Consider the following 57,671-nt stretch of genomic DNA (forward strand, 5'->3'; position numbering starts at 1 on the left):
AAAGCAGTACTTCAATGTGCGCGCCTGTATCTTCTTTCACACCATGCAAACGAGCAGGCATAACTTTCGTTTCATTTAAAACTAAGCAATCCCCCTCATGTAAGTAAGAAAGAATGTCTGAAAAATGTTTATGCTCAATATCGCCTGTTTCACGGTCTAACACCATTAATCTTGATGTTTCACGATCTTCTAACGGGACTTGTGCAATAAGTTCTTCTGGTAAATGAAAATCAAACAGATTTATATCCATAACTATATCCACCTATTTCTTATTTGAATCGATTTATTATATACATAATAAAAGATAATACAATACTTAACACAATACATGTAATGATAGGAAAATAAAAGGTAACGTTTCCTTTTTTCACAAAAATATCGCCTGGAAGTCTTCCAATGAACTTCCAAGCTAATCCGACAACAATGAGTAAGATACCTGCTGTAATAAGCAATTTTGGCATCTCCGTCATACTTTTGGCATCTCCATTCCGAAATGCTCATATGCAAGCGGCGTGACAATTCGGCCCCTTGGCGTTCGTTGTAAAAAGCCAATTTGTAATAAATACGGCTCATACACATCTTCAATCGTATGCGATTCTTCTCCGATCGTTGCCGAAACCGTTTCTAACCCGACTGGGCCACCACGGAATTTCTCAATAATACCAAGCAATAATTTATGATCGATATGATCTAGACCTAATTTATCTACTTGCAGTAGTTCTAACGCCATTTGTGTAATTTCCATTGTAACTGTTCCGTTACCACGAACTTGTGCGAAATCTCGCACACGTCTTAATAAACGATTCGCAATACGAGGTGTACCACGAGCACGTCTTGCAATTTCTAGTGCAGCTAACGAATCAATTTCAACTTCAAATACTTCTGCTGTACGTTCTACAATCTCAGACAACTGATCTACTGTATAGTACTCTAATCTTGAAAGTACACCGAAACGGTCACGAAGTGGTGCTGATAATGCCCCTGCACGTGTCGTTGCTCCAACTAATGTAAATGGAGGTAAATCTAAACGTACAGATCGTGCTGACGGTCCTTTCCCAATTACAATATCAAGGCAAAAATCTTCCATCGCAGGATATAGCACTTCTTCAATCGATCTATGCAAACGATGAATTTCATCAATAAATAATACATCCCCCGGCTGAAGCGCTGTTAATACAGCTGCTAAATCTCCTGGTCTTTCAATTGCTGGGCCTGAAGTTGTTCTAACATTAACGCCCATTTCATTTGCTATAATATTTGCAAGCGTCGTTTTACCAAGTCCTGGTGGTCCATATAGAAGCACATGATCTAACGTTTCTTCACGCATTTTCGCTGCTTCAATAAACACCTCTAAATTATGTTTCGCTTTATCTTGGCCAATATACTGACGGAGCGTCTGTGGCCGTAATGAATATTCTAAATCCGAATCTTCATATGCAGATTCCCCTGAAAGGAGACGTTCGTCCATTATACTCACCTCTTACCATTTAGTAAAAGACTAAGTGCCTTTTTAATATACTGATCCGTCGTTAATGATTCTTTTAATAACTCTGGTACAACGCGAGAAACTTCTCGTTCTGCGTATCCAAGTGCACGCAGAGCTTCCAGCGCCTCATCAAGCTCAGCTGATGAACCTTTCTTCTCATCAAAACGTTCTGTATCTGAGAATAAATCAACAAATGCATCTGGTACGACGTCAGCTAGTTTTCCTTTTAAGTCTAAAATCATTTGGCGTGCTGTTTTCTTTCCGACGCCCGGGAATTTCACTAAAAACTTCTCGTCTTCATGTTCAATCGCTTGAACGACCTGTCCTGTTTGACCAGAAGCTAAAATTGCAAGAGCGCCTTTTGGTCCAATGCCAGATACACCTAACAACTTTGTAAATAATAAACGCTCTTCACGTGTTTTAAACCCGTAAAGTGCCATAATATCTTCTCTCACATAATGATATGTAAAGACACGGATTTCTTGCTTACTTCTTTGAAATACATACGGATTTGGTGTGAAAATTTGATACCCAATTCCATTATGGTCAATTACGACATATTCCGGTCCTACATAGTCCACGTAACCTGTAACATATTCAAACAAAATACGATCTCTCCCTCTTAAATCATGTATTCCATTTTAACATATTTAATGATAGAAAAGCGAGACTACCCCAACAAATGTTCTCTATTAGAAACTTCTGTTATTTTCCATTGACAGAAAGTGCGAAGCACTTTAATATACAGAAGTCGATAATGATTATCAATATTAATTAAAGGGGTTACATCAGGATGAAACAGAAGTTATTTATTTTATTTACTATTATGCTAGTCGTTCTTTCTATCGTTGGCTGTTCTTCTCAAAAAGAAGAAGCAAAAGCGAAAGAACAACCGAAAACAAAAGTTGTAAAACACGCTAAAGGGGAATCTACAATTCCAGTAAATCCAAAGCGAATTGTTGACTTATCTGGATCAACAGAAGAATTATTACTTCTTGGACACAAACCTGTTGGTACAGCAAATACATATAAAGATAAAATCCAAAATCACTTAACAGAGAAATTAGATGGTGTAAAAGCAGTAGGTTGGTACTGGGCACCTAAAGTTGATTTAGAAGCTGTTACGGCTTTAAAACCAGACTTAATTATTTTAAATAATCGTCAATTGAAGATTTATGATCAATTAGAAAAAGTTGCACCAACAGTTGTTCTAGAAACAAACTTAGAAGACTGGCGTGGTAAGTTTAAAGAAGTAGGTAAACTGTTTGACGAAGAAAAGAAAGCAGACAAATGGATTGCAGACTACGATAAAAAAGCAGACTCTTTATCTAAAAAGATTAAAGAAAAAACAAAAGATGAGAACTTTATGTTCATCGCAGTTACGCCACAAAACTTCCGTGTATACGGTAGCTTCGGATACGGTGACATCATCTTTAACGACTTAAAACTTCCAGCAACAAAAGGTACAGATTTAAAACAAACGATGGCACAAGTATCACTAGAAGGTCTTGTTGCATTCCAACCTGATCAAATGTTTATTGTAAACTTTGGCGGTGAAGCTGATAAGGTTTACGAAGACTACAAAAACAGTGCCGTTTGGAAAGACAACAAAGCAGTTAAAAATAATCACGTATACGAAGTATCGAATGAAATCTTCAATACGAAAGCATTCAATCCAATCGGAAAAGACATGCTAATCGATGAAATCGCAAAACAAATTTTAGATAAAAATAAATAAGAAAAAAGCAGCTCACCATGAGCTGCTTTTTTTCTTATTTTGCACTGCGTATTGCTTCATTTTTTCAATCGTCTTCACAAAACCTTCTTTTGATTTAATACGAATACCACGCTTCAATTTCGCACGCTCATAACTCTCCAGCTTTTTCATATCAATTTGAAAGAAGGAATGAATCGCATTATCACTTTTCGGTACACCTTTGAAAATTTGTAATATCCCTTCCTCTGACACACCGAAATAACCGCTCGTCTTTAATAACGGAGAAATATCATCAATTTTCTTTTGTAATACGATTTGTACATCATCACGATCAACGAGCTGCCATTCCTTATATTGCTGTAAAAACTTTTCTAAGTCCGCTACTTTTTCTGTAAATATTTCCTCACTTACTTCTCCATCAACATACATTCGCTCTAATAAAATTGTAACTTCAGGCTCTTTTTCTGTTACTTCTGGTACTGGGCCTTCCGCCTTCACATTCGTTTCATAAGCGAAACAAAACATCATAACGAAAGCTTGCATCGCAATCAGTATCCATCTCATTTCCGTTCACCTCTTTTAGGAAAGATCAAACTTTCATTAGTAGTTTTTCCGGAAATGGGGGTTTTATCCATAATGACCATATTACATTTATATCAAAAATAAAAAAATGCAGATAAAGTTTTACCTTATCTGCACTAGCATTTGTTTTTATATAAAATGAAAGACGCCTGCAAAGCAGGCGTCTTGATGCGTTTACGGCGAGAGACCAGGCGACCACATTCGCGTGTTTAGCACTTAAGCATATCTCTCGTCTTACGTAAATTAGCTCATCGCTTTGCTAATATAACATTAATAAAGTATAAGTGCAACATGTTTATAAAAATATTTTATTTCCTTTTCCATCCAAAAAATATATGTAAATTATAAATTGATAAATGTAATATATATGTTACAATTAATATAACAGCGAAATCATAATAAACAGGAGATAGATATTATGAAAAAAATTAAGGATGAACGTCTCATTCTGCAAACGTTAAAAAACATTCGAATTGCTTTTCTTTTTCAATCACTTGGTATAATTGGCATTTTAGGCTATATCGGATTCACTGAAGGAATAGATCAAATTACGAAATCTCCATTGTGGCTATTATTTATGCTTACAAGTATTTTACTTGCTTATTTACAGTTAAGTGTTTCAATCGATGTAGAAGAAGGCGAAAAAGAAATAAAATTAACTCCTTATTCCAAACTTGTCTTACGCTCTTTTATCATAGGAACTATTGTAGCTATTATTTATATTATTTTCAGTCCGGGAAGACCTCTCTTTGAAGCTATTTTAACAGGCAGTATTTTCTTCCTATGCTTTTTAGTGTCTTACTCCGTTAGTTATTTTATTAAAAAGCGTCGTTTACACGATAACGATGAATAAAGAGGAAGGGCTCCCCCTTCCTCTTTCGTTTTGCTATCGCACAGTACCAGTTAAACCGTAACGAATATCTCGGAACATATTTGTTATGTCGCGATTAAAATCGTTTGTAACTGTACCATTACGTAGACGTGTACTCATTGCATCGACACGAGTAAACATGTCATTTCTTACAGAAACATATACGTTTCTATTTCCAACTTCATTTACAACCGCTTGACGAACTTCATTTGCAAGCGCTGTTTCATTCGATACTGGATTACGTGGTTTCACCGCAATCGCTACATCGTTTCCATATACAACTGTAGACACACGGTCTACGTTATTCATACGTTTCACACGATTTGTAATTCTTTCTGCTGTTTTACCATCATTGTTAATGTATGAATTGTTCATTGTAATATTACGTGTTGGATGTGGATTAGCAATTTGACCGTTGTAATTTACATCACGGTAATAATTGTTATATCCTGTATCGTTACGACCATTTCTATATGTTACATAATCTGTATAACGATCATTACGCGTTACATTATCACGATACTGATGTGTATCATTATAAGATGTACGCTCGTAATTGTAGTTACGTCCATCCATTGCATTGTTATCTTTTGGTGTACCACATGCAGCTAACGCACTGGTAACTAACAAAGAAGCAGCAATCACTTTTACTTTCGTATTCAATACAAAAACCCCCTCTGTTAGAATGAACTTCTCTTCTGAAAAGCTCCCTCTTATGATGAGTAACAGAGAAGGTTTTTACACTGTTAATATTTCACTGGGGATTTTCTAACATTTGATGTAAATCTTCCATTTTCAGAACGACTCTACATACAAAAAAAGGTGGGAATAATCCCACCTTTTTTAAACTTCTTCTTCATCCTCTTCTTCTGGAACCGGCTCCCCAAATACATTTGGTGGATCTGGTTGATAATACATCGTTCCTGGCTGCGGTGCATATGCCGATTGAGTTGGTTGATAATATAAAGGATTCGCATATTGCGGACCGCCTGGTTGCGGACTATATAACCTACTCTCTCCTCCGCATCCACAATCTTCCTCTCCTTGCACGAGCGGTGGCATATTATTATCCATTGGCATCATATTTGGATTTGGCATAGACGTATATTGCGGTCCAAACGGTGCTCCTTGTTGATACGGCATTTGATATGGATTTGGTGGCATCATAGGCTGTTGGTATGGCATTTGATATGGCATCATATTCGGTGGTTGATTGTTATCCATGATTGGCATCATGTTCGGCATTTGATTATTATCCATGATTGGCATCATGTTCGGCATTTGATTGTTATCCATTATCGGCATCATATTTGGCATTTGATTGTTATCCATGATTGGCATCATATTCGGCATTTGATTGTTATCCATTATCGGCATCATATTTGGCATTTGGTTGTTATCCATTATCGGCATCATATTTGGCATTTGGTTGTTATCCATTATCGGCATAATGTTTGGTATTGGGTTATTATCCATAATTGGCATGATGTTTGGTGGTTGATTGTTATCCATGATTGGCATGATATTTGGTGGTTGATTGTTATCCATGATTGGCATGATATTTGGTGGTTGGATATTGTCCATGATCGGCATGATGTTTGGTATTTGAATATTTGGCGGTATGACTTGTGGAATCACTACATTTTCTTTCGATACATTTGGTGATACTATATTTCCTACATTTTCTTTCTTTACTTGCGGTGACACGATATTCCCTATATTTTCTTTCTTTACTTGCGGTGACACGATATTCCCTATATTTTCTTTCTTTACTTGTGGTGACACTATGTTTCCTACATTTTCTTTCTTCACTTGCGGTGACACGATATTCCCTACATTTTCTTTCTTTACTTGCGGTGATACTATATTCCCTACATTTTCTTTCTTTACTTGCGGTGATACTATATTCCCTACATTTTCTTTCTTTACTTGCGGTGACACGATATTTCCTACGTTTTCTTTCTTCACTTGTGGCGACACGATATTATCTTTTTTTGTTTTCGGAGAAATGATGTTATTAGGTTTCATTTTAGTAATTTGAGGAGCAATTAACTCGCTTCCTTTTTTAATTACATCTGAAATCTTATATTCTTTTTTCGCTTTGATTGGTGGTTGCGGTGGCTGTGGTAATACATTTACCGAAAACTTCGTGTTTTCTTTTTCTGCTGGTTTTTGTTTTTCTATAACAGGTGGTTTTTGAATAACAGACGGTTTTTCAACTGGTTTTTCTATTTGAATTGGCTTTTCTTTTTGCACTTCTTTTTGCACTTCTTTTTGCGGTTTTACCTGTACCTCTTTTTGCGGTTTCACTTGCATTTCCTTCTGTGGTTTTACCTGTACTTCTTTTTGTGGTTTTACTTGCACTTCCTTCTGTGGTTTTACTTGAACTTCTTTTTGTGTTTGTTGCATAGCAGGTTGCTGTGTAATTGGCGCTGATTGATACGTAACTTCTTCCTCATCTTCTATTCCAAGCGGAGTTGGCGTTGATGCAAACTCTTTTTGTTGCACTTCTTTTACGTATTGCTTCGGAGGCGCTGAACCTGCCCCAGCATGTTGTTTTACGTGAACGCTGTTTGATGGTACTTTAATTTTCATACCTGGCATGATTAAATCTGGATTACTAAGTTGTGTATTTGTATTTTTCAACGTATCAAAATCCACTCCGTACTTTTTCGCAATTTTCCAAAGGGTATCCCCTTTTTGCACGATATGAATTTTCAAATTTTCCCCCTCCTGTATAACTTATCTATAAGTAACAAATCTCATGAAGTAACCCTTTCTAAATAACGTTAACTTCTTTTCACTTGTATCACTTCTTCGATTTTCAATATCATTAGAAGTGGAATAAGCATAAGAAAATCGCAATGATTTCTTCACAACAATGTATGCCCATTTCATTCTCGTTATGATTATATGTACGAAAAAAAGCAACGGAAACCCCGCTGCTTTATACACGCTCTAACATACGATTTAATGCAAGAACCGCTTCTTCGGTCACTTGTTTATCTACGCTAATAACGTTAATTTCTTCTCCTTTTTCTACCGTTTCAAGCACCCATAATAAGTGCGGCAGATCAATTCGGTTCATCGTTAAACACGGACACATAAATGGATTAAGTGAAACAATTTCTTTATCTGGATGCTGCTGAATAATTCGGTTCACTAAATTCATTTCTGTACCAATTGCCCATTTACTTCCAGGTGGCGCTACTTCAATCATATCAATAATATATTTCGTTGATCCTGCGTAATCCGAAGCATCAACAACCTCATAACAACATTCTGGATGTACAATAATATTCATATCCGGATGATTTTTCCGTACATTCTCAATGTTTTTCACTGTAAAGTTTTGATGAACCGAACAATGCCCTTTCCATAAAATCACTTGAATTTCTTCCATATCTCCATCGTACTCTAATGAATCTGTATGCGGGTCCCATACTGCCATTTTATCTAATGGGATACCTAAATCGTATGCTGTATTTCTTCCTAGATGTTGATCCGGTAAAAAGACAAGACGCTCTTTTTGTGTAAACGCCCAAGATACCATTTGTTTTGCATTAGAAGAAGTTACTGTCGCTCCGCCATTACGACCGCAAAATGCTTTAATTGCAGCTGTAGAGTTAACATACGTTAACGGAATCATCGTATCTCCAAATAATTTTGTGAGCTCTTTCCATGCCCTTTCTGTTTGTTCAATATCTGCCATATCTGCCATCGAACAGCCTGCACGCATATCTGGCAAAATAACGATTTGATCGTCTGTCGTTAACATATCTGCTGTTTCTGCCATAAAGTGTACGCCGCAAAATACAATATATTTTGCTTCTTTATTGCTCGCTGCAACTTGCGCAAGCTGAAGTGAATCTCCTGCTGCATCAGAAAATTGTACCACTTCATCTTTTTGGTAATGATGTCCTGGAATAAATAGTGTTTCCCCCATTTTTTCTTTAATTGCACGAACACGCTTTTCCATATCTTCTGTTGACATCGTGTAATAACGCTCTGGTAACATCGTTTCAATCGGTTGCACTTTTTCTAAAATACTCATATTTCTTTCTCCCCCTCTAAGCCACTTTCCTTACGCCTCAATATTGAAACTAATATCAAGTGCTTTCACTGAATGTGTTAACGCTCCAAGTGAAATATAATCTACCCCTGTTTTTCCGTATTTCGATAAATCTTCAATTATAATGCCTCCTGATGCTTCCGTAACGATGGCACTTGGTACAATCTTTGAAAACTCCCGAATCTCATCTGGCGTACGATTATCAAACATAATGATATCCGCACCAGCAGCTACAGCTTCTCTCACTTGTTCCTCTGTCTCTGTTTCCACTTCTACTTTCACCATATGTCCTAATTTTTCTTTCACCGATGTAACAGCTTTCGTAATAGAACCAGCAAAAGCAATATGATTGTCTTTAATCATGACACCGTCATATAAGCCGAAACGGTGATTAAATCCGCCTCCGCACACGACTGCATACTTATCAAACATACGTAGCCCTGGCATCGTTTTTCGCGTATCACAAATACGTGTATGACCACTATCTAAAGTAAGCACAGCTTTACGTGTCATCGTAGCTATCCCACTCATACGCTGGATAACGTTTAATATAACGCGCTCTGCCGTTAATAACGAAGCAATTGGCCCTTGCGCAGTTGCTATTATTTCGCCCTTTTCTACAAGATCTCCATCTTTTTTATGAAGCTCCACTTCAATTCTTTCATCAATTAATTTAAATCCTTCTTCAATTACTACACGCCCCGCAAAGACACCCATATCCTTCGCAAGAAACGTTCCTTTTGAAAGTAAATTGTCTGGAAAAATAAGCTGAGACGTTACATCTCGTTCTCCTATATCTTCTAGAAAAAATCGATTTAATGCTTCTTTCACTTTTATCGTGTTCATAAAGCCCCTCTTCCCTTCATCACACAAGTTGTAATTTTCTTTTCACTCGAACAATCTCTTTTTTTTCGCTATTTCTATCTGGATAATCACTTCGATAATGACCACCAATGCTTTCTTCTCTTTGCAAAGCTGATACGACTATAAGCTCACAAACTGTTAACATATTAATGAGCGTTATCTCTTCATTTGTAAGGGCATCATGTTGTAAGATCATATTTCGAACACCGTACTTACTAAGCCATCTCTTTGCAGAAGATAAACTTTGCTCTGTTCTCACAATCCCAACATATTTCATCATGCATTCTTTTATTTCTTCCTTCGCCGGCAAATGATTCAAAACGATAAATTTCTTTTCCTTCTCAGCTAGGGTGTTCAATCTTTCTTTTGCCGCTTTCGTTAAAATATGTTGTCCTATTCTTTTTCCAAACACAAGACCTTCTAATAACGAATTACTTGCTAACCTATTTGCACCGTGAACACCATTACAAGCTACTTCACCGACCGCATATAAATTTGGAATGGACGTCTCTCCATCACAGTTCGTTTTCACGCCACCCATATGAAAATGAGCACCGGGTACAATCGGAATGCGTTTTTCATTTATATCGACACCATTCTTTTTACACAATGATGATACAGTCGGAAAACGTTCTTCGAAATTTTGGATAGACTCGGTATTTACATACACTTTTTCACCCGCCAAAAGCTGCTCATGAATCGCTCTTGCTACTACATCGCGCGGAGCGAGATCGTGATCTGGGTGTATATCCATCATAAAACGCTGCCCTTTTCCATTTATAAGGACAGCTCCTTCACCACGGACAGCTTCAGAGACGAGGCCGCAGCATCGACCGTTCGCGTATAACATTGTTGGATGAAATTGTACAAACTCTAAATCTACGAGCTCCCCTCCTGCGCGGTACACCATCGCAAGTCCATCACCCGTAATTGTCTTATCATTAGAAGTAAAGGCGTATAAACCGCCAATCCCACCTGTTGCTAACACCGTATAATTTGCAACGTAACGCTTCAACTTCCCTTCACTAGTTCTTGTTAAAACTCCAACACATTTATCATTTTCTATAATAAAATCGAGCACCATTTCCTGTTCCACTACCGTAACGTGCGGAGCTACTTCTTGAATGAAATGCTCTAATAAATTCTTTCCTGTTGCATCGCCACCTGCATGTAAAATACGACGCTTTCGATGTGCGCCTTCTTTTCCAAGATGAGGACCCGTTTCATCTCCATCAAATTTCATTCCATTTTCAATGAGATGATTCATTTCTTTCGGTCCTTCCTCGACTAAATAACGGACCACATCTTCATTGTTATAATGACATCCTGCTACTAACGTATCTTCAAAATGATCATTTGGATTGTCATATGTAGCAACCGCTGCTGCAATTCCACCTTGCGCTAAATATGTATTATTATTACGATTCGTTTCCTTTGTGATAATAATCACATTCTTTTCGTGACAAATCTCTTTCGCAACACGAAGTGCCGCAACGCCACTTCCAATAATTAAGACATCTGCACTTGGCATAATTGTTGCCTCCTACTTTACACTTTTCAACTGTCTTGACACCTATATTTACATAGTTTTAAAATAATGACAAGAGTTTTTTTATAATTCTTATTTTCACTACCATTTAAAAAATACAAGAAATGTAACTCTTACTAGGGAGAGGAACTTACATGATGATATATCTTGACTATGCAGCTACTACACCTATGAGTGAAGAGGCGTTACAAACATATATGAAAGCAGCATCGCAATACTTCGGAAATGAACAAAGTTTACATGATATTGGAGGAACAGCTTCTTCTTTACTACAAGTTTGCAGAAAAACATTTGCTGACATGATTGGCGGAAAGGAACAAGGGGTATTCTTCACGAGCGGTGGTTCGGAATCCAACTACCTTGCGATCCAATCCCTTTTAAAGGCTAGAAGCGAGAAACATATTATTACGACACCTATGGAACACGCATCCATTCGAAGTTATTTTCAATCCTTACAATCAGAAGGGTATACAATTACTGAAATTCCTGTTGATGAAGGCGGGCTCATTCATTTAGATGATTTAGAAACAGCTATTACAGAAAATACTGTTCTAGCAAGCATACAGCACGGAAATTCTGAAATTGGAACCGTTCAAAACATCGCAGAAATCGGAGCACTTTTAAAAAAATATAACGTTTTATTTCATTCAGATTGTGTGCAAACATTTGGTAAACTTCCTATCAATGTTTTTGAGATGGGAATTGATAGTCTTTCTGTTTCAGCACATAAAATATACGGACCAAAGGGTGTTGGTGCTTGCTATATAAATCCGCAAATTCGCTGGGCACAAATCTTTCCGGGAACTTCTCACGAAAAAGGGTTTCGCCCAGGTACAGTAAACGTTCCTGGCATCGCATCTTTTTTAACAGCTGCTGAGAATATATTAAAAAATCAACAGGAAGAAAGCTTACGTTTTAAAGAGTTACGATCCTACTTTTTAGAGCGATTACAAACACTTCCTCTAGAAATTCAAGTAGAAGGTCATTCTACTTCTTGTTTACCACATATTATTGGGGTTACAATAAAAGGAATAGAAGGTCAATATACAATGCTAGAATGTAATCGCCATGGTATTGCCATTTCAACCGGAAGTGCTTGCCAAGTCGGTAAACAAGAACCTTCGAAAACAATGCTTGCAATTGGAAAAACGTATGAAGAGGCGAAACAATATGTCCGCTTCTCTTTCGGGCAACAAACAACGAAAGATCAAATTGATACTACTATTCATGCACTACACACAATTGGAAATCAATTTTATAGAGGTGTTAAATCATAATGAAACAAAATGAACAAAAAAAGATTTTAGGCGAAGAAAGACGACAGCTTATCCTTCAGTGGCTTCTTGCTGCAAATGAACCGTTATCTGGGAATGAACTATCGAAAAAGACAAACGTAAGTCGACAAGTGATCGTGCAAGATATTTCCTTACTCAAAGCACGAAACGAACCGATTATTGCAACTGCTCAAGGATATTTATATTTAAAACCACAAGAGAAACAACAAGCTTTCGAACGCGTAATCGTATGCCAACATAAACCAGCGGAAGTACGTCAGGAACTTACAATGCTTGTTGACCACGGCGTTACGATTAAAGATGTAAAAGTTGAGCATCCTGTATACGGTGACTTAACAGCATCCATCATGGTAAGTAATCGCTTTGATGTAGAGCAATATTTACAAAAAATCGAAAACACAAATGCTTCCTATCTTTCGCAACTAACAGATGGTATTCACTTACATACAATTGAGGCAGATTCTAAGGAAAAGTTAGACGCTGCTTGTGAGGCGCTAGATAAAGCAGGATTTCTCGTTTATTAATTCATGCAAAGCACAGAGTTTTTATCATTCTCTGTGCTTTTTTAGTGCTATAATATTGTAATCAATCGTAAAGGAGATCACATATGGGAATTGAACTCGTTCACTTTAGCATTGGCAAACCGAAACAAATGAAATATGGCGAAGATAAAGAAATGATAACAGGTATATGTAAAAATTCTACAGAAGAAGCTTTTCTCTCAAAAGATGGCTTCCTTGGTGATGACGTAGCAGATTTAAAACATCACGGGGGACCTGATCGCGCTGTTTGTGTATACCCACATGAGCATTACGCACTATGGGAAGAGGAATTTCAAACAACGCTTCAAGCTTCCACATTTGGTGAAAACATTACCGTAACAAATATGTTAGAGCGTGATGTTTGCATCGGAGATACATATCAACTAGGTGAAGCAATCATTCAAGTGACGCAAGCCCGCGTACCTTGTAGCACAATTTCAAAACGTCTTGGCATCCCTGGCATTTTGCCGCGCATTGTAGCAACTGGATTTACTGGCTACTTATGCCGTGTTCTTCAAGAAGGTACTGTACGTAAAGACTCAAAAATTACATTACTAGAACGTCAACCGAGCAATGTATCTGTTTTATTCTCTAACGAAATTTATTTTCATAATAGAAAAGATAAAGATGGCATTGAAAAGATTCTTGCTGTTCCAGAACTAGCTGATATTTGGCGTGGTCAGTTAGAAGATCGTCTTGCGAAGTTAAAATAAAGAATCCCACCATTTATAGGTGGGATTTTATTTATCTATCAGACGGTATAACCTAACTCCCCCTTACAACCAATAAGAAGAATAACTCCCCAGCACAGTAACAGAAAAGCCGAGTGCTTCAAGTTCCATCGTTACGCCTGGCAATAATACATCATCGTATGCTTTATCGACATCGATTAAGAAAAAATAATTACCAAGACCTGTTTTCATCGGGCGAGATTCGATTTTTGATAGATTTAATTTTCTCCATGCGAAAGCTGATAACACTTGGTATAGTGCCCCTGCATAATCAGCAGGTAACGTTATCATAAGCGTCGTTTTCTCTCCGCGATTTTCTCCGTTATTTGAGAGTATTGCTTTCTTTTTCTTATGGAGCACGAGGAAGCGCGTATGATTATTTTTATGCGTATGAATACTACGTCTTACGATCGTTAATCCGTATTTTTCTGCAGCTGCTTCATTTGCAATAGCAGCGATTTTTTCTTCAGGATGTTCTTTCACATATTGTGCAGCAGCACTTGTTGATGTCATATCTCGGACAGTGACCCCTTTTAATTCTTCATTTAAAAACTTATGACATTGCGCAATAGCGTGCGGATGAGAATGCACTGCATATACTTCTTCCCACACTTTTGCATACTGCGGATGTACAAGTAAATGTTGCTGAATGGGTACTGTAATTTCTCCTACAATAGAAAGTGGTTGTTCATGTACAAGGTAATCAACTGTTATATTCACTGAACCTTCAATGGCGTTTTCTAGTGGTACCACTGCATAATCTACATTTTCATTTGCAGCTGCATCCATACAATCTGGAATCGTTCGATACGGTACATGCTCTGCTTCTGGAAAAAAACGACTCACCGCCATATTTGTAAATGTTGCTTCTGGTCCTAAATATCCTACTCGAATCATCGTCTTTTCCCCTCTTTTTCGTTTTCTTACTGTTATACCATACTTTTTTATATTCTTCTATGTAAATTTCGAATATTAAAAAAAGACTAGCATTCGCTAGTCTAAATGTTTCCTGTATTCTCTTTGAGCGAAAAAGAAATAAATGATGCATGCAGCGATGTAAAACAGAATAAACAAGCCTACTTTTCTTAATGAACCATCCATAAAGATTGTATTATGAAACGTATACAACGCAACCGCACTATGCATACTCCCTACTATAATTGGCGCAAAAAATAGCATACATAATTGCCAACGGGAAACTTTCCACACTTCTTCTTTCGTCATTCCAAGCTTAGAAAGCGCACCGTACTCTTTACGATCCGATGCAATATTATGAAACCATTTAAAATATACGATGCTACATGATGTAAGGAAAAATAATATACTAATGAATGAGCCTATAAATAGAGTAATATTGCCGAACTCTTTCATATTCACATATAACTCCATATTACTTCGAAATGCGTTATTATCATCTTGTTTCATATGTTTCCGTAAATCTTCATTTAATTTTTTCGTATTTTCGATATTTGATAATGTGTATCCTCGATATATTATTTTTTCAGAATCAGGAATCTTATTTGCTATACTGTCAAAATCTTCATCATTCATGACGAAGAACAGACCATTAATGTGCGAAGGATGATGGTTAAATTGTACCCCTTCCTTCTGACCATTAAATACGAATGCATATGTTTGATTCATTACTTGTAATTGAATTTCTTTTTGATCATATATATACGGATGATTGTATTTACTATAATAAACGAGTGTAACTGTTCCTTTTTTAGGATGATACGTTTTCTGTTTTTGTTTTCTTGCCTCCTGATTGTATTCACTTTCTTTAATGAGTGGCGCTACTTCTTTTTCTCCTTTATTGGACTGAAAAGATGCATACACTCCAACAAAACTCATAGTTTGAAAATCATCATACCCATATTGGTGCAATAATTGTTCAACCGTACCTTCCTCAAAGACTTCATGGGTAGAAATACCTTTTTCTATGTATGAAAATGAGTGTGCGCCCCCATCCCGCCACATATCTTGCATGCTAGAAAAATATAAGAACACCGTACCTGTTGCCGTAACTACAAATGTCGTTGCCATAGAAAGCATAAAGAAAAAGCGACCATTTTCCTTCATTCGATGTGACAGTTGATTCACTATAAATAAATACGGATATGTATACATAATCTTTTTATTTCGTTTTATCATTTCTAATATTTGAGCAGTTCCGTGTGTAAAAGAAAAATACGTTCCGAAAAAGACAAGTATAGACACAGGGAAAAAATAGAATGCTATCGTTGGCATCGTCGCCTGTAACGCTAACGCATACCCTATCCCTAAACAAATAAAACCGAATATACAAAGCCACATTGATGGTTTCTTCTCTTTTTTATCAGTTCGAAATTCTTTCAATAACCGAATGATTTTTATATTCCATATACGTAAAGCACTTATAAAAGATAACAGAATAAAAACAACCATATATGTAATAAACGTTACCCCAATCGCTTTCACGTCAAATATGACAGGGAGTTCTTTTGGAAGACGCATTAGCATGCTAAACACCATAAAAAAGAGTTTCAAAAAGATCATGCCAATCCCTATACCGAAAATATTAGCAAATACCCCGATCAATATTTGCTCGGTCATAATCACTCCTATTACGTTAGATTTCGTTGCCCCCATTAACATATATAATCCTAACTCTTTCTTACGTGCCTCTATAAAAATAGAAGTAGAATACAAAATAAATATGACGAAAAAAGAAATGATTATAACATTACATATGATAAGCCCCCAACGTACGTTTTGATACCACATCGTCTCTTGCATATACGGATGCACAATGACAGACATGTATGCAAAAGACGAAAATATTGCAAAACAACTGCTTAAGAAAAACACTTTATAATTACGCCAATTTCCTTTTATATTTTGTAGCGCTAGTTGCCGAATGTTCATCTATTGTCCCCCTATAACTTACTACATAGGCAAAAAGCTAGAGGTTCCCCTAGCTTTGCACGTGTTTCAAATATCCCCTTTGCGCGATCATAAAGTAAATCGCAGAAGCTACAATGTATGCCCCAATTACAATCGCACCTGATTTCCATAAATCGATATAAAGCATTTTTCCTAACGTATGAAGAGCAAACCCACTATGAATTGCACCGATTACAATTGGTATAAAGAAGATAACACCCATTTGTCGAATTGCAATTTTCCGAATTTCTTTATCTGTCATACCGATTCTCTTTAACGATTTAAATTGAATACGATCTTGTTCTTTATCGTTAAACCATTTAAAGTATGTCATACTACAAGCGAAGAAGAAGAACAGTACAGCTACGAAGAAACCGATAAACATCGTAATTGCTCCTGATTCTCTTATATCTTTATAAGCAAGCACTGAGTTGTTTAGTTCCATTTGCTTATCTGGTGCAATTTCCTTTTTCAAATCTAACACAAGGTCTTCCGTACTTTTCCAGTCTTCTATATAATAACCGTAATATTTCGTCTTTTCTTCATCTGGTACGAGCTTTGCATATTTCTCAAAATCTTGATCATTCACAATGAGATATTCACTATCATTAAAAACAGAAAATGGAGTTGGCTCATTTAATTGAACAGACTGCGTTTGTCCGTTAATTTTAATTTCATACGGTTTCGAACGATCTATCTTCATCATATCGTTCGCCATATCCATTACGACCATCGTTGCACTACCTGGTGCATTATGAACTTCTCTAACTTGCTCTCTCTTTTGTTTACGTACTTCAGCGTTATATTCTTTTTCTGAAACAATCGCCATCGGCACTTCATGTTCACCGTTAAACATCGTGATTTTTTGACTTCCAGGAAGTTTTACGTACGTTACTTCTCGTGCATCTTCAAATCCGTGTTTTTTTATTAATTCTTTTGTTTTTCCTTCTTTTATGACATTATGCGTATTAATTCCCTTTTCCTCATACGAAATAGCATGCGGAGTACTAATTACTGCCTTATAACTCATATCCTCAAAAAATACGTACAGTGTACCAACTGCCGAAGATACAACGGCCGTAATGATAGAAATTACAAATAGAAAACGAGCATTATCTTTCATTTTATAAATCAGATTGCTAAGTACGAACATATTTGGATATGTATAAAAAGATTTTTTTCGTTTTTGTAACGCCTTTAATACGACTGTACTGCCTTGTGTAAACAGTAAATACGTTCCGCCTATCGTCAGCCCTACAATCGGTAAAAACAGCATGATAAAATTCATAAATGTCACTTGGAAGCTAAGTACATATGCAACAATAATACATCCTACCCCCGCTATACATAACCATGTAAATGCAAAAGGTTCTACTTTTTGTTTTCTTGCTTCTCTTAATAAATCAATAATTTGCAAGCGTCCTACTGTCCACACGCTAAACAATGATAGGATTAAAAATAGAATAAAGTATACACCCGCTGTAATCAAAACTGCTTTACTATTCCATACGAGTGGAAGTGTTTTATCTATTTTCAATATTACACTTAATGCTTGGAAAAATAATTTTGAACAAAGCATACCAAGCCCAATACCTACTACAATTGCAATACTACCTAACATAAGCTGTTCTAATATAATCATTCGGCCAAGTTGAGACTTCGTTCCGCCTATTAATGTTAATAGACCAAACTCTTTTTTCCTTGCACGTAAAAATGTTGAATTTGCATATAAAATAAAGAGTGCTGAGAAGATGACTACAATATAATTCATCGATTCTAATCCTTTTGAAATCATTTCCCTCATACTAATATTACCGCTTACGACATCTGGATGATAAATGAAGGAAGCATACATGAAAAATACGACTATCGATAAACAACTACTTATAAGAAACGCTTTATAATTACGCCAATTTCCTTTTACGTTATTAAGCGCGAGCTGGCGAAAGTTCATGATATTCTCCTCCTAGCATCGCAAGTACGTCCAGAATTTCTTGGAAAAAGGCTTGTTTCGTTCTTCCTTTATGTATTTCTGAGAAAATTTCTCCGTCGCGAATGAATAGAATACGTTCGCAATAACTCGCCGCTACCGGATCATGCGTTACCATTGCAATTGTTACTTTCTTTTGTTCATGTAAGTCTTGCAACGCGCTCATTAATGATTTTGCTGACTTCGAATCTAAGTTTCCAGTTGGTTCATCCGCTAAAATTAACGTAGGCTCATGAATAATTGCTCTCGCTGCTGCTGCACGTTGTTGTTGTCCGCCTGATACTTCATATACCTTTTTATTTAAAATTTCTTCGATATTTAAAAACTTTGCAATCTCAAGCACCTTTGCATCGATTTCATTTACAGATTTCTTCGCCATGACAAGTGGTAAAATGATATTTTCTTTAATCGATAACGTATCAAGTAAGTTAAAATCTTGGAAAATGAACCCTAAATGTGTACGGCGAAACTCCGCTAACTTTGCAGCACGCATTTGATTAATTTCTTCGCCATTTACAAGCACATGACCTGAAGTTTGCTTATCGATTGTTGCTAATAAATTTAAAAGCGTTGTTTTCCCGCTTCCTGAAGGACCCATAATCCCTACAAATTCGCCTTCTTCTATTTTAAAATTTATATTATTTAAAGCAGTCGTCGCTACTGAACCTTTTGATTGGTACACCTTCGTTAATCCTTTTACTTCAAGAACACTCATTTCTAATCCCCCTATGTGTTTTCTTCTTACATTTACTATAAGAAAAATAAGAAATAGAAACGAGTGATTTCCCTTACAAAACGTTTTGTTATCTTACAGTTTTGTCATTTTTCTCATTAATGTATGATATTCTTCATCTTTTGCAAATTGGAACGTGAATGTTGTCCCATCCCCTTCAATCGATTGTACATAAATACCGTGATGTAAATTATCACAAATTTCCTTTGTAATATGTAGACCCATCCCAGTCGCTTCTCTCGTTTTACGGCCATTTATTCCTGTAAAGAACGGATCAAATACTCGCTTTATATCTTGCTCTGGAATACCAATTCCATTGTCTTTAATATGTAGTAACACCTTTTGATCTTTCTCTTCAATTTGAAATTGAATTTCCTTTTTCTCTACTTCTGAAATTTTCGTATACTTAATTGCATTTACAACAATTTGCCCTATAGCAATACTGAGCCATTTTCTATCAGATGCAACCATACAAGTATCTTCATCAAACATTACTTTCGGAAATACAGACGATTGAATGAACGACTTTCTATTTTCATTAATAATACCTCGAATAATATCTACTACATTTACTACTTCTACTTTATAATCTTTCGCAAATTGCTCTAACCTTGCCATATGTAACGCTAAATCTAAACCATTTAGTATGCGGTTATTTTCTTCACGAATACTTTCAACTGTTGCCCTTGCTTCACGATGCTCTTTACCAAACTTCTGTAATAGTAATTCTATAACCGATACTGGTGTTTTCATTTGATGAATCCACTGGTTCATAAATATCATTTGCTGTTGTTCTTTCGCATGTTGTTTATGAATTTCATTCATGTATTGCTGTCTTAATAGCGTAAACGATTCAACGACCATCTCTTGCTCTGACGTATAAGAAGTATCAATAAGTAAAGAATCGTGTAATGTATTTCCGCCAGTAACATACTTTTCAATCCTATTTAAAAACACACTCCGTTTTCGATAATCGTAAATGAGGTATATTGTAAATACAACTGTCCCTAATAAAAGCCCATATAACCATGTACTCCAATCAATGGATCGTTTTTCTAAAAGACTTTGCAACTGCATTACAAGCCCAAATAAACAAAGGCTAACAATATAAGAAAGAAGTAAAGAAAAGCGGTCCATGAGGTAATTTTTAACCTCCATGCCCTTCGCCCCACTCTGTAAGAAGCGCATAACCATATCCACGTTTCGTTACAATTGCATTCTTAATGCCTAGCTCCTCTAGTTTCTTCCTTACGCGTTTTACATTAACGGTTAATGTATTATCATCAACAAAAGCTACCTCATCCCACAGGGCTTCTAACAGTTCTTCGCGCGTTACATATTGATTTGCTTGTTTCATTAAACACTCTAATAAGTAAAATTCATTTTTTGTCAGCTCCGTTTGTTGCCCCTGCCACTCAACAATGTGTTGTGACGGGAATAACAACAGTCCATTTACACCTAAACAATCACTCTCAGCAACAGAGGCATACTCACCATACCCACGGCGAAGTGCACTTTTCACCTTTGCCATTACGATATCTAAGTGGAATGGCTTCGTAATGTAATCATCACCGCCATTTTCAATTGCCATTACTTGATCCATTTCCCCTGTTCTTGCAGAAACAAAAATAATCGGCGCATTCGATACAGTACGAATTTGACGACACCAATAAAACCCATCAAAGTATGGTAAATTAATATCCAGTAATACGAGATGCGGATTTATTTTCACGAACTCATCTTTTATATGACGTAAATCACTTGCTCTAAATGATTGATACCCATACCTTTCTAAATGCTCCTCTAATATTCCCGCTATTTTTTCATCGTCTTCTACAATTAATATTTTATACATGTTCGTTTTCTCCCCATAAAAAAATTCTTCCAACACCACTCCTTGTTCTATTATAAATTGAAAATTTAATTAGTGGGTATTTTTTCCTATACGAATCAGACATTTACATAAAAAAAAGACTGCCATATTTCGGCAGTCTTAGTCGATAAATTCAAATTCATATTCAAGAATTTTTACAATATCTCCATCTTTTGCACCACGTGCACGAAGCGCTTCATCAATACCCATTCCACGCATTTGGCGAGCGAAACGACGTATAGATTCATCACGTGAGAAGTCTGTCATTTTGAATGTCTTCTCAATATCGTAACCAGAAATAACAAATGTGCCGTCACTTTCACGTGTAATTTCAAATTTAAGGCTTTCAGCATCAAATTTGTACATTACACTTGCTTCAGACTCTTCGACAACATCGTACATTGGGAATTCTGGTGTTGTTTCTAATAAGTTCGCTACTTCAAATAATAAGTCACGAACACCTTGTTTCGTTACAGCTGAGATTGGGAAGATTTTTACTTCGTCTCCCACTTTCTCTTTAAATGCTTGTAAGTTTTCTTCTGCATCTGGCATATCCATTTTGTTTGCAACAACAACTTGTGGACGCTCTGTTAAACGCATATTGTATTCTTTTAATTCATTATTGATTGTTACGTAATCTTCATATGGTTCACGGCCTTCTAAACCAGACATATCAATAACGTGTACGATTACACGTGTACGCTCAATATGACGTAAGAATTGGTGTCCAAGTCCGACGCCGGCATGTGCGCCTTCAATTAGTCCAGGAAGGTCAGCCATAACGAAGCTGCGGTTATCACCCGTTTCAACAACACCAAGATTTGGAACGATTGTTGTAAAGTGATACTCTGCAATTTTCGGACGCGCTGATGATACAACAGATAATAATGTAGATTTACCTACACTTGGGAATCCAACAAGTCCAACATCTGCTAGCACTTTAAGTTCTAGAATGACATCACGTTCTTGACCTGGTTCCCCGTTCTCAGCGATTTCAGGCGCTGGATTCGTTGCTGTTGCGAAACGTGAGTTACCACGGCCACCACGACCACCTCTTGCGATTACAGCTGTTTGCTCATGCGTTACTAAATCGGCAAGAATTTGTCCTGTTTTTTCATCTTTTACTATTGTTCCTGGTGGAACCTTTACGATTAAATCTTCAGATTTACGACCGTGCTGACCTTTACTCATTCCGTGCTGACCACGATCAGCTTTGAAATGACGTTGGTAGCGGAAGTCCATTAATGTACGTAAGCCTTCCTCAACAACGAAAACAACATCTGCACCTTTACCACCGTCGCCACCTGCTGGGCCACCTTTAGGTACATATTTCTCACGACGATACGCAACCATTCCGTTACCACCGTCGCCACCTTTTACATATATCTTGACCTGATCTACAAACATTATTTCACCACACTTTTTTCAATTGGTTGTAATATAACTGAGACTTCTTCGTCTCGTACTGTATAAGAAATGGAATACCATTTATTGTTTTGGGTCGCAAGCCAATTCTGTAGTTCTTCTACACTCGTTAGCTTACCACGAAAATCAAAAAAGAAACGAGCATTCTCCGCGTCACATTCAATTGTGATACAAACATAATTTTCAACATATACGTCTAAACTATGCTGAAGCATTGAGAAAAATTGATTCGTCCATGTACATACAGTCTCATCTAAGTGAGATAAGTTATGTAATTTCCCTAATACTTCGTACTCCAATAAGCACGGCTGCTGTTTCCAATTATATGTTAAAATCCACTCTGAAAATAAAGGCATTGATAGCCCTATCAGATTGGATTCTTGTCTCGCTTCTTGGACAAAACGATCGATGAGACTATGAATCTCTTCCACTTTTCCAAGGGAAAGGTTTCCTTTCACCATCTGCATACGATTGAGCCAATCATGTCTTGAATGACGCAATGCATCTATAATTGTCCATTTTTCATTCATTTAGATACCCCTTAATATAGAAAAACTCTAACCTGCACTCAGGTTAGAGTTTTCCGTGAGTTCTTATGCCTCTTGAGCAACAGGATATACGCTCACTTGTTTGCGGTCACGGCCAAGACGCTCAAAGCGTACTACGCCGTCAACTTTCGCGTATAAAGTGTCATCGCCACCACGACCAACGTTAACACCTGGATAAATTTTTGTACCGCGTTGACGGTAAAGAATTGAACCACCTGAAACCGTTTGACCATCTGCGCGTTTAGCACCAAGACGTTTTGACTGAGAGTCACGACCGTTCTTTGTACTACCTACACCTTTCTTAGATGCGAAAAACTGAAGATCTAATCTTAACATACGTTACACCTCCTGCACTTTTTCTATTAAACGGATATACTTTCCGTAATCAAGTTCGATCGTCTTAAGCGAAACAACCAATCCTTCTAAAAGCGTTTGTGCTTTTTCTGCTGCATGAACGTCTAAATCATTAGGCAATTCATACGTTAAGAATCCGCCATCACTTCCGAGTTCAATAGTTGCCTGCACATTACAAAGTTCTTCCACTGCATTTATAGAACCAAACACAACCGCTGTAGTTCCAGCACAGACAAGGTCTTGTCCATGTGGCGCATAATTGGCATGTCCAGTCATTTTAAATGATTGGATACTTCCTAATTTCGTGCGACTTATCGTAATTTTAATCATGTTAACCTGGATTAAGCGTTGATAGCTTCAACAACTAGCTTAGTGTAAGGTTGACGATGACCTTGTTTCTTACGATTGTTCTTTTTCGCTTTGTATTTGAAAACGATGATTTTCTTAGCGCGACCTTGTTTTTCTACTTTCGCAGTAACTGTTGCACCTTCTACAACTGGGCTACCAACTTTAACGTTTTCGCCACCAACGAAAAGAACTTTGTCAAAAGTAACAGTTTCACCAGCTTCAACATCTAATTTTTCAATGTAGATTGCTTGACCAGCTTCAACTTTAATTTGTTTTCCACCTGTTTCGATAATTGCGTACATACTTGCACCTCCTCTTAATTACTAAGACTCGCCAAAAACGAGGTAGACATAAATGTCTTTAGGGAACCTGTTTTGTGCGGTTGTAGCATATAGCCGTTTAGGTGCTATAAACTATAACATAAAGATGTTATCATGAATCATAGACGGTTGTCAATAAATGTTCTGCTAACTATTTTTTCCGTTCTACAATTTCTTTTTTGCTTCCAAAACGGATAATGGCGTACTTTTCGATCATATCATCTTTGAAATAAATTTCAAATGGAATATTTTTTTGTAATTCTTTTTGCATAAATTGTTTCTGTAATTCTTTAGGTGCAGCAATTAATACTGCCTCATCCTCTATATCGCCATATGTAATTAGCTCTCTCTCTAACTCATACGCAATTGTTTCATATGACATTACATACCCCGTCGCTTTACACGGTACACACTCTTCTAGTAATACGTCGCGTAAAGAATGTTTCTTACGTTTACGTGTCATCTCCAAAATCCCTAACTCTGTAAAACCGAGCACTCTTGTATATGTGCGATCATTTTGCATAGCAGCCATGAGACATTCTCTTACCTTTTCTTTATCTTCTCTTCTTTTCATATTAATAAAATCAATTAATATCATACCACCGATATCACGCAGTCTTAATTGACGTGCAATCTCTTCAGCTGCCGCCTCATTTGTACGAAGGACTGTATCTTGTAAATTTTGTTTTCCAGTAAACTTGCCCGTATTCACATCAATTACAGTCATCGTCTCCATTTGTTCCACAATTAAATAAGCACCATTCGGGAGCCACACAATTTTTTGAAGTGCTTTCTCAATCTCACGCTCTATTCCAAAATGGTTAAACATTGAAGATTTTTCATTATAAAAAGATACTTTTTCTTTCCCTACTTTTTCTTCTAATTCTTTCACTATACTTCTTGTATCTACAACTACTTTTTCAATCGTTTCAATTGGATTCTCTTGAAATACACGATCTAAAAAGGTGGCCGGGCGATGAAGTAGCAACGGTGCCTTTCCCTGGCCCTCTTTTCTTTTTAACTCTTCATATAACTGCTGTAACCTTTGCATTTCAGCTTGTATTTCTTCAATTTCTCCTTTTTCAGAAGCAGAGCGGAAAATGTACCCTCCTGTCCCTTCTACCTCAATTTGGAGTAGCTGTTGCCTTCTTTTATTATTTTTTATCTTTCGAGAAACTGCACGCATTTCATCATATGGCATATAAACGACATATTTCCCGGTAAATTCTATGTTTGCTGTCAATTTCGGCCCTTTCGTATCAATTGCTTCTTTCACAACTTGTACGAGTACTGCTTGCCCTTCATGTATACGATAGGAAGATGGTACATCATCATATGAAAGATACGCATGTTTTTCTAAACCGATGTTTACAAATGCTGCGTTCATTCCAGCTATTGTTCTTACGATACGTCCGGCATAAATATGCCCAACAATCTCTTGTTCTTCATTTCGTTTCCATAAAAACTCAACAATTTTTTTCTTCTCTTCAATTGCAACGCGTTTTTCCGATCCTGCGTAGTTCATATATAACGTTTTCAAAATTCTTTCCTCACTTTATAATCTTCTTTGCTTTTACAATAATAAAAGGTTAGTGCTATCGTCAACACTAACCGATTAATTCTTCAACCGATGAAGTTGTTCGTTTTTCAGTAAAATACGCATAGAGTAATTCATTTTCATCCAATGTGTAATGTTCTTTATATTTTCCATGGACGATAATAGAGTGCTTATACCCTCTACGAAATTTTGTAAAAATCGTATATAAACGATCTTCTGATTGCACTTCAATAGGTGCAATCTTTTCAATTCCTCTTTTGTTCCCATAATAACGTTCTAATAAAAAACGCATAAAGGCATACTGTTTTTGTTTCCACTCTTGATATAACGACACCGCTAAAAATATGAGTAGTACCCACATCATAATATTGTTACTGTTCCAGAGTAACTGCCATACTAGTATTACACTAAAAAAAACACATGATAATTTCATCATCTTTTCATGTGCTTGTAAATAAGGAAAACGATATGATAATACGTTAAACAATACTTTTCCGCCATCAAGCGGCCAAATAGGCAGTAAATTAAATGCTAAAATAATTATATTATTCCATATAAAGAAATAATATAAATCCGCACCAAGCCAACCCGCTTCAAACACTATATAACCTACCGCCATCATCCAAATATGTTGTATAGGTCCTGCAATTACGACAACAAGTTCCTCTTTCAATGACTTATTCCCATGTTCCTCAAGCTCAGCCACACCACCAAACGGTAAAAGTTGAATCTTTTTAATACGCCAATTGTAGTGTGCCGCCGCAAATGCATGCCCAAGTTCATGGATAAGAACGATACAAAATAACAGTAGTAACTCTTTAAAACGTGCCGTAAAAATACCAATGACAATAATAACCCAAAACAACGGATGCACTGAAATCTTCGTTAAAACTTCTCTATATTTAATCAAATGAAATCACCTGAATCGGGTCAATAAATTTTTCATTCTTTTTTATCGCGAAATAAAACTTACCATTTTTATTATCTGCATCATTATTCACCGTTCCAATTTTTTGTTTCTTTGAAACGTAATCATATAATTTCACTGACATGTCATTTAAATTCGCATACCACGATTCTGTTCCATCTGCATGTTGAATTTGAACTGTATTACCAAGTTCCTCTTTCTTTCCTGCAAAAACAACTAGCCCTTCATTCACTGACTCAACCGTTGCATTTGTAGCTGTTTGAACAAATACGCCTTGGCCATTTTTTTGAAACCCTTGCATTACCTTTCCGGAAGCAGGAATTGCATAATCTTTTTGCTGAATAGTTCCTTCTTTTTTCTCAGTAGGTGAATAAAATACGAGCGGTTTTCCAAACTGCTTTTCGTACCATTTCGCTACAGTAGCAAACTGAAATTCTTCTTTCATCACTTTCTCTGTAACAGCTTTAGCACTATCGAAAGAAGAGGGTGCATTTTTATATAAAATAGCGACAGAAAGAACTAATATTGCTGATAACAAAACTTTGAAGAAAAATACTTCTTTTCGAAATAAAGGATGAATTTCTTTTTCTCCATCTTCAATAAATACTGTTTCACTATCAAAATTCCCTCCAGCAAAATATTGCTCTTCCTCCATCCTTTCTTGCTCTGCCTTCCTTTTCGCAATCCGTTTTTTAATTTCTTCTACACGTTTATTCTTCATACTGTCTCCTTTCTTTCTTTAAGCTAATTAAAATAGAAACAGTTGTATACAGTTTGTACATATGTATGAGCTAAGAAAGAAAGATATTCGTGTGAAGAAAAAAGAAAGCACTTCGCATATGCGCGAAGTGCTTTTAACGGATTCCAAAGAAGTTTTTCATCTTTGTAAATACCGATACCTTTTCTTGTTCAAACGCTTGCAATGGTACATTCTCACCCAACAAGCGTCTTGCAATATTACGATAAGCTAACGCTGCTTTTCCGCTCGGTTGCAACGCTACAGGCTCACCTGTATTTGTAGCACGAATAACTTCATCATCATCCTCGACAACACCAAGAAGCTCGATTGACAATGTACGTACGATTTCATCAACATCTAACATATCCTGCTCATGAAGCATATGACTACGCACACGATTAATAACAAGTTTCGGTGGTTCAATATCCTCTTTTTCTAAAAGCCCGATAATACGATCTGCATCGCGCATTGAGGATACTTCTGGCGTCGTAACAACGATTGCTTTATCCGCACCAGCTACCGCGTTTTTAAATCCCTGCTCAATCCCCGCAGGACAATCAATTAATATGTAATCATAATCTTGTCGTAATACTTGTATTAATTCATCCATTTGTTCAGGTGTTACCGCTGATTTATCACTCGTTTGTGCTGCAGGTAATAAATAAAGATCATCAAAACGCTTATCTTTAATAAGCGCCTGAGGTAAACGGCAACGCCCTTCAACGACATCAACAAGATCAAATACAATACGATTTTCCAGCCCCATTACTACGTCTAAGTTTCGAAGACCGATATCTGTGTCAATTAAGCACACTTTCTTTCCAGATAACGCTAGGGCTGTACCAATGTTCGCAGACGTTGTAGTTTTACCTACTCCGCCTTTTCCAGATGTAATTACTATTGCCTCTCCCACAGCTATACAATTCCCCTTTCTAACTTTGTTAAATTAGGTCTAAGATGAGTGAGAAGTTGCAGTCGATCGACAACAATGTGATTGTTCTCATTAATATACGCACATTCTGCCGCCTCCGCTCCGTCTTCTTTCTCTTCCGGAGCCCGCATTGCCACATCACTAATTCGAAGTTGCATCGGGTTCATATCAGATGCAGCGATTACAGCATCCGAATCCCCATAATACCCTGCATGTGCAATTCCTCTTAATGATCCTACGACAAAAATATTCCCCCCAGCGATAACCGTTCCGCCTGGATTAACATCTCCAATTAACAATAAATTTCCTTTTACATGTAAAACTTGTCCAGAGCGAACAATTTTGGAAATAGGGACAATTTCTGTTTCTTCTTTCCAAGCTATTGCTTCTGCTTTCGTTATAACATCACTTTCAATTGAATCCACAACAAGATTCTTTTTATTACGAATTAACGTACGAATCTCTTCTTGTTGGACTTCTGTTAAATAACGATTTCCCACTTTCACATGCACTTCAATTAAAGAGCGCCCATCACCATCATAGTAATGTGTAGAAAGCTTTTCATCCAATTCCTCCAGTAATTCAGAGAATGAACAACAATCATCTAAATGAAGCGTTATTCCGTCTTTTGTCCCTTTTATTGTTACATTTTGTTGCTTTTTTTCTTCCACTAAAGTTCACCCCACCGATTCAATTCGACATAAAATTAGAAAATCCTTTTTTCTTTTTCTTCCATCGCTTTTGAAAGACGCACTAAATATCGTCTCAGTGGGAAACAAACTATCAATAAGAAAATTGCATTTAGCAATACAGTAGACAGGAGACGATCTGTGAAAAAGACATACGCTGACATATGAGTACGTCCTAACAAAGTTAAAAATCCATACACATAATACTCTAGTGCTACAATACCAGCTAGTACAATAGAAGCAACAATAAATAAATTCGATTGTAATATCTTCATCACACTATAAACTAAATAAGCTAAAATCGGATACGCAAAAATATATATACCGACAAGTTCTGTGTATACGGTATCAAATAAGAAACCAAATAAGAGTCCGTAATAAATCCCTTGGACCGGACTATAGTACACAGTAATAAAACATAACACAATTATAAAGAAATGAGGTGCTGCTATACTGTCTTTCCAAAAAACCTCTGTTGGAACAATAGTAGCAAACATATTTTCAAATAGAAAAACAAAAAGGAGCAAAAGAGGAAGAGCTGCTCTTTTTAAAATCTTCATCATCTCTTCTCCCCCTCCTATTCTAATGGCGCTGAAGGCGTTGCACGTTTAGCAACCATAATATGCTCTACGTCATTCAAGTCAGCGGCCGGTTTTACATAAGCTGTTTTTGTTAAGCCGTATGGATCTGGCTGCACATCAACGATTGTCCCAATTACAAGACCTTTCGGGAAAATATCACCAAGTCCAGATGTTACGACTAATTGATCTTTCGCTACCTGAGCATCAGAGCCAATCTTTGTGAAAAGAAGTAAGTGCTTTTCTTTGTCGTAACCTTCAATCAATCCGAAGATTTTCTCATCACCTTGTACGATAGCAGAAACACGATTTGTTCGGCTCATAGAGCTTAGCAATTCTACTGATGATGTAAACTGAGATACGCTTTTCACTCGTCCAACTAGACCTTGTGAAGTTACTACAGCCATATCTTTTTTAATTCCTTGCTGTGCTCCTTTATCAATTCCGATTAAATCGTACCATTTATCTGGATTACGAGAAACAACAGTAGCTGGAATTTCAGTATATTGGCTATTTAACTCTTTTTTACCCGTTAACTCTTGTAACTTCTTGTTATCATCTTCTAATTGTTTTACTTTCCCTGATAAACCTGCATAATTATCTAATTTTGCTTTTAATTCTTTATTCTCTTCATACGTGCGCTTTACATCCTCTACATTTTCGAAGAATCCAGCTACGTATTTCGCTGGCTTTTGGAATACACGTTCTACAACACCGACAGTGTCTTTAACAAACTGCTCTGGCCATGTTAAACTGTTCCGTTCTTTCAATGAGATTCCAATCAATGCCACGAGAAGAATAATACTAACTAACAAAACAATTAATCTTTTGTTTAAGAAAAACTGTGGCACGTTCACACCCTCTTAATTTCATTGATTTTTATTTTGCAATATTATCGAGCAGCAGTTTTGAAAAGATCGATATTGTCTAATGCTTTACCCGTTCCAATTGCTACGCAATCTAGTGGGTCTTCTGCAACAAGAACTGGCATATTTGTTTCTTCACTAATCACTTTATCTAAGTTACGTAGCAATGCTCCGCCACCTGTTAATACGATACCACGGTCCATAATGTCTGCCGCTAATTCAGGTGGAGTTTTCTCTAACGTATTTTTAACAGATTCTACAATTGCATCTACTGTATCTTTTAATGCATCTGCAATTTCTTCTGGCTGAATTAGTACTGTTTTTGGTAAACCACTTACTAAATCACGACCGCGAATTTCCATAGGCTCGATACCTTCTGGCTCGCCTGCAGAACCGATTTCTAATTTCAATGCTTCAGCTGTTCTTTCACCAATCATTAAGTTGTAGCTTTTCTTAATGTACTGAATGATTGAATCGTCCATATCATCACCAGCAACACGAACTGATTGACTTGTTACAATACCACCTAAAGAAATGATTGCAACTTCTGTTGTACCACCACCGATATCAACAACCATGCTACCAGTTGGTTCCCAAACAGGTAAGTTTGCACCAATTGCTGCTGCAAATGGTTCTTCGATTGGATACGCATCACGAGCACCCGCTTGACGAGTCGCATCGATTACTGCACGTCTTTCTACAGCTGTAATACCAGACGGTACACATACCATTACGTAAGGTTTACGTGAGAAGAATCCATTTGATTTTTGAGCTTGTTGAATGTAGTATTTCATCATTGTTGCTGTCGTTTCGTAATCAGCAATTACACCGTCTTTCATCGGGCGAAGTGCCACAACGTTTCCTGGTGTACGACCAATCATTTGTTTTGCATCGCTACCTACAGCAACGATTTGTTTCGTATCAGTTTGTAACGCTACTACTGAAGGTTCACGTAAAACTACACCTTTTCCTTTTACATATACAAGCGTGTTCGCAGTTCCTAAATCTATTCCAAGATCGCGAGTAAAGCCACCAAATCCAAACATATTATTTATCTTCCTTTCTTGTTTTCACGGACTCATTTTTTCTTACTTTATATTATAAAAACAGTACGTTTTTTATATCTTTATCCTTCTTGTAGATAAATTTCTACAAAAAACTCATAAATCACATTATAAAACAAAATAAGTAAAAAGCATAGTCTTAAATATGACCTTTTTCCTTTAAACTCACGAATTTATGGTCACCTATTATAATATGGTCAAGCACTTCAATTCCGATAATCTGGCCACATTCTACTAAGCGTTTTGTTACTTCAATATCCTCTCGGCTCGGCGTGGGATCTCCTGAAGGGTGGTTATGAAGACATATGATAGAGGCTGCTGCACGGCGGAACGCTTCTTTAAAAACTTCCCTTGGATGTACAATTGATGTGTTTAAACTTCCAATGAAAATCGTTTGCCTATGTATAACTTGATTCTTTGTGTTCAAATATAAACATACAAAATGCTCCTGCTGCAGGAAGCGCATTTCTTCCATCATATATCTTGCACAATCTTCTGGGCTTCGAATGCTATATCTATTTTGATATTCTAAACGCACCATTCTTCTACCGAGTTCAAAAGCAGCTATAAGCTGGGTTGCCTTCACAACTCCAACACCATGTATACTGACAAGCTCTTCTAACGTTGCATCTTTCAACATACGTAAACCATCAAAGTGATGTAAAATTTTATCTGATAACTTTAAAACTGTTTCTTCTTTAGAACCTGTTCTGAGTAACACTGCAAGAAGCTCCCGATTTGATAAACTTCCAGCTCCTTCTAACAATAAACGCTCCCGTGGCTGTTCTTCTTTGACAACATCACGAATACCGTTCATTTCTCCACCCCTTTATTTGTTCTCTCAAAGAAAATCCCATGCAATTTTACGCATGGGTTACATCAATATTGAATTGTTTTAACTCCCGAACAAGACGTGAAATTGGTAATCCGACTACACTATAGTAGTCCCCTTGAATATGTTGAACAAAAATAGATCCTTTACCTTGAATTCCATAACTTCCTGCTTTATCAAGAGGCTCTTTTGATGCAACATATGCGTCAATTTCTTCTTCTGTTAATTCCCAAAACGTAACTTCTGTACGCTCGTAAAAAGTGATTGTTTTGTCTTTTGTTATAATTGCAACTCCAGTATACACTTCATGTGTTTTCCCTGATAATAATTGCAACATTTCTTTCGCCTCAGCTTCATTAGAAGGCTTTCCAAGAATACGCGATTCATATGTAACAATTGTGTCTGCACCTAACACAATATGATCACTGTTATTTTCCGCTACCGCAGATGCTTTTTGCAGGGCAAGGGACATTACAATATCAGAAGGTGATGAGTACGCACCAATCGTTTCTTCTACTTCACTTACAATGATTTCAAATGGTACATCTGCTAACTCAAGCAGTTCCTTCCTGCGAGGTGACCCTGATGCTAAAATAATTTTTCTCATATTTTCTCCTTCCTTTCTCACATGAAGCAGAATCATTTATATCAATCGTATCAAAGGAATAGTTTGCCCACAAATGAAAGAAATATTATTTTTTCTAAACAAAATAATACTTTTTTTACTAAAATACGATTATATTCCTGCCGTAGAGAAAGCACTTTGCTCTAAATTCAAAAGAAAAGAAAGAAGTACCTATACTTCTTCCTTCGTCATTTCATTATCCTATTATTTCACCTTTTGTGAAACAATTTTTTCATATGAAAGTATACCATCAATGATAACTTGATTTAATTTCGCCAAAGATTCCTTATCACCTTTTCCATCCTTCACTGTTTGCACAGCTACTGACGTATACATATACAATTTCTTTGCCTCTTCCTGCTTCATACTTTTTCCTTCTTTTTCAATTGCTTTCCACTCTTTTTCAATCGCACCTACATCTTTTGCATTACTTTTTCCACTAGCTTGTACGCTAGAAGCATATTTTGCTAAATGAGTATATAATGGCTGTACTTTTGTTAAAAACGCACCAACTTCTTTATCACCTTTAAGTAATGCTTTATCTGTTATATCCCAGTTCTTTTTCAATACAGAGACATTATCATTTTTATATTGCGTCATTAATTGGTTTATATCTTGTTCATCGCTAGCAATACCAACAACTAATGCATACTTATCACCGCTCGGTTTTAAAGCTGCTACGCCTCCATTACCTTTCCACTCTTCAAGAGCAGCCTGTCCCTTTTCTTCGGAAGAATAAATCCCTCCTTGAACAAAAAATAATTTCATTGGATCTAATGACGTTCCTGTCTGCGCTTTTTGTTTTTCCTCTTTTGGTGCTGGTGTTTGTTCTGACGTTCCACCCACCTTTGATTCTTCATTTTGCACCTGCTTCGAAGTTGTTACTTCACTTCCCCCTGTCGCTCCTTGCCCTTTAAGTAACTGTAGCATTCCCATCCCAAATGCCGTACCAATAACAATTGCAGTTGCAACGATTGCAATTAACGTATTGCTCCACTTCTTTCGTTTTTTTTCCGTAGACGCTAATTTCGCTTTTTGAAACGGAACAACGTTTTTCGGTCTTTCACTTTCTACTACCCTCCATTCAAATTCACCTTTCTTCTTCTCCTCATACTTCGCTTCTGTTCCATTCACTTTCACTGAGATCGTTCGTGATTGCTTGTCCATACACTCACACCTCACCTCTTATCGTTGTCCGCATCATATCATATTCCTTTCACAAAAAAACGAGATATTTGTCAGAGGAATTCGCCAAATAACCCTATATATTTATCTTATATGTATGCATTTGACTTCATTTGTAGAACAAAAAACTAGATAGCAAAGACTATCTAGTTTTTCTCGCGAATATATTTTCGAACTTCCGAAATGAAATAAAGAGAACCTGTTATGATAAAAACATCATTTTCTCCAATCATTTCAACCTTCGTATCAATTGCCTCTTTCCAATTTTCAAAAACTAGTTTTGACTCTTTCTTTGCATACGATGCAAGATTATCAGCAGAAATAGCACGATCAAAGGCGAATGTTGTAAAAATAATTTCATCGGCAATTGTTTCTAATTGACCTACCATATTATGCAACTGTTTATCACCAAGGGCAGTAAATAAAACTATTACATTTTTATCTTTGTAATGTGATTCTACTGTTTTCACAAGACTTTCGATACCTTCTGGATTATGGGCACCATCTATAATAATATCTGGATTACTTTGCAGTTTTTCAAAGCGCCCAATCCAATACGCTTCCTGTAATCCCGTTCTTATTTCTTCTTCCTCAATTAAAAATGATAAGTATGTTTTGACATACATGACTGCCATAAGTGCAAGTGCTGCGTTTCCTACTTGGTGACTACCTTTCATTGAGATTCGTACATCTGCAAAAGTAGCGAAAGGACAAGTGAAATCGAACTGTTCTCCATCTTTGCTAGACTGTTTATGTAACGCTGTAAAATGGTTACCCATCTCGTATAAGTTTGCATGATTTTCCTTTGCAATCTTTTGAATGACTTGCAATGCTTCCTCATCTTGTACACCAGTAATAACCGGAACACCAGACTTAATAATCCCCGCCTTTTCATATGCAATTTCTCCTAGTGTATTTCCTAAAATATGCATATGATCGTGGCCGATATTTGTAATAATCGTGAGAACAGGATGAATAACATTCGTAGAATCAAAGCGTCCTCCAAGCCCTGTTTCAAATAAAACAACATCACAGAAATTAACTTTACCGAAATAACAAATTGCCATAACAGTAATAATTTCAAACTCAGTTGCTTCCCCTAAATCCGTCTCATCTAGTTTTTCAACGACTGGCTTTACCATCTTTACAAGTTCAGTAATCTCTTCATCTGCAATTGGTGTTCCGTTCACACTAATACGTTCGTTAAACGTTTCAATATAAGGAGAGGTAAATGTTCCTACCTTATATTTTGCATCTTCTAACATGTAGCGCATATATGTTAACGTTGAACCTTTTCCATTTGTACCAGCAAGATGAACACATTTTATGTGACGTTCTGGATTTCCGAGCTCTTCTAGCATCCATCTCATTCTTTCTAATCCTGGTTTAATACCAAACTTCAATCGGCTATGAATCCACCCTATCGCTTCTTCGTATGTATGTATCACGTATGCTTTCCCCTTTCAAAAGACAACTTTCATACTCCTATTATACGCAAAGAAAAGAGACTCACCAATATAGTGAGTCTCTAAAAAACATTTTACTTTTCAAGATCTGCTAGACGTTGGCGAACTGCTTCACGTTTTTCTAGGTAGTCTTGCTCTTTCGCACGCTCTCCGTCAATAACTGCTGCAGGAGCTTTCGCTACGAAACCTTGGTTTGAAAGTTTCTTCTGTACACGTTCTACTTCTTTGTCGAACTTCTCAAATTCTTTCTCAAGACGTGCTCTCTCTTCATCAAGATTGATAAGATCAGCTAACGGTAAGAATAACTCTGCACCTGATACGATTGCAGTCATTGCTTTTTCTGGTGCTTGTAAATCCGTTTGAATTATTAATTCGCTTGGGTTACAGAAACGCTCAATGTAAGAACTGTTTTTTGTAAGTTGAGCAAGTACAGCCTCATCTTTTGCTTTAATTTGCATTTGAACTTTTTTGCTCATTGGCGTATTAACTTCTGCACGGATGTTACGAACAGAGCGAATGATATCAACTAGAAGGTGCATTTCTGCTGCCGCTTCTTTATCTTGTAAATCTTCGCGAACTGTTGGCCACGCTGCTACTGTAATAGACTCGCCTTCATGCGGTAAATGTTGCCAAATTTTCTCTGTTACGAATGGCATGAATGGGTGTAATAGACGCATTGTTTGGTCTAATACGTAAGCTAAAATAGAACGAGTTGTTTTCTTAGCTGCTTCATCTTCACCGTATAGTGGAAGTTTCGCCATTTCAATGTACCAGTCACAGAAATCGTCCCAAATGAAGTTGTATAATGAACGACCAGCTTCACCGAACTCATATTTATCCATGTTACGCGTTACGCTTTCGATTGTTTCGTTTAAGCGAGTTAAAATCCACTTATCCGCTACTGATTTCTCACCAGTTAAATCGATTTCTTCATACTTCATATCATCCATGTTCATTAATACGAAACGTGATGCGTTCCAAATTTTATTAATGAAGTTCCAAGTAGACTCTACTTTTTCCATACTGAAACGTAGATCTTGACCTGGCGCACTTCCCGTTGATAAGAAATAGCGCATTGCATCTGCACCGTACTTCTCGATAACATCCATTGGATCAATACCATTACCAAGAGATTTACTCATTTTACGTCCTTGCTCATCTCGAACTAACCCGTGAATTAATACATCTTTAAATGGACGCTCGCCTGTAAACTCTAAACCTTGGAAGATCATACGAGATACCCAGAAGAAGATGATGTCATAACCCGTTACTAATGCATCTGTTGAATAGTAACGTTTAAAGTCTGCTGCATCTTCATCCGGCCAGCCAAGTGTTGAGAACGGCCATAACGCTGAACTGAACCATGTATCAAGTACGTCGTTATCTTGATTCCAGTTTTCAATGTCTGCTGGTGCTTCTGTACCTACGTATACTTCACCAGTTTCTTTATGATACCAAGCTGGAATGCGGTGTCCCCACCATAACTGACGAGAAATACACCAGTCATGAATATTTTCCATCCAGCGTAAATATGTGTTTTCGAAACGCTCTGGTACGAACGTTACTTTCTCTTCTTCTTTTTGCTGAAGCGCTACTGCCTTCTCAGCAAGTGGAGCCATTTTTACGAACCATTGTGTTGATAAGTAAGGCTCAACAACTGCACCACTACGCTCACTATGACCTACTGAATGCATATGAGGCTCGATTTCTACTAATACGCCCGCTTCTTGTAAGTCTTTTACTAACGCTTTACGACATTCGAAACGATCCATGCCGTTATACTTACCAGCCTTTTCATTCATCGATCCATCTTCGTTCATTACTAAGATACGTGGTAAGTCATGACGGTTACCTACTTCAAAGTCATTCGGGTCATGAGCTGGTGTAATTTTTACAACGCCTGTTCCGAAATCTTTTTCTACGTATTCATCAGCAATAATCGGAATCTCACGGCCTACGATTGGAAGTGTAACCGTTTTTCCGATTAAATGCTTGTAACGATCGTCTTCTGGATGAACTGCTACTGCTGTATCACCAAGCATCGTTTCTGGACGAGTTGTTGCAAGACGAATATGACCAGAACCATCTGTTAACGGATAGTTCATATGGTAGAATGCACCTTGAACTTCTTTATGAATTACTTCAATATCAGAAAGGGCTGTGCGTGTTGCTGGGTCCCAGTTAATGATATATTCACCGCGGTAAATTAAGCCTTTTTCATATAATTGAACGAATACTTTATTAACTGCATCAGATAAACCTTCGTCTAATGTGAATCGCTCGCGAGAATAGTCTAGTCCTAAACCAACTTTCCCCCATTGTTGACGAATATGAGACGCGTATTCTTCTTTCCATTCCCAAGCTTTTTCTAGGAACTTCTCACGGCCAAGATCGTAACGTGAAATACCTTCTTCACGAAGTTTCCCTTCTACTTTCGCTTGTGTTGCGATACCCGCATGGTCCATTCCTGGAAGCCATAATACATCGTATCCTTGCATACGCTTCGTACGCGTTAAAATATCTTGAAGAGTTGTATCCCAAGCATGACCTAAGTGTAACTTACCAGTTACGTTCGGAGGTGGAATTACAATTGTATACGGTTGTTTCTTCTCGTCTCCTGTTGCTTCAAAATATTTGCCTTCTAACCACCACTGATAAAGGCCTTCTTCAACGGACATATGATCATATTTAGTTGGTAAATTCTTTTCCGTGTTTGACATTATTTTCCCTCCTTAAAATAAAAAATGCCCCTCATCCAAAAAAGGACGAGGGACATCGCGGTACCACCTTTATTTACAAACAAATTCAGAATTTGCTTATACTCTTAATTTGATAACGGACAAATCCGTCTTTTCCTAATGAGAACTATTCCGTTCAGAAAAGATGCTCCAGGGCTACCTTCTAACATAACTATCTAGAGAATCTCCCAGCTAATGATTCTCCTCTCTGAAGACGTTTCTTGTTATACTCTTCCCCTTCAAGGCATTTATATGATTGTTAATTATTATATACAATAGTGTAAAAAACGAAACCCTATTCGTCAAGATAAATTTAAGACTACGAATTTTTTGACGCACAAAAAAGATAAGTAGAGGATACTACTTATCTTTTTATCCGTTCCCTTGCTGGGCAGCTTGTAATTGCGAAAGGAAATATTCTATATTGCTAACGAGCCAATGCGATTGTTGCAAGCTCTTTACTCCAAGAAGTTCATTTTCCTCATTACGGCTCTCTCTTCTTTTCTTATAAGACTGGATTTGCCGAATAAATTGTGATGGATACGTCATATACGCAAACATGAGTAGTTGCTCTTCTTTCGTAAAAGGGAAATTTTTTTGGTACATTTGATACCATTCAAACCGATCACTTCGCGCAATTGGATATGTGTTTAACGACCTAGAATAAAACCCTACTATATCTTGCACCGGTGTTGCAAACTTCGATTTTTCTAAACTAATAAAATAGCCGTTCCGTTCATAATCAAATAAGAAATGATTAAGTGATACGTTACCATGCACAAAAGTAATACGTGTTTTTTCTTTTTCTTTCATCGCATCGTTCCACTCATTTAATTGCTTCGTTGCGAACTCACGCGCCCTCATCACATGATGATAATACGTACAATATTGCAATTCAAACGGAGACATATACCACTTCGCTTCAGATTCTACAAGAAACTCTTCTAACATCTCACCATCATTTTCCCAACGATCGGATATATTTGTATAATGTTTCTCTAAATCTTCTTCTGTATACGTTTCTTCTTTTACCGTTTTTTGATGCAACGCTCCGAGAGTCTGGAACATTTTATGGTATTGATCATTATCCTCGCCGTTCCCTTCCGCACGTTCTAACCACGGCATTAAATAATAATTATACGTACCGTCATTTAAAATATAATTTCCATCCGTCGCATGGTATATAGGTACATAATTCGAAAAACCTTTCTCCTTCAAATATTGAATATGATGCAGAAAGTTATTCCGCTCTAACTTTCTGCCTTCTATTTTCTTGAGTGCATATGGACCTTGATTCGTGTAAATTTTCATTACACTTCCGTGCTCTTCCATATGCTGCGTATCCAATCTATATTGCCTTACAATGGGTTCATAGCGATTTCGTAATTCCATATCCATACGAATAACCCTTTCTATTCAAAACATAGCCTTTAGAAAAATAAGTGAGTGAAAGCACTCACTTATTTCGCTTTTGCTCTTGAAACAGGAATATAAATAATTTGCCCTGCAGTTAAATATATATCTTCTGTTTGATTGACACGATATAAGTTTTGTACAGACGTTTCATAACGATCTGCAACAGATTCGATCGTATCTCCTTCTTGCACGAAATACATTCTTAACTTTGCAAATTCTTCTTCTGGTTCTTTCGTAAATATTTTCGTTAAATAAAGCGCATTTTCATCTCGCTGTGAGTAGGCTTCTTCTTCTTGCTCTTCTTGCTTTTTCTCTTTCTCTTTCTCTTTCTTAAAATCTTTTCGTCCGAACAATTCAAATTGCGGCGTTGTTTCTTTCTCTTCTTCACGCTCTACAAATTCATGTTCTTCTATTTCCTCTTCCTCTACTTCCTGCTCTTTTCTTTCTTCTAGTTGGAACGGTTCAAATGCGTAATCTTCCCACTCATCTGATTCCTTATAAGCTGGTTCTTCTACGTGCGGCGTTGGTCTAGTTTCATACTCTTGCGCTAAATCATCTTCTAACTCAGCATACGCCGTTTCTTCCTCTTCATCCTCAATTCTTTCTTCATCACATAAACCTGTAATAGATATATCCGCTAATAATTGTAAGCAACCATTTTCCTTTAATTCATAATCAAATTCCTCGATAGATACATATAGTTCTTCAATTACTTTCACACGATTTCTCGGAATTGATATTTCAAGCGGAAAGGAATGAACAAGTTCATTAACCCCATCTTCTCTTGTTTCTACATAATCAATTGACTTCGCTGGTGATAGATCTCTTAATGAATAAGCCGAATCATCTTGCCTTGCAACATACTCTCCCGTTAAATCTAATTGCCCTCTCACGATAACTTCATGATCAAGCTCTTCTATCTCAACGTCTGGATCTAACGAAATTGACAAAAGTTCTTCGACTTCCTGTCCTTTTTGGAACCAAACAGATTCTTTTAATGAAAAACGTAATGAATGATCTGTTGCCACTTCTTTTCCCCCTCCCAAACTATATGTCATTACAGATTTATGTACGGAAAGCTGACTTTATGAATAAAAAAAATCGCCCCCCTTATGGAGAGCGATTTTCTTTATTCAATTAAGCTTTTAATTTTGACATGGCAATCTCAGCCGCTGCAATTGTCGCTTCAATATCTGCATCACTATGTGCTGTCGATAAGAATAAGCCTTCGAATTGAGATGGCGGCAAGAATACACCTTGCTCTACCATTTCACGATAGTAAGCTGCAAAGAATTCTAAGTTTGAAGATTTTGCTGCATCGTAATTAATAACTTGTTCATCTGTAAAGAAGATACCAATCATAGAACCCGCACGGTTAATATGATGCGGAATGCCATGTTTTTCAGCCGCTTTACGTAAGCCAGATTCTAACATTTCAGCTTTACGCTCGAATTCTACATATGATTCTGGCGTTAACTGTACTAACGTTTCATAACCTGCTGCCATTGCAAGTGGGTTACCTGATAAAGTACCTGCTTGGTAAATCGGTCCGCTCGGTGCAACTTGTCGCATAATTTCTGCTTTACCACCGTATGCTCCTACTGGTAAGCCACCACCGATTACTTTACCTAAACAAGTTAAATCAGGTGTTACACCGTAATAACCTTGTCCACAATTATAAGCAACTCGGAATCCTGTCATGACTTCATCAAAAATAAGTAATGCACCGTTTTGCTCTGTTACTTCACGAAGACCTTCTAAAAATCCTGGCTGCGGAGGAACAACACCCATATTCCCTGCTACTGGTTCTACGATGACACAAGCAATATCATCACCGAATTGTTCGAAAGCGTACTTCACACTGTCTAAATCGTTATACGCTACTGTAATTGTATTTTTCGCTACACCTTCTGGTACACCAGGGCTATCTGGTAAACCTAACGTCGCCACACCAGAACCCGCTTTAATTAATAACGAATCACCATGACCATGGTAACAACCGATGAATTTCAAAATTTTGTTACGGCCTGTATAACCACGAGCTAAACGTAGCGCACTCATTGTCGCTTCTGTTCCTGAGTTAACCATACGTACAATCTCAATTGATGGTACGCGCTCAATAACAAGCTTCGCTAATTCATTCTCAATTTCCGTTGGAGCACCGAAGCTTGTCCCTCTTTCAGCAACAGATTTTAACGCTTCCACAACACGGTCGTTTGCATGACCATGAATTAAAGGACCCCATGATAATACGTAATCGATGTATTCATTCCCATCGATATCGTATACTTTAGAGCCTTTTCCACGCTCCATAAACAACGGATTCATACCGACAGACTTAAAGGCACGAACAGGGCTATTTACGCCTCCAGGCATTAAATCTTGCGCCTCTTCAAACGCCGCAATCGACTTATCAAACTTTTTCATTATTTAGCGCCTCCTTCTTGTAACCATCTTGCTGCATCTTTCGCATGATACGTAATAATTAAATCTGCTCCTGCACGTTTCATACTAATTAATTTTTCAAGTACAACTTCTTTTTCATTAATCCAACCATTTTGCGCTGCCGCTTTAATCATCGAATATTCACCACTTACGTTATAAGCAACGACTGGTAAATTAAAGTTATTTTTCACATCACGAACAATATCTAAGTAAGAAAGAGCTGGCTTTACAATTAAGAAATCTGCCCCTTCCATTACATCTGATTCTGCTTCACGGAATGCTTCCATACGGTTCGCTGGGTCCATTTGATATGTTTTACGATCACCAAATTGTGGTGCACCGTGCGCTGCATCACGGAACGGCCCGTAAAACGCTGATGAATATTTCACAGCGTACGACATTACTGGCACATGCCCAAAGCCATTTTCATCTAATGCGTGGCGAATCGCTGTTACAAATCCGTCCATCATGTTTGATGGCGCAATAATGTCTGCTCCCGCTTTCGCTTGGCTGACAGCTGTTTTCGCAAGAACTGCAAGAGACTCGTCATTTAAAATAATACCATCTTCAATTACACCGCAATGACCATGGCTTGTGAATTGACATAAACATGTATCTGCAACTACTACTAACCCAGGGAATTCACCTTTAATTTGCTGAATTGCACGTTGCACAATTCCATGATCACAATATGCTGATGATCCAACTTCATCTTTTTCAGCAGGTAAACCAAATACAATAACAGAACGAATACCTAAATCAACAACCTCTTGCATTTCAGCCTGCAATAAATCTAAAGATATTTGATATACGCCTGGCATAGAAGGCACTTCATTACGAACGTTTTCTCCTTCTAATACAAAAATAGGGTAAATAAAATCTTCCGTATGTAAAAACGTTTCACGCACAAGCGCACGCATATTACCACTTTGTCTTAAGCGACGATGACGATTAAATTGTAAAGAGTTCATAGATTTCTATCCCCATTCTTTTATTTTATCCCGCTATTTACGGGCAGTAAGACCCACTAATTAAAGTTTCACTTTATAGATTCACAAATACATTGTAGTAATGCTTCTACAGTGTACTCTTTCGGCATAATAATATGCGGAAAATAAAGGCTCGCCTCTTTTTCCGTAATAGGCCCTATACAAGCAATTGTACATTTTTTTGTCCATTCTCTCCAGTTTGTACCCTCAAGTAAGCGAACAAAACTAGTAACAGTTGAAGGGCTCGTAAATGTAATAATGTCTACTTTCCCTACTTCTAACGCTTCTATCAACTCTTGTTTTTTCTCTGCATTTTCTTTCGTACCATATACGATTAGCTCATCTAGAGAAACACCAATTTCGCGAAGTGCAACTGGAATTACATCTCTTGCTAAATTCCCTTTCGGAAATAAAATGCATTCTTTTCCACTTAGTTTTTTTACAAACTCTTCTGCAAATACTTCTGCCACAAATGAAGTTGGAACGAAGTCCACTTTATAGCCCCGTTTTTCTAACTCTAACCTTGTCTTCACGCCTACTGCAGCAATTTTAGTCGTTACAGGGAGCTTCTTTCTCAAACGATCTAGAAAAAAAGCTACCCCATTTTTACTCGTAAAAATAACCCAGTCATACGAATGTAGTTGCCCTGCTATATGTTGAATCTGTCTATGAGACATACCTTCCATACGCAAAAGCGGAATTTCCAATGGAATTCCGCTCTTTTCTTTCACCACTACACTCATTTGTTTTGCTTGATGCTGGGCACGTGTAATCAATACCGTTTTGCCAGCGAGAGCGTTCATATTTATTGCTGCCCCTTATTTGCAGCAAGAATGAGTTCTTTTGCGCCTTGTTTAATTAAACGGTCCGCAGCCTCTAATCCTACTTCCTCTGGATTAGTTCCTACTACTGTCTCTTTCAATAAAACAGAACCGTCCATAGAACCGACAAGAGCTGTTAATTCGATTGCATCGTTTTCTGTAAGGGTTGCATATCCAGCGATTGGAACTTGGCATCCACCTTCAAGTTTATGAAGAAATACTCGCTCTGCTGCCACTGTTCTTTCTGTTACTGCATCATTCATATGCGCTAACAGCTGTAGTAAATCCTTATCATCCTCACGGCACTCAATCGCTAATGCACCTTGTCCTACAGCAGGTACACATAACGTCTCATCTAAATGTTCTGTAATAACTTCATTATCCCAGCCCATTCTTTGTAATCCAGCTGTCGCTAAAATGATTGCATCGTAATCTTCTTCTTGTAATTTACGTAAACGTGTATCGATATTTCCTCGAATCCACTTCACTTGTAAATCTGGTCTAGCAGCTAATAATTGTGCACTGCGTCTTAAACTACTCGTACCTAAAATAGCGCCTTCTGCTAAATCTTTAAACGATGCTCCGTTTTTTGAGATAAAAGCATCACGAGGGTCAACACGCTTCGGTGTACAACCAATCATTAATCCTTCTGGAAGCACGGCCGGCATATCTTTCATACTATGTACAGCCATATCAATTTCTTTCGTAAGTAACGCATGTTCAATCTCTTTCACAAACAAGCCTTTTCCGCCTACTTTTGAAAGAGTAACATCTAAAATAACATCACCTTTTGTGACAATTTCTTTCACTTCAAATTCATATGGTAAACCTAGCGCCTTTAACTGATCAATAAACCAGTTTGTTTGCGTTAATGCTAATTTACTCTTTCGTGACCCTACAATAATTTTGCGCATAATTCTCTCTCCTCATTATAAATACCAAAAGTGGAAGTTGGATAAACTGCTTAATAGAAAAATATTGATTAGCATTACGAGAAATGCTCCGATGTTCCACTGTACGATTTTCTTTCCTTGCAACACATCTGCCACTCGTAAATATAGACCAGCACAATATACAAATAGAACGACAAAAGATCCGATCACTTTCGTATCATACCAATGGAAATTGTCCAATTTCGTATATCCCCATATGCATCCTAATAAAATAGCTAGTAAGAAAAATGGAACAGAAAATAAATTTAATCCGTAAGACATCGATTCTAGCTTCGGTAAATTCCCTAACCTTCTTAATCTCGCATTCCATTTTTTCTTTTTTAATAGGCGATATTGTAATAAATACATGATAGAAAAAATGAACGATACAGTGAAAGTTGCATAAGAAATAATAGCCATACCGACGTGTACATATACAAGTTCCGAAACTAATTGCTCCGCAAGTACCGGCGACATCTTTCCGAGCGGTGTAAAAATAGAAAAAGCGCTTACGCCAAATGCGACAACATTTGTAAAAAAGACTAGAAAGTCGATTCTCATAAATCGATTAATGACTAACGACATCGTAATCAATAGCCAAACATAAAAATAAATCCCTGATAGTAAAGTTAATATAGGGTTCGTTTCTGAATCAGTAGCCCGAAGTAACATGAAGATAGACTGCAGAACCCATACAATCGAAAGTAACCAAAAAGCAAATCGGTTCGCCTTTCGGTTACTTTGGAAATAATCTATAAAATATAAACTAATGCTACAAGCATATAAAATAATTGCAATATGATAAATAATACTGTTATTTAAAAAACTCATCCGATCATCCTTCCAAATTATAAAGATGGAACGGATGGTGTCCACGCTCTTTTATGTTCTACTTCTTCCGCACTACTCTCTACGTCTTCCATTTCTAAATCAAAAATCTTTGCAAATAACGCTAATTTTTCGTCTGCTCCCTCTTCAGCAGCTATTTCTTTCGCTACTAAAATTGGGTCTTTTAATAATTGATTAATAATACTTTTCGTATGCTTACTAATTACTTTTCTCTCACGATCACTAAGATTCGGTATTTTGCGTTCCAAACTTTCCATCGTTTCACTTTGGATAGCAAGTGCCTTATCACGAAGAGCTGCTATTAACGGAACAACACCTAGTGTACTTAACCACGTTTTAAATAAAACAATTTCCTCTTCAATCATAAATTGAATTTTCTCTGCTTCTTTCAAACGCTCAGCACGATTTGCTTCCACTACTCCTTGCAAATCATCAATGTCATATAAGAAAGAACCTTCTAGTTCATCAATCGCTGGATCAATATCACGCGGCACTGCAATATCAACCATAAATAACGGACGACCAGAGCGCATTTTCTCTACCTTTGTCATCATCTCTTTCGTAATGACATACTCCGATGCACCAGTTGAACTAATTAAAATATCTGCTTCTAATAATGCACATTGTAATTCACTTAAAGGCTTTGCATGTCCCATATATTTCTCAGCCATTACTTCCGCTTTCGTAAACGTCCTATTCATAACTGTTACTTTTCGAGCACCGCTTCCATATAAGTTTTGTAGTGCCAGTTCACCCATCTTACCAGCACCAAGAATAAGTACGTGACAATCTGTTAGCTCGCCGAATATTTTCTTCCCAAGCTCAACAGCAGCATAACTAACAGACATCGCACTTTCACCAATTGTCGTTTCTGAGTGCGCACGTTTCGCTAACGTCACCACTTGCTTAAACAACTCATTAAAAATTGTGCCTGTCGCTTTTACTTGTTGCGCTTCTAAAAAGCTATCTTTTATTTGACCTAAAATCTGCGTTTCTCCAACTACCATAGAATCTAAACCGCACGTTACGCGGAATAAATGATCTATTGCACCATCTTGTTCAAAAATAGTTAAATATGGTGCGACTTCCTCTATTTCAAGCTGAAACCAATCAGCTAAAAACTTCTTAATATAATACCGTCCCGTGTGTAATTGATCGACAACAGCGTAAATCTCAGTGCGATTACAAGTGGATACAATGACATTCTCTAACACGCTCTTTTGATTTTGTAATGTAGTCATTGCTTGCTCTAGCTCTGCTGCCTGAAATGTGAGTTTCTCACGAAATTCTACAGGGGCTGTTCGATAATTTACACTAACAACAAGAATATGCACGCAGCATGTCCCCCTTCACCCGTTTTATCACTTTATCTACTATCATAATACAACTTTCCTCTTATGAATCTGACAATCGTGTGAACAACCGATTATTTTTTATTTATTCTCCGTATGTAATAAAGGAGATTCAGTAAAATTAATAAAGACTTTCTACTTTATAATGATTATAAATTAATAACTCTATTTGTACGTTACCAAAAAAAGCACTCATAATCAAGTGATGGAAACTATTCCATATGAATTATAACATCATCTTTCCTATCTTCTTTCATCATGAAGGAAAATATGTATGATTGTTCCAAATTGTAGCACAAACTTTCTCAATACAATGTATTTGACATTGTATTTCTTTTCCGTTATATTGATTTTACAAAATTAAATTGTGCACAACTTAATCAGAGAGGAGCTATGTATGACAGAGAATTCTTTACATCTAGATAATCAACTTTGTTTCTCCATTTACGCCTGTTCTAAAGAAGTGACCCGCTTTTATCGACCATATTTAGAAGAGATGGGTATTACGTATCCCCAGTACATTACTTTACTCGTACTATGGGAGCAAGATGGACTAACAGTAAAAGAAATTGGAGAACGTCTATTTTTAGATTCCGGTACGTTAACACCTATGTTAAAACGAATGGAATCATTAAATCTTGTAATACGCGTTCGTTCCAAAGAAGATGAGCGCAAAGTTTGTATTGAATTAACAGAACAAGGTAAAGATTTAAAAGAAAAGGCTTGTTCGTTGCCGACAACAATGGCAACAAATTTAGGAATTACAGAACAAGAGTATCGTTCTTTATTAATTCAATTAAATAAACTAATGGAAACAATGAAAACAATAAATGATAGAAAAGGGGAATAAACATGGATAAATTATATACTGCTTCAGTAACTGCTACAGGTGGAAGAAACGGAAAAGTAGTTTCAGATGATGGCATATTAAATCTTGATGTAAAAATGCCGAAAGCACTAGGTGGTGCAGGCGGAGAGGCAACGAATCCAGAACAACTATTTGCTGCTGGTTATGCCGCTTGTTTTGATAGTGCATTACAACTTGTCATTCGCACAAAACGCGTGAAAGTAGAAAGCACAGAAGTAACTGCTCACGTTTCTATCGGAAAAGATACAGACGGTGGTTTTGGCCTATCTGCTGTACTTGATGTACACGTTGCTGGCGTTTCTCACGCTGAAGCACAAGAACTTGTAGAAGCTGCTCACGGTGTATGTCCTTATTCGAAAGCAACAAGAGGTAATATTGAGGTTACATTAAACGTAAAATAAAAAAATGTAGTAAATAAAAAAAACGCGCGACATTCGTCACGCGTTTTTTGTTTTTGTCATTTTATGAATTGCCTTCCACGCTTCTTCTTTTCCAAGTCCTGTTTCAGAAGAGAATAGAACAATTTCATCGCCAATTTCAACAGCAAGCGTTTCTTTTACAACTTTTAAATGCTTTTGCCATTTCCCTTTCGGAATTTTATCGGCTTTCGTCGCAATAATAATTGTTGGGATTTCATAATGCTTTAAGAAATCATACATCATCACATCATCGTTTGTTGGTTGGTGACGTAAATCAACTACTAATACAGCTGCGTCTAATTGCTCACGCGTTGTAAAGTATGTTTCAATCATCTTGCCCCATGCTGCGCGCTCTGATTTAGATACTTTCGCATATCCATAACCTGGAACGTCAACAAAATGCATCATCTCATTGATTAAGAAAAAGTTCAACGTTTGCGTTTTTCCTGGTTTAGAAGAAATACGTACTAACTTTTTACGATTTAAAATTTTATTAATAAAGGAAGACTTCCCGACATTTGAACGACCTGCTAATGCAATTTCTGGTAAATCACTGTCTGGATATTGTTCTGGTTTAACAGCACTAATTACAATATCTGCTTTTGTTACTTTCATTGTTTCACTCCTACTAATGCGTGCTCCAATACTTCATCTAAATGAGATGCAAGCACAAACGTAAGGTTTTCTTTTACGCTTTCTGGAATATCATCTAAATCTTTCTCGTTTTCTGCTGGCAAAATAATTTTTGTTAAGCCCGCGCGGTGAGCACTTAATGTTTTTTCTTTTAAACCACCAATTGGTAATACACGACCACGAAGTGTAATTTCACCTGTCATCCCCACTTCTTTACTTACAGGAATACCTGTTAGTGCAGAAATAAGTGCCGTTGCCATCGTAATACCTGCCGACGGTCCATCTTTTGGAACTGCTCCTTCTGGAACATGAATATGAATATCATTTTTCTCATGGAAATTCGGATCGATCTGAAGCTCTTCTGCACGAGAACGAATATAGCTAAACGCTGCTTGTGCGGATTCTTTCATAACATCCCCAAGTTTCCCTGTTAAAATTAATTTCCCTTTACCTGGTGCTACAGACACTTCAATCGCTAGTGTATCGCCGCCTGCTGCTGTATACGCTAACCCTGTCGCCATACCAACTTGGTCTGTTTTTTCAGCTTGCCCATAACGGAATATGTGCTTACCAAGTAAATCAACAATGTTTTTCTCTGTTACTACAATACGCTTGCGTTCTGCTGTAACGATAATTTTTGCTGCTTTACGACAAACTTTTGCAATTTGGCGCTCTAGTGTACGAACACCAGCCTCACGTGTATAATAACGAATAATTTCAAGAAGCGCTTCATCACGTACTTGTAAATTACCTTTTCGTAAGCCATGCTCTTTTAATTGTTTCGGCAATAAATGTTCACGGGCAATGTGCACTTTTTCAAGTTCAGTATAACCGGCAATCGAAATAATTTCCATACGGTCAAGCAACGGACCTGGAATACTTGAAAGTGTATTTGCAGTTGCTACAAACATAACTTTCGATAGATCATACGGTTCTTCAATGTAATGATCACTGAAGTTATGGTTTTGTTCTGGGTCTAACACTTCAAGTAATGCTGCTGATGGATCTCCACGGAAATCGTTAGACATTTTATCAATCTCATCTAATAAAAAGACTGGATTAACTGTTTTCGCCTTTTTCATACCTTGAATAATGCGTCCTGGCATCGCTCCAACATACGTACGACGGTGACCACGGATTTCAGATTCATCACGTACACCACCAAGGGATACACGGACAAAATTACGATTTAATGATGTTGCAATTGAACGCGCTAACGAAGTTTTCCCGACTCCAGGAGGTCCTACTAAGCAAAGGATAGGTCCTTTTAATGAATTCGTTAACTTCTGTACAGCTAAATATTCAAGTACGCGCTCTTTCACTTTCTCAAGACCGTAATGATCTTTGTCCAAAATCTCTTCAGAATGAGCAAGATCAATCATATCTTCTGTCGCTTCTGTCCACGGAAGAGCTAATAACCAGTCCATATAATTGCGAATAACACCGCTCTCCGCAGAACTTGCTGGTAACTTTTCATAACGATCTAATTCTTTCAGTGCAGCCTTCATTGTTTCTTTCGGCATTCCCGACTGTTCAATTTTCTCACGAAGTTCTTCAACTTCCCCGCCCTTACCTTCTTTATCGCCAAGTTCAGTTTGAATCGCCTTCATTTGCTCACGTAAGAAATATTCTTTTTGCGTGCGCTCCATTGAACGTTTCACTTTTTGTCCAATTTTCTTTTCTAAACTAAGTAACTCTTGTTCATCTTGAATAATTGAAATAAGTGTATGTAATCGTTCCTTCACAGATACAATCTCTAAGATTTCTTGTTTCTGTTTCGTTTTAATCGGCAAGTGAGAAGCAATTAAATCAGCTAATCTTCCTGGCTCTTCTACATCAGCTACCGTTGCAAATGTTTCATTTGAAACTTTTTTCGAAACTTTAATATATTGTTCGAAATGCTCCAGTAATGTACGCATAAGAGCCTTCTCTTCTAGATCATCTTCCACTTCTTCCGTTACCGTTTTGATGGAAACTTGCACTATATTTTCTTCTTCGATAAACTCTACTACTTCAGCTCTATGTAAACCTTCTACAAGGACACGAAGCGTTCCGTTCGGCAATTTTAACATTTGCTTCACTTTCGCCACTGTACCTACACTATATATGTCATCTTCTTTCGGATCATCGATATTCATTTCTTTTTGCATCGCTAAAAAGATGATATTTTCATCCATTGCCGCCTGCTCTAGTGCTTGTATCGATTTATCACGTCCTACATCAAGATGCAGAACCATCGTTGGATATACGAGAACGCCTCTTAATGGTAGGAGGGGTACGATTCTTTCATTCGTATTCATACTAGACATAGCACCTCCATAATAAATTAAACTCCTGTTCAACTATTTTATATTACAATACATCTAGATGCAATTGCAGAGATTTTCCGCAATTGTAAATCCCTCGTTTTTCTCCCTGTTAAAAAGGAAAAAAGACTCCGCTTAAGCATACAAACTTAAACGAAGTCTGGCAAATTTTATTATCGTTCATTCTCACATGGATTGTGCATCTGTTTCATCTACAGTAGTATGTATATCAATGTCTCGATGCATATTTTCCTGCATAAATGTTAACTCAAATACTTCTTTTAACTTACGAACAGGAATGATTTCAATTCCTTTTATTGTGTACAAAAACGGTTGCATGTTTTCAGCAGGAATAATAACTTTCTTCGCACCTGCTTTTTTCGCAGCTTTTATTTTTGCGTACACACCACCAATAGGTTTCACTTCACCGTGTATACTTATTTCACCAGTCATCGCTACTTCATTATTCACATACGTACGATGCACCGCTGAATATACACCCGTTGCCATAGCAATACCTGCCGAAGGCCCATCAATTGGGATACCACCTGGAAAATTAATATGTATATCGTATCCTTCTGGCAACACATCTAGAGAACGAAGTACCGTTAATACATTATCTACAGAACCTTTCGCCATACTTTTACGGCGAATGGACTTCGTTTGACTACCAATACTTTCCTCTTCAACAATTCCGGTAACATTTACCGATCCTTTATCTTTCGCTTTGATTGCTGTTACTTCAATTTCTAATAACGCGCCTGTATTCGGTCCGTATATAGCAAGTCCATTTACAAGGCCGATTCTTGGAATAGGATAAATACGTTTTTCATATTTTGGTGTAAGTTGACTAGAGTGAACAACCCACTCTATATCTTCATCTTTAATGAAAGAACGTTCTTCATTTATTGCCATACCAGCAGAAATTTGTACAAGGTTAATCGCTTCTCGTCCATTTCTTGCATACATCCCAATCATTTCAATACCGTTCTCACCTATTTGCATTTCCACTTTATCAGCTGCATTCTTCGCTACTTTTTGAATTTCATCTGTATCTAATTCACGGAAAAACACTTCTAAACAGCGTGACCGAATAGCAGGTGGAATCTCCTCTGGCGAACGCGTCGTCGCCCCAACTAAGCGAAAATCGGCTGGTAAACCTTTTTGAAAAATGTCATGTATATATGTTGGAATCATCGTATTCTCTTCACTATAGTATGCACTTTCCAAAAACACTTTCCGGTCTTCTAGCACCTTTAACATTTTGTTCATTTGAATCGGATGTAGTTCGCCAATCTCATCAATAAACAAAATACCACCATGTGCATCTGTTACCGCACCTTTTTTCGGTTGCGGAATACCCGCCTGCCCCATTGCACCAGCACCTTGATAAATCGGATCATGTACCGAACCGATTAAAGGGTCTGCAATACCACGTTCATCAAACCTAGCTGTCGTCGCATCCAGTTCAATAAATGTTGCATTCGTGCGAAATGGAGATTTTGGATTTCGTTTCGCTTCCTCTAAAACAAGACGTGCTGCAGCTGTCTTTCCAACACCCGGTGGACCATATATAATCACATGTTGCGGGTTCGGGCCACAAAGAGCCGCTTTTAACGACTTAATCCCGTCCTCTTGCCCTACAATATCTAAAAAGGATGTAGGACGCACCTTTTCCGCGAGCGGCTCTGTTAAAGAAATCTCGCGCATTTTACGAAGTTGCTCTAATTCTTTTTTCGATTCTCGATCAATTGAAACTTTTTGTGTTCGCTGATTTCGAAGTAAATGCCAAAAGTACAATCCGACAATTACACCAAAAACAAGTTGAACAAGTAAAAATATATTTGTCCAGCTCATCATTTATTTCCTCCCGCAATGTTTTATCTCTTAGTATTTCCGCGGAGGAACATAGCTAAACATAAAGAAAAACAGCAATTATAAAAATTGCTGTTTCTCCTTCGCACTATGCAGATGTTTTTGTATCAAGTACAGTACCGTCTTGTAACACCAATTTCGGCGGTTCATTATCAGCTACTGTTTCTTTCGTAAGAATACACTTCTCAATATCTTTGCGAGATGGAAGTTCAAACATTACATCCAGCATTAAGCCTTCAATAATAGAACGAAGTCCACGAGCACCTGTTTTACGTTCAATTGCTTTTTTCGCAATTTCAATTAGTGCGCCTTCTTCAAACTCTAACTCAACATCGTCAAGCTCCAATAGTTTTTGGAATTGCTTAACAAGTGCATTTTTCGGTTTCGTTAAAATATCAACAAGAGCATCTTCATCAAGCGGCTCTAGGTTCGCAATAACTGGAAGACGACCGATAAACTCTGGAATTAAACCAAATCTTAAAAGGTCCTCTGGTAATACGTGAGATAAAACATGCTTCTCATTTACATCAGCATTTTTCTTCTCAGCACCAAATCCAATTACTTTTTCACCAAGACGACGTTTAATAATTGGCTCGATGCCATCAAACGCTCCACCACAGATGAATAAGATATTCGTTGTATCAATTTGAATAAACTCTTGGTGCGGATGCTTACGACCACCTTGAGGTGGAACGCTTGCTACAGTACCTTCTAAAATTTTCAGAAGTGCCTGCTGCACACCTTCACCAGATACATCACGTGTAATTGATGGATTTTCGGACTTACGTGCCACTTTATCAATCTCATCAATATAAATGATTCCTTTTTCCGCTTTTTCTACATCATAATCAGCTGCTTGGATTAATTTTAGTAAGATGTTTTCTACATCTTCCCCAACGTATCCAGCTTCAGTTAAAGATGTTGCGTCCGCGATCGCAAATGGAACATTTAAAATACGCGCTAATGTTTGTGCCAATAATGTTTTACCACTACCAGTTGGCCCAATAAGTGAAATATTACTCTTCGCTAATTCTACATCATCAATTTTGCTGTTAGAATTAATGCGTTTGTAATGGTTATATACCGCTACCGCTAGCGCTTTTTTCGCGTTATCTTGTCCGATGACATACTCATCTAAGATTTCACGAATTTCTACCGGTTTCGGTACATCTTTGAATTCTACTTCTTCGTCCTTCGCAAGCTCCTCTTGTACAATTTCAGTACAAAGTTCGATACACTCGTCACAAATGTAAACACCTGGACCTGCAACTAACTTTCGAACTTGCGTTTGTGTTTTACCACAGAAAGAACATTTTAATTGACCTTTTTCATCATTAAATTTAAACATATTTTCACACCCCTTACAAAGTGCTAACCTCTTGCCTTCGTATGTACACGATAAATGTATCGTATGTAAATACATATTATGTCACTACGTGGCGAGAAATACAAATAATATGACTAGTTATGTACAAATAAAAAAATTTTAAAACTTTTGAAATATGTATATTCGACTTGTAAAGGAAGTTTTCCTTCTTCATCGAAAAGTTTTATAAATATATTTCTATATTTATAAAACAAGGCACGATTAAAATCGTGCCTTGTTATTTTATTATGCAGCGTTTTCTACTAAGAAATCTACAGCTTTACGCACTTTAAGATCTTCAGCTAAAGCGTCTACACTTCCAAGAGCTTGCTTGATAGCGTCTACTGGCATACCGTACATTTCAGCCATTTTTTCAACTTCTGCAGTTACTTCTTCTTCAGTAACTTCGATGTTTTCAGCTTCAATGATAGCTTCAAGAACAAGGTTGATTCTTACGCGTTTTTGAGCGTCTTCTTTCATTTGCTCTTTTAACTTGTCAGCGTCAGTACCTGTGAATTGGTAGTAAAGCTCAAGGTTCATACCTTGTTGGCTTAAACGTTGCTCGAATTCACGAACCATACGATCTAACTCAGTGTCGATCATAGCTTCTGGAATTTCGATTTCAGCGTTAGCAGCAGCTAATTCTACTACTTCGTCACGTACTTTGTGCTCAGCTTCGTGCTTTTTGCCTTCTTCTAAGTTTGTACGAAGTTTTGTTTTTAATTCATCAAGAGTTGCAACAGCTTCGTCAGCTTCTTTAGCGAACTCGTCGTTTAACTCAGGAAGTTCTTTTGTTTTGATTTCGTGAATTGTTACTTTGAATGTAGCTGGTTTACCAGCTAATTCAGCAGCGTGGTACTCTTCTGGGAATGATACTTCAACTTCTTTAGAATCACCAGATTTAAGACCAATTACTTGCTCTTCGAAACCTGGGATGAATGTACCAGAACCGATTGCTAGAGAGTAGTTTTCGCCTTTTCCGCCTTCAAATGCTTCGCCATCAACGAAACCTTCGAAGTCGATTACAGCTGTATCACCGTTTTCAACAGTTCCTTCTTCTTTAACAACTAGTTCAGCTTGACGCTCTTGTAAAGATTTTAATTCGTTCTCTACATCTTCGTCAGTTACAGTTGTTTCAACTTTTTCTACTGCTAAACCTTTGTACTCACCTAATTTAACTTCAGGTTTCACTGTAACTTTTGCAGTGAAGATAAGGTTAGCATTTTTTTCGAACTTCTCGATGTTGATTTCAGGATGATCAACTGGGAAGATACCAGCTTCATCAATCGCTTCACCGTATGCTTTTGGTAAGATGATATCTATAGCATCTTGATATAAAGATTCGATACCAAAGCGTTGTTCGAATAACGGACGAGGCATTTTTCCTTTACGGAAACCTGGTACGTTGATTGTTTGTACTACTTTTTTGAACGCAGCGTCGATAGAGTTGTTTACTTCTTTAGCATCAACTTCGATTGTTAGAACGCCTACGTTACCTTCTAATTTTTCCCATTTTGTAGCCATTTATTCTTTCCCTCCAACTATAATAATGTATGCACATACCTCTATAGATTAAAATCTTCATTATCTCTTTTTTGAAATAACAAAAGTACAAATAATCCTCTAGCAAAAGCTTTCAGATATAATGTTCCAATCTACTAATTGTCTAAAAGACAACTACGGTATATTTTGTTCGAGAATAATATGAAACATATTAAGTAAGAGAATTACACTTCTCTTCTCTTACAAACAGGCAGATTTCTGCCTTTTGCAACCCTTACATTATAACATAGAATATGCTCGTTTCAAGAACCGAACGATTCTTTTTCATAATTATACGGGCAAATATCCTTCTCTTTCAACACGTAATAACCATTGATAGGCAATATGAAACTCTTCTAATTCAATATTATACGCTGTCATAAGCTCTTCTTCATTAATAGTCAACCCGAAACGCTTTCTTCCAATTCTCTCTAAAACAGCAGCCCAAATCTCTACTTTATCCATTAATAGAGCGAATGGGAAAATGCTAATTCGCAATTCTTTCCAATATGTAACCATCGCTTCAAATATATCGGGATAATTTTGCTCTAATCGACTTGATAATGTATGTATAATGTTATCGGATTGCTCCTCATTATGACCTGTAAATGCCGGAATCACCTTCATCGTATTTCCAAACTTTTCTACCTCTATTTCTTCTTCTATTTGATTTTCTATCATTTTATACAAAATAGAAGTTTTCAAATAAGGGTGTTGTTTTTCGTCTATTAAAAATTCCTTTAAAATAGGTAATGCAAGATCCAAGTCTTTTAACGAAAGTTGCTGAATTGCTCTTAGCTTTTGTCCAAAGTTTTCTCCAAACATTTCATTAGTAAACTCATCTAATTCAAAATTCGAATCGACTAGTGACGTATCTACTTCATTTAACATACCTTCTGCAAATAAAGCGAGCTGTGCTAATTTTTCCTTTTGCTCAGGCATTATATCTTTCGTTTGCAACACTTTTTCGACGGTTTCAATAACACCTTCATAATCATTTGTTTGAACTAAAATCGTCACATATGTTTCAAGAATATCACCAAATAATACAGCTCCCGTTTCAAGTAACTGTTCACATTTGTCTTTCGCTTCTTCCATATGCTTTAATTCTAACAAACAAATAACAGAAGCGAGTTCCGTTTGTTCCGTTTCTGCATTATACTGACGTAATATTTCAAAGCAGCGCAATGCATCTTCGAATTTCCGCTCTTTCAGTGCTAAAAAACCTTCATCAATATATCGCTCTGATAGCTGTGGAAACAATACGACCGTATTTTCTTTTTTATCCATACGTCCGCCTCTTTTTCTAGATTTTAATTATCTTTAAAGTAAATATATCAAATGAGTAATGAGAACACAACATCCCAAAACCCTTTGTTTGAAATATAAAAATATTTAATTTTCATATTTCAATATAAACAAATCCTTACTAAA

54 protein-coding genes, 1 pseudogene and 2 other annotated features (1 of these 57 only partly in view) are annotated in these 57,671 nt (G+C 37.1%); of the genes and pseudogenes, 7 read left to right on the forward strand and 48 right to left on the reverse strand.

The window, feature by feature from the left end; translation table 11 throughout:
• The 4 genes in view from queA to ruvA are tightly spaced (at most 19 nt apart) and all read right to left on the reverse strand, a layout consistent with a single transcriptional unit that may run on beyond the window.
• Positions 1-250 carry the beginning of a tRNA preQ1(34) S-adenosylmethionine ribosyltransferase-isomerase QueA gene (queA, locus tag MR115_RS06635; protein ID WP_242240528.1) on the reverse strand. 803 nt of this gene lie to the left of the window's left edge, so 250 of the gene's 1,053 nt are visible here — the first part of the coding sequence; its start codon is at positions 248-250; the stop codon falls past the left edge of the window.
• 19 nt (positions 251-269) lie between these two features.
• Positions 270-470 carry a DUF2905 domain-containing protein gene (locus tag MR115_RS06640; protein ID WP_000138162.1) on the reverse strand — a complete coding sequence of 67 codons (201 nt, stop codon included), beginning with the start codon at positions 468-470 and terminating at the stop codon, positions 270-272.
• Positions 467-1,468, reverse strand: a complete 1,002-nt coding sequence (gene ruvB / locus MR115_RS06645; protein ID WP_000344467.1) for a Holliday junction branch migration DNA helicase RuvB — start codon at positions 1,466-1,468, stop codon at positions 467-469. The genes MR115_RS06640 and ruvB overlap by 4 nt, the downstream gene beginning before the upstream one ends.
• A 5-nt stretch (positions 1,469-1,473) precedes the next feature.
• Positions 1,474-2,091 (reverse strand): Holliday junction DNA helicase RuvA, encoded by a 618-nt coding sequence (ruvA, locus tag MR115_RS06650; protein WP_061677193.1) that lies wholly within the window; start codon positions 2,089-2,091, stop codon positions 1,474-1,476.
• 188 nt (positions 2,092-2,279) lie between these two features.
• Between ruvA and MR115_RS06655 the strand changes: the two genes are divergently transcribed.
• Positions 2,280-3,224 (forward strand): iron-hydroxamate ABC transporter substrate-binding protein, encoded by a 945-nt coding sequence (locus MR115_RS06655; RefSeq protein ID WP_242240530.1) that lies wholly within the window; start codon positions 2,280-2,282, stop codon positions 3,222-3,224.
• Between the two features lie 12 nt (positions 3,225-3,236).
• On the opposite strand, the gene MR115_RS06660 is transcribed toward MR115_RS06655, so the two are convergent.
• Positions 3,237-3,767, reverse strand: coding sequence for a BofC C-terminal domain-containing protein (locus MR115_RS06660; RefSeq protein WP_242240532.1), 531 nt, complete (start codon positions 3,765-3,767; stop codon positions 3,237-3,239).
• A gap of 436 nt (positions 3,768-4,203) precedes the next feature.
• On the opposite strand from MR115_RS06660, the gene MR115_RS06665 reads away from it, so the two are divergent.
• Entirely contained in the window at positions 4,204-4,638 is a 435-nt protein-coding gene (locus tag MR115_RS06665) for a branched-chain amino acid ABC transporter substrate-binding protein (protein WP_242240535.1), read from the forward strand.
• A 33-nt stretch (positions 4,639-4,671) separates the two neighbouring features.
• Here the strand turns inward: MR115_RS06665 and MR115_RS06670 are convergent, their stop codons facing one another.
• The 5 genes and pseudogenes from MR115_RS06670 to nadB form a co-directional block, all read right to left on the reverse strand.
• Positions 4,672-5,319 carry a YhcN/YlaJ family sporulation lipoprotein gene (locus MR115_RS06670; protein ID WP_063260732.1) on the reverse strand — a complete coding sequence of 216 codons (648 nt, stop codon included), beginning with the start codon at positions 5,317-5,319 and terminating at the stop codon, positions 4,672-4,674.
• Between the two features lie 1,901 nt (positions 5,320-7,220).
• Positions 7,221-7,377 (reverse strand): annotated as a pseudogene (gene safA, locus MR115_RS30220) (SafA/ExsA family spore coat assembly protein); the annotation flags it as partial.
• A 226-nt stretch (positions 7,378-7,603) separates the two neighbouring features.
• Complete coding sequence (gene nadA / locus MR115_RS06680; protein ID WP_242240538.1) at positions 7,604-8,710, reverse strand: quinolinate synthase NadA; 1,107 nt, start codon at positions 8,708-8,710, stop codon at positions 7,604-7,606.
• A gap of 30 nt (positions 8,711-8,740) precedes the next feature.
• Positions 8,741-9,574, reverse strand: coding sequence for a carboxylating nicotinate-nucleotide diphosphorylase (gene nadC, locus MR115_RS06685; RefSeq protein WP_242240540.1), 834 nt, complete (start codon positions 9,572-9,574; stop codon positions 8,741-8,743).
• Between the two features lie 19 nt (positions 9,575-9,593).
• The gene (gene nadB, locus MR115_RS06690) at positions 9,594-11,123 is read right to left on the reverse strand and encodes an L-aspartate oxidase (RefSeq protein ID WP_242240542.1); all 1,530 of its coding nucleotides are present in this window, start codon (positions 11,121-11,123) and stop codon (positions 9,594-9,596) included.
• A gap of 152 nt (positions 11,124-11,275) precedes the next feature.
• Here nadB and MR115_RS06695 point away from each other — a divergent pair, with 152 nt between their 5' ends.
• The 3 genes from MR115_RS06695 (at position 11,276) to MR115_RS06705 (ending at position 13,691) form a co-directional block, all read left to right on the forward strand.
• Complete coding sequence (locus tag MR115_RS06695) at positions 11,276-12,418, forward strand: IscS subfamily cysteine desulfurase (protein WP_242240544.1); 1,143 nt, start codon at positions 11,276-11,278, stop codon at positions 12,416-12,418.
• Positions 12,418-12,960, forward strand: coding sequence for a transcription repressor NadR (locus MR115_RS06700; protein ID WP_000812272.1), 543 nt, complete (start codon positions 12,418-12,420; stop codon positions 12,958-12,960). The genes MR115_RS06695 and MR115_RS06700 overlap by 1 nt, the downstream gene beginning before the upstream one ends.
• Before the next feature lie 83 nt (positions 12,961-13,043).
• Entirely contained in the window at positions 13,044-13,691 is a 648-nt protein-coding gene (locus MR115_RS06705) for an MOSC domain-containing protein (RefSeq protein WP_242240546.1), read from the forward strand.
• A gap of 63 nt (positions 13,692-13,754) precedes the next feature.
• Here MR115_RS06705 and pheA read toward each other — a convergent pair whose 3' ends face one another.
• The 32 genes from pheA to hemA all read right to left on the reverse strand — a co-directional run bounded on the left by pheA (position 13,755) and on the right by hemA (position 47,210).
• The gene (gene pheA, locus MR115_RS06710; protein ID WP_100062955.1) at positions 13,755-14,606 is read right to left on the reverse strand and encodes a prephenate dehydratase; all 852 of its coding nucleotides are present in this window, start codon (positions 14,604-14,606) and stop codon (positions 13,755-13,757) included.
• A 96-nt stretch (positions 14,607-14,702) separates the two neighbouring features.
• Positions 14,703-16,616, reverse strand: coding sequence for an ABC transporter permease (locus MR115_RS06715; protein ID WP_242240548.1), 1,914 nt, complete (start codon positions 16,614-16,616; stop codon positions 14,703-14,705).
• Between the two features lie 49 nt (positions 16,617-16,665).
• Positions 16,666-18,588 (reverse strand): ABC transporter permease, encoded by a 1,923-nt coding sequence (locus MR115_RS06720; protein WP_242240550.1) that lies wholly within the window; start codon positions 18,586-18,588, stop codon positions 16,666-16,668.
• Entirely contained in the window at positions 18,563-19,339 is a 777-nt protein-coding gene (locus MR115_RS06725) for an ABC transporter ATP-binding protein (RefSeq protein WP_071726566.1), read from the reverse strand. The genes MR115_RS06720 and MR115_RS06725 overlap by 26 nt, the downstream gene beginning before the upstream one ends.
• A 93-nt stretch (positions 19,340-19,432) precedes the next feature.
• Positions 19,433-20,515, reverse strand: coding sequence for a HAMP domain-containing histidine kinase (locus tag MR115_RS06730; protein WP_242240553.1), 1,083 nt, complete (start codon positions 20,513-20,515; stop codon positions 19,433-19,435).
• The gene (locus MR115_RS06735; protein ID WP_242240555.1) at positions 20,505-21,212 is read right to left on the reverse strand and encodes a response regulator transcription factor; all 708 of its coding nucleotides are present in this window, start codon (positions 21,210-21,212) and stop codon (positions 20,505-20,507) included. The genes MR115_RS06730 and MR115_RS06735 overlap by 11 nt, the downstream gene beginning before the upstream one ends.
• Before the next feature lie 138 nt (positions 21,213-21,350).
• On the reverse strand, positions 21,351-22,637 hold the full coding sequence (obgE, locus tag MR115_RS06740; protein WP_000497121.1) for a GTPase ObgE: 1,287 nt from the start codon (positions 22,635-22,637) through the stop codon (positions 21,351-21,353).
• Positions 22,637-23,185 carry a sporulation initiation phosphotransferase B gene (locus MR115_RS06745; protein ID WP_061677164.1) on the reverse strand — a complete coding sequence of 183 codons (549 nt, stop codon included), beginning with the start codon at positions 23,183-23,185 and terminating at the stop codon, positions 22,637-22,639. The genes obgE and MR115_RS06745 overlap by 1 nt, the downstream gene beginning before the upstream one ends.
• Positions 23,186-23,248: 63 nt before the next feature.
• On the reverse strand, positions 23,249-23,539 hold the full coding sequence (rpmA, locus tag MR115_RS06750) for a 50S ribosomal protein L27 (RefSeq protein ID WP_000944957.1): 291 nt from the start codon (positions 23,537-23,539) through the stop codon (positions 23,249-23,251).
• A gap of 3 nt (positions 23,540-23,542) precedes the next feature.
• Positions 23,543-23,887, reverse strand: coding sequence for a ribosomal-processing cysteine protease Prp (locus MR115_RS06755; RefSeq protein ID WP_061677162.1), 345 nt, complete (start codon positions 23,885-23,887; stop codon positions 23,543-23,545).
• 11 nt (positions 23,888-23,898) lie between these two features.
• Complete coding sequence (gene rplU / locus MR115_RS06760; protein WP_000270907.1) at positions 23,899-24,207, reverse strand: 50S ribosomal protein L21; 309 nt, start codon at positions 24,205-24,207, stop codon at positions 23,899-23,901.
• Between the two features lie 14 nt (positions 24,208-24,221).
• Positions 24,222-24,299, reverse strand: a sequence feature (ribosomal protein L21 leader region).
• A gap of 77 nt (positions 24,300-24,376) precedes the next feature.
• Entirely contained in the window at positions 24,377-25,765 is a 1,389-nt protein-coding gene (locus tag MR115_RS06765; RefSeq protein WP_242240557.1) for an Rne/Rng family ribonuclease, read from the reverse strand.
• Between the two features lie 67 nt (positions 25,766-25,832).
• Entirely contained in the window at positions 25,833-26,693 is an 861-nt protein-coding gene (gene spoIVFB, locus MR115_RS06770; protein WP_097818280.1) for a stage IV sporulation intramembrane metalloprotease SpoIVFB, read from the reverse strand.
• On the reverse strand, positions 26,686-27,432 hold the full coding sequence (gene spoIVFA, locus MR115_RS06775; RefSeq protein WP_061677155.1) for a stage IV sporulation protein SpoIVFA: 747 nt from the start codon (positions 27,430-27,432) through the stop codon (positions 26,686-26,688). The genes spoIVFB and spoIVFA overlap by 8 nt, the downstream gene beginning before the upstream one ends.
• A gap of 133 nt (positions 27,433-27,565) precedes the next feature.
• A complete protein-coding gene (gene minD / locus MR115_RS06780) occupies positions 27,566-28,363 on the reverse strand; it encodes a septum site-determining protein MinD (RefSeq protein ID WP_000503310.1) in 798 nt (265 codons plus the stop codon).
• A gap of 2 nt (positions 28,364-28,365) precedes the next feature.
• The gene (minC, locus tag MR115_RS06785; protein ID WP_000391511.1) at positions 28,366-29,052 is read right to left on the reverse strand and encodes a septum site-determining protein MinC; all 687 of its coding nucleotides are present in this window, start codon (positions 29,050-29,052) and stop codon (positions 28,366-28,368) included.
• A gap of 35 nt (positions 29,053-29,087) precedes the next feature.
• Positions 29,088-29,633 carry a rod shape-determining protein MreD gene (gene mreD, locus MR115_RS06790; protein WP_242240559.1) on the reverse strand — a complete coding sequence of 182 codons (546 nt, stop codon included), beginning with the start codon at positions 29,631-29,633 and terminating at the stop codon, positions 29,088-29,090.
• Between the two features lie 14 nt (positions 29,634-29,647).
• The gene (gene mreC, locus MR115_RS06795; protein ID WP_242240561.1) at positions 29,648-30,499 is read right to left on the reverse strand and encodes a rod shape-determining protein MreC; all 852 of its coding nucleotides are present in this window, start codon (positions 30,497-30,499) and stop codon (positions 29,648-29,650) included.
• A gap of 41 nt (positions 30,500-30,540) precedes the next feature.
• A complete protein-coding gene (mreB, locus tag MR115_RS06800) occupies positions 30,541-31,560 on the reverse strand; it encodes a cell shape-determining protein MreB (RefSeq protein ID WP_000466737.1) in 1,020 nt (339 codons plus the stop codon).
• Positions 31,561-31,717: 157 nt separating this feature from the next.
• On the reverse strand, positions 31,718-32,395 hold the full coding sequence (gene radC / locus MR115_RS06805; protein ID WP_097818283.1) for a DNA repair protein RadC: 678 nt from the start codon (positions 32,393-32,395) through the stop codon (positions 31,718-31,720).
• 46 nt (positions 32,396-32,441) lie between these two features.
• Entirely contained in the window at positions 32,442-33,017 is a 576-nt protein-coding gene (locus tag MR115_RS06810) for a Maf family protein (RefSeq protein ID WP_063261276.1), read from the reverse strand.
• Between the two features lie 222 nt (positions 33,018-33,239).
• Complete coding sequence (locus tag MR115_RS06815; RefSeq protein WP_098585743.1) at positions 33,240-34,202, reverse strand: stage II sporulation protein B; 963 nt, start codon at positions 34,200-34,202, stop codon at positions 33,240-33,242.
• Between the two features lie 164 nt (positions 34,203-34,366).
• On the reverse strand, positions 34,367-35,668 hold the full coding sequence (locus MR115_RS06820; RefSeq protein ID WP_098585742.1) for a bifunctional folylpolyglutamate synthase/dihydrofolate synthase: 1,302 nt from the start codon (positions 35,666-35,668) through the stop codon (positions 34,367-34,369).
• 92 nt (positions 35,669-35,760) lie between these two features.
• Positions 35,761-38,406 (reverse strand): valine--tRNA ligase, encoded by a 2,646-nt coding sequence (locus MR115_RS06825; protein ID WP_097818286.1) that lies wholly within the window; start codon positions 38,404-38,406, stop codon positions 35,761-35,763.
• A 38-nt stretch (positions 38,407-38,444) separates the two neighbouring features.
• Positions 38,445-38,676: a binding site (T-box leader), on the reverse strand.
• A 120-nt stretch (positions 38,677-38,796) separates the two neighbouring features.
• On the reverse strand, positions 38,797-39,822 hold the full coding sequence (ysxE, locus tag MR115_RS06830) for a spore coat protein YsxE (RefSeq protein ID WP_063261280.1): 1,026 nt from the start codon (positions 39,820-39,822) through the stop codon (positions 38,797-38,799).
• A 62-nt stretch (positions 39,823-39,884) separates the two neighbouring features.
• Positions 39,885-40,868 (reverse strand): stage VI sporulation protein D, encoded by a 984-nt coding sequence (gene spoVID, locus MR115_RS06835; protein WP_242240563.1) that lies wholly within the window; start codon positions 40,866-40,868, stop codon positions 39,885-39,887.
• 109 nt (positions 40,869-40,977) lie between these two features.
• Positions 40,978-42,267: a glutamate-1-semialdehyde 2,1-aminomutase gene (hemL, locus tag MR115_RS06840; RefSeq protein WP_242240564.1), complete on the reverse strand. Its 1,290-nt coding sequence runs from the start codon at positions 42,265-42,267 to the stop codon at positions 40,978-40,980.
• On the reverse strand, positions 42,267-43,256 hold the full coding sequence (gene hemB, locus MR115_RS06845) for a porphobilinogen synthase (protein ID WP_242240566.1): 990 nt from the start codon (positions 43,254-43,256) through the stop codon (positions 42,267-42,269). Before hemB ends, hemL begins: the two co-directional genes overlap by 1 nt.
• Before the next feature lie 68 nt (positions 43,257-43,324).
• Positions 43,325-44,077: a uroporphyrinogen-III synthase gene (gene hemD, locus MR115_RS06850; RefSeq protein ID WP_242240568.1), complete on the reverse strand. Its 753-nt coding sequence runs from the start codon at positions 44,075-44,077 to the stop codon at positions 43,325-43,327.
• 2 nt (positions 44,078-44,079) lie between these two features.
• Positions 44,080-45,009, reverse strand: coding sequence for a hydroxymethylbilane synthase (gene hemC / locus MR115_RS06855; RefSeq protein ID WP_242240570.1), 930 nt, complete (start codon positions 45,007-45,009; stop codon positions 44,080-44,082).
• 15 nt (positions 45,010-45,024) lie between these two features.
• Positions 45,025-45,858 carry a cytochrome c biogenesis protein gene (locus MR115_RS06860; RefSeq protein WP_000008998.1) on the reverse strand — a complete coding sequence of 278 codons (834 nt, stop codon included), beginning with the start codon at positions 45,856-45,858 and terminating at the stop codon, positions 45,025-45,027.
• A 17-nt stretch (positions 45,859-45,875) separates the two neighbouring features.
• Entirely contained in the window at positions 45,876-47,210 is a 1,335-nt protein-coding gene (hemA, locus tag MR115_RS06865) for a glutamyl-tRNA reductase (protein ID WP_063261285.1), read from the reverse strand.
• A gap of 415 nt (positions 47,211-47,625) precedes the next feature.
• Here hemA and MR115_RS06870 point away from each other — a divergent pair, with 415 nt between their 5' ends.
• Together MR115_RS06870 and MR115_RS06875 are read left to right on the forward strand one after the other, a co-directional pair.
• Positions 47,626-48,078: a MarR family winged helix-turn-helix transcriptional regulator gene (locus MR115_RS06870; protein WP_071720603.1), complete on the forward strand. Its 453-nt coding sequence runs from the start codon at positions 47,626-47,628 to the stop codon at positions 48,076-48,078.
• Between the two features lie 2 nt (positions 48,079-48,080).
• Positions 48,081-48,497 (forward strand): organic hydroperoxide resistance protein, encoded by a 417-nt coding sequence (locus MR115_RS06875; RefSeq protein WP_061677128.1) that lies wholly within the window; start codon positions 48,081-48,083, stop codon positions 48,495-48,497.
• Positions 48,498-48,533: 36 nt separating this feature from the next.
• Here the strand turns inward: MR115_RS06875 and ysxC are convergent, their stop codons facing one another.
• The 6 genes from ysxC to MR115_RS06905 all read right to left on the reverse strand — a co-directional run bounded on the left by ysxC (position 48,534) and on the right by MR115_RS06905 (position 57,527).
• Positions 48,534-49,130 (reverse strand): ribosome biogenesis GTP-binding protein YsxC, encoded by a 597-nt coding sequence (gene ysxC / locus MR115_RS06880; RefSeq protein WP_000869114.1) that lies wholly within the window; start codon positions 49,128-49,130, stop codon positions 48,534-48,536.
• Positions 49,127-51,457 carry an endopeptidase La gene (lon, locus tag MR115_RS06885; protein WP_242240572.1) on the reverse strand — a complete coding sequence of 777 codons (2,331 nt, stop codon included), beginning with the start codon at positions 51,455-51,457 and terminating at the stop codon, positions 49,127-49,129. The genes ysxC and lon overlap by 4 nt, the downstream gene beginning before the upstream one ends.
• 183 nt (positions 51,458-51,640) lie before the next feature.
• Positions 51,641-53,311 carry an ATP-dependent protease LonB gene (lonB, locus tag MR115_RS06890; protein WP_242240624.1) on the reverse strand — a complete coding sequence of 557 codons (1,671 nt, stop codon included), beginning with the start codon at positions 53,309-53,311 and terminating at the stop codon, positions 51,641-51,643.
• Positions 53,312-53,417: 106 nt separating this feature from the next.
• On the reverse strand, positions 53,418-54,677 hold the full coding sequence (gene clpX / locus MR115_RS06895; protein ID WP_000472283.1) for an ATP-dependent protease ATP-binding subunit ClpX: 1,260 nt from the start codon (positions 54,675-54,677) through the stop codon (positions 53,418-53,420).
• A gap of 264 nt (positions 54,678-54,941) precedes the next feature.
• Positions 54,942-56,219 (reverse strand): trigger factor, encoded by a 1,278-nt coding sequence (tig, locus tag MR115_RS06900; protein ID WP_073516630.1) that lies wholly within the window; start codon positions 56,217-56,219, stop codon positions 54,942-54,944.
• Between the two features lie 309 nt (positions 56,220-56,528).
• Positions 56,529-57,527, reverse strand: coding sequence for a hypothetical protein (locus MR115_RS06905; RefSeq protein WP_242240573.1), 999 nt, complete (start codon positions 57,525-57,527; stop codon positions 56,529-56,531).
• Between the last annotated feature and the right edge of the window lie 144 nt (positions 57,528-57,671).

This window comes from Bacillus cereus group sp. BfR-BA-01309 (assembly GCF_022664315.1).
GTDB classification, from domain to species: Bacteria; Bacillota; Bacilli; order Bacillales; family Bacillaceae_G; genus Bacillus_A; species Bacillus_A mobilis.

Bases quoted from the DNA above. Each gene is read 5' to 3' on its own strand.
- MR115_RS06640 (WP_000138162.1), bottom strand. From the start codon at position 470: ATGACGGAGATGCCAAAATTGCTTATTACAGCAGGTATCTTACTCATT.
- ruvB (WP_000344467.1), bottom strand. From the start codon at position 1,468: ATGGACGAACGTCTCCTTTCAGGGGAATCTGCATATGAAGATTCGGAT.
- MR115_RS06655 (WP_242240530.1), top strand. From the start codon at position 2,280: ATGAAACAGAAGTTATTTATTTTATTTACTATTATGCTAGTCGTTCTT.
- MR115_RS06660 (WP_242240532.1), bottom strand. From the start codon at position 3,767: ATGAGATGGATACTGATTGCGATGCAAGCTTTCGTTATGATGTTTTGT.
- MR115_RS06665 (WP_242240535.1), top strand. From the start codon at position 4,204: ATGAAAAAAATTAAGGATGAACGTCTCATTCTGCAAACGTTAAAAAAC.
- nadA (WP_242240538.1), bottom strand. From the start codon at position 8,710: ATGAGTATTTTAGAAAAAGTGCAACCGATTGAAACGATGTTACCAGAG.
- nadC (WP_242240540.1), bottom strand. From the start codon at position 9,574: ATGAACACGATAAAAGTGAAAGAAGCATTAAATCGATTTTTTCTAGAA.
- nadB (WP_242240542.1), bottom strand. From the start codon at position 11,123: ATGCCAAGTGCAGATGTCTTAATTATTGGAAGTGGCGTTGCGGCACTT.
- MR115_RS06695 (WP_242240544.1), top strand. From the start codon at position 11,276: ATGATGATATATCTTGACTATGCAGCTACTACACCTATGAGTGAAGAG.
- MR115_RS06700 (WP_000812272.1), top strand. From the start codon at position 12,418: ATGAAACAAAATGAACAAAAAAAGATTTTAGGCGAAGAAAGACGACAG.
- MR115_RS06705 (WP_242240546.1), top strand. From the start codon at position 13,044: ATGGGAATTGAACTCGTTCACTTTAGCATTGGCAAACCGAAACAAATG.
- pheA (WP_100062955.1), bottom strand. From the start codon at position 14,606: ATGATTCGAGTAGGATATTTAGGACCAGAAGCAACATTTACAAATATG.
- MR115_RS06715 (WP_242240548.1), bottom strand. From the start codon at position 16,616: ATGAACATTCGGCAACTAGCGCTACAAAATATAAAAGGAAATTGGCGT.
- MR115_RS06720 (WP_242240550.1), bottom strand. From the start codon at position 18,588: ATGAACTTTCGCCAGCTCGCGCTTAATAACGTAAAAGGAAATTGGCGT.
- MR115_RS06725 (WP_071726566.1), bottom strand. From the start codon at position 19,339: ATGAGTGTTCTTGAAGTAAAAGGATTAACGAAGGTGTACCAATCAAAA.
- MR115_RS06730 (WP_242240553.1), bottom strand. From the start codon at position 20,515: ATGGAGGTTAAAAATTACCTCATGGACCGCTTTTCTTTACTTCTTTCT.
- MR115_RS06735 (WP_242240555.1), bottom strand. From the start codon at position 21,212: ATGTATAAAATATTAATTGTAGAAGACGATGAAAAAATAGCGGGAATA.
- obgE (WP_000497121.1), bottom strand. From the start codon at position 22,637: ATGTTTGTAGATCAGGTCAAGATATATGTAAAAGGTGGCGACGGTGGT.
- MR115_RS06745 (WP_061677164.1), bottom strand. From the start codon at position 23,185: ATGAATGAAAAATGGACAATTATAGATGCATTGCGTCATTCAAGACAT.
- rpmA (WP_000944957.1), bottom strand. From the start codon at position 23,539: ATGTTAAGATTAGATCTTCAGTTTTTCGCATCTAAGAAAGGTGTAGGT.
- MR115_RS06755 (WP_061677162.1), bottom strand. From the start codon at position 23,887: ATGATTAAAATTACGATAAGTCGCACGAAATTAGGAAGTATCCAATCA.
- rplU (WP_000270907.1), bottom strand. From the start codon at position 24,207: ATGTACGCAATTATCGAAACAGGTGGAAAACAAATTAAAGTTGAAGCT.
- spoIVFA (WP_061677155.1), bottom strand. From the start codon at position 27,432: ATGAAGAATAAACGTGTAGAAGAAATTAAAAAACGGATTGCGAAAAGG.
- mreD (WP_242240559.1), bottom strand. From the start codon at position 29,633: ATGATGAAGATTTTAAAAAGAGCAGCTCTTCCTCTTTTGCTCCTTTTT.
- mreB (WP_000466737.1), bottom strand. From the start codon at position 31,560: ATGTTTGGATTTGGTGGCTTTACTCGCGATCTTGGAATAGATTTAGGA.
- radC (WP_097818283.1), bottom strand. From the start codon at position 32,395: ATGAACGGTATTCGTGATGTTGTCAAAGAAGAACAGCCACGGGAGCGT.
- MR115_RS06810 (WP_063261276.1), bottom strand. From the start codon at position 33,017: ATGAGAAAAATTATTTTAGCATCAGGGTCACCTCGCAGGAAGGAACTG.
- MR115_RS06815 (WP_098585743.1), bottom strand. From the start codon at position 34,202: ATGGACAAGCAATCACGAACGATCTCAGTGAAAGTGAATGGAACAGAA.
- MR115_RS06825 (WP_097818286.1), bottom strand. From the start codon at position 38,406: ATGTCAAACACGGAAAAGAATTTACCAACTAAATATGATCATATGTCC.
- ysxE (WP_063261280.1), bottom strand. From the start codon at position 39,822: ATGGATATGGAATTACGAAATCGCTATGAACCCATTGTAAGGCAATAT.
- hemL (WP_242240564.1), bottom strand. From the start codon at position 42,267: ATGAAAAAGTTTGATAAGTCGATTGCGGCGTTTGAAGAGGCGCAAGAT.
- hemB (WP_242240566.1), bottom strand. From the start codon at position 43,256: ATGAACTCTTTACAATTTAATCGTCATCGTCGCTTAAGACAAAGTGGT.
- hemD (WP_242240568.1), bottom strand. From the start codon at position 44,077: ATGAACGCTCTCGCTGGCAAAACGGTATTGATTACACGTGCCCAGCAT.
- hemC (WP_242240570.1), bottom strand. From the start codon at position 45,009: ATGCGCAAAATTATTGTAGGGTCACGAAAGAGTAAATTAGCATTAACG.
- MR115_RS06860 (WP_000008998.1), bottom strand. From the start codon at position 45,858: ATGAGTTTTTTAAATAACAGTATTATTTATCATATTGCAATTATTTTA.
- MR115_RS06870 (WP_071720603.1), top strand. From the start codon at position 47,626: ATGACAGAGAATTCTTTACATCTAGATAATCAACTTTGTTTCTCCATT.
- MR115_RS06875 (WP_061677128.1), top strand. From the start codon at position 48,081: ATGGATAAATTATATACTGCTTCAGTAACTGCTACAGGTGGAAGAAAC.
- ysxC (WP_000869114.1), bottom strand. From the start codon at position 49,130: ATGAAAGTAACAAAAGCAGATATTGTAATTAGTGCTGTTAAACCAGAA.
- lon (WP_242240572.1), bottom strand. From the start codon at position 51,457: ATGTCTAGTATGAATACGAATGAAAGAATCGTACCCCTCCTACCATTA.
- lonB (WP_242240624.1), bottom strand. From the start codon at position 53,311: ATGAGCTGGACAAATATATTTTTACTTGTTCAACTTGTTTTTGGTGTA.
- clpX (WP_000472283.1), bottom strand. From the start codon at position 54,677: ATGTTTAAATTTAATGATGAAAAAGGTCAATTAAAATGTTCTTTCTGT.
- tig (WP_073516630.1), bottom strand. From the start codon at position 56,219: ATGGCTACAAAATGGGAAAAATTAGAAGGTAACGTAGGCGTTCTAACA.
- MR115_RS06905 (WP_242240573.1), bottom strand. From the start codon at position 57,527: ATGGATAAAAAAGAAAATACGGTCGTATTGTTTCCACAGCTATCAGAG.